The sequence below is a fragment of the Streptosporangium sp. NPDC002544 genome (assembly GCF_040295965.1).
Taxonomy (GTDB): Bacteria; Actinomycetota; Actinomycetes; order Streptosporangiales; family Streptosporangiaceae; genus Streptosporangium.
This window is the reverse complement of sequence record NZ_JBEOWJ010000006.1, coordinates 248,628-305,496: the sequence shown is the minus strand read 5'-3', so window position 1 is coordinate 305,496 and position 56,869 is coordinate 248,628. Positions and strand designations below refer to the sequence as shown.

Genomic DNA, 56,869 nt, shown 5'->3' with positions numbered 1-56,869 from the left:
GCTGCACCGGCCGTGGCAGTCCGGTCACCTCGTCGAGGGCGTAGTGGCGGCCGGAGAAGCTGAACGACTCGTGCTCCAGCAGACCCTTGACGACGGCGATCGCCTCGGCCAGCCGGTCCACCCGGGTGGGCGGGGCGGGCAGCTCGACCCCGATCCGGTCGTGCTCGGCGCGGTTCCACCCCGCCCCGAGGCCGAGCTCCAGCCGTCCCTCCGACAGCAGGTCGACGGTGGCCGCCTCCTTCGCCAGCAACGCCGGATGGCGGAACTCGTTGGCGAGCATGTGCGAGCCGACCCTCAGCGTCGTCGTGGCGTCGGCCGCCGCCAGCATCGCCGGAACCGGTGCGAGCTGGTCGCTGAGATGATCGATGACGAGCAGCGTCCGGTAGCCGAGGTCCTCGACCGCGCGGGCGGTGTCCCGCCAGCGGGCCGCGTTCGGGGCACCCGCCGTCTCCACCCCGAAACGGAATGGCCGAATTTCCGCCACGGCATCTCCGTAAATGTCATCCGATGACAGAATCGAGTTTTTCCTTGTCATTCTCCGGCTTTCTCCTCTAATAAGAGCAGAGCCTTCCGATATTCGCCATGACGGTTCAGCCCCACTCACGCGAGGCAGACATGCCGGTCCCCCCTGTCAGGTGCGCCGTCGTCGGCTGCGGGAACGTCTCCGCCAAATATCTGAGGACCCTGACCAGGGCGCCGATCATCGACATCGTCGCCTGCTGCGATTCGATTCCCGAGCGGGCCCGGCAGCTGGCCGCGTCCTGCGCGCGGGCCGTGCCGGCCTCCCTGCCCGAGACGCTGCGGGACGCCTCGATCGAGCTGGTGATCAACCTGACCCCGCCGCGGTGGCACGCCGGGATCACCCGTCAGGCGCTGGGAGCCGGCAAGTCCGTCTACACCGAGAAACCGCTCGCCGCCTCGGCCGCGGAGCTGGACGAACTGCTGGCCACGGCCCCGGCGGCCGGCGCGATGCTGGGCGGCGCGCCCGACACCGCACTCGGGGCCGCCGCCCAGGCCGCCCGCCGCGCGATCGACCAGGGCCTGATCGGACATCCGCTGGGTGCGGCGGCGGCACTCCTGACCCCCGGACACGAACGGAGCTGTCCCACGCCCGAGGTCTTCTACCAGCCCGGCGCGGGACCGCTGCTGGACATGGGCGTCTACTACCTGAGCATGCTGGTCGGACTGCTCGGCCCGGTGCGCGACGTCGTCGGCGCGCACCGCCGGCCCTCACCGCGGCGGTCGATCGACACCGGACCACGCGCCGGGGAGACCTTCCTCGCGGATGTGCCGACCCACCTGGCGGCCCTCCTGGAGTTCGAAACCGGGGCCGTCGCCACCCTGACGACGAGTTTCGAGGTGTGGGGAACCCGGATCCCGCATCTGGAGATCTTCGGGACGGAGGGGACCCTCGCGATCCCCGACCCGAACTTCTACACCGGCAAGGTCCGGCTGAAGACGGCCCGATCGTCGAGATGGACGACCGTGCCCTATCCGGCGGACGCGCCGGGTGGACGCGGGATCGGAGTCATCGACATGGCGCACGCCCTGCGGGGCCTGACCGAACAGCGGCTGACCGGCGGGTTCGTCGGACACGTCACGGAGACCATGCTGGCCATCGAGACCCCGGAGACCTCTCCGGTGCGGCTGAGATCCCGGTGCGACCGTCCCGCGCCGCTGGGACCCACCCCGTACGCCACCGGTTGCTGGTGGTGCGAGCAGTGCGGTGATCCGTGAGCGCGGCGCTGTGGTCGCTCGGTCTCTCCCTGGTACTGCTCGGGTTGAGCCTGATCAACTGGCCGGTGCGGGCCGTCTGTCCCGATGGCCGCCGCTACCTGCGGGCGGGAGCCGGGCAGCCGGTCGCGCTGCCGTTCATGCTGCGCTGGCTGCTGCCCGCGCTGTGCGGGGACTCCCCACGCCGATGGCGCTGGTGCACGACCGCGCACCTGGTGGCGCTGCCGCCGCTGGTCACCGTATGGATGGAACCCTGGATCCCCGACGCGCGCCTGCGGGTGGTCGGCGGCCTGTTGATATGCGGCATGCCGGGAATCTGGCGGATCCAGCTCCGCTGGCCGGTGCTCGTCGACGGGACGGCCCTCGCCTGGGCTCTCGGCTCGGCGATCCTCCTCCAGCACGGGCTCTGGCTCCCAGCCCTGCTGGCGGCCCTCGTCGCCGGGTGCGTCAAGGAGTCGGCTCCGCTGTTCGCCGCCTGTTTCGCCTGGCACTGGCTGCCCCTGGCCGCTCTCGCCGCCCCGTTGATCCGCCGGCTGACCGGCACCGTCGGCGAGGACCACTTCGGGCAGTCCGAGCTGATGCGAAATCCCTGGCGGGCGGGCAGCCTCTACCACGCGGGAAAGTGGTTCGACCCGCTGGCGACGCTGACGCCCTGGGGGGCCGGGCTGCTCGCGCTGCTCGTCACCGACGCGCGCGTCGTGCCCATGCTCGTCGTCACCGTGACCCTCGCCTATGCCCAGCTCCTCGTCGCCACGGACACGGCACGGCTGTACCAGTGGGCGGCCCCGCCGGTGGCGCTGGGCGCCGTCTCGGTGATGCCCGACCGCTGGGCGATCGCGATCCTCCTCGTCCACCTGTGCAACCCGTGGGCCGGCAGCGCCGAGACCTAACGAAGGAGAAAGTATGACGGGCGTCATAGGGTTCGGCGGGTCCATTCACGACTTCGCCACCTGGCTGATCACCGAGGACGGCGGCAGCGTCGCGATCGAGGACGAGCGGCTCAGCCGGGTCCGCTACGCGCTGCTGGACCCCGACCCCTGCCGGGCCTCCCTCGCCTACTGCCTGGACGCGGCAGGCCTGAAGGCCGAGGACATCCGGGCCTTCGCCGCGAACGACATGCTCACCCCGCTGCGCGGCTGGGAACCCGAGATCTCGATCCGCTGGGTCAACCACCACCGGTCGCACGCCGCGAGCACCTTCTTCACCAGCCCTTTCGAGGAGGCCGTGGTGCTGGTCGTGGACGGAGCGGGAAGCGTCGTCGGACCGGGCGCCGCGGACCGGCACGAGCGGGAGACGACCACCTGGATGCTGGGCCGGGGCAACGAGCTCACCCGGCTCGGCCAGGTGGTGGGGGCCAAGCGGGGCGCCACGTCGTCCAACGACCTGACGGCGCTGATGTCCAACTCGCTCGGCGACCTCTACCGGGCGGTCACCGAGGGGATCGGCTTCGCCTTCATGCAGGCCGGCAAGACGATGGCCCTGGCACCCTACGGTGACGACCGGTTCACCGGCGAGCTCATGGAGGCCGTCGAGCTGTTGCCGGACGGACGCTTCACCATCACGCTTGAGGGACCGTACGGCGTGGTCGAGCGGATCCGCCGGATCCGCTCGGACCGGGTGTCCGGCGGGTTCGAGATCGACGCGAGCATCGCCTTCGCCGGTCAGTGGGTCCTGGAACAGATCCTGCTGCACGTGCTGGACCACGCCTGGCGGGTGACCGGCTGCCCCAACCTGTGCCTGGCCGGGGGAGTCGCGCTGAACTGCGCGTTCAACGGAAAGATCATAAAGAACACCCCGTTCGAACGGGTCCACGTGGTCTATGCCCCCGGTGATGACGGAACGGCGCTCGGCGCGGCGATCCTCGCCGCACTCGAACTCGACCCGCCGGCCTCGACCGCGCGCTTCCCCGTCGGCCCATACCAGGGGCGAACCTACGGCACGGAGGAGATCGACGACCGGGTCCTGCGTCGCACGGCCGAGCTGCTCGACCGGGGCGGGGTGGTCGGCTGGTTCGAAGGGCGCTCGGAGTTCGGACCGCGAGCGCTCGGCCACCGCAGCATCCTCGCCGACCCCCGGCGCGCCGACGTCGCACGGCGGATCAACAGCCGCATCAAACACCGAGAGTGGTTCCGGCCGCTCGCCCCGGTGGTCCTCGCGGAGGCGGCCGGGGACTACTTCGACGCCGACTGCGCCTCACCCTGGATGCAGTTCGCCTGGCCCATCCGGCCGGAGCACCGAAAGACGCTCGCGGGCGTATGCCATGTGGACGGCACGGCCCGAGTCCAGACGCTGGAGCAGGAGGACCACCCGTCGCTCGGCCGGCTGCTGGCGGAGTTCGCCGGCCTCGGCGCGCCCCCGGTGCTGTTGAACACCTCCCTCAACATCCGCGGCGAGCCGATCGTCGAGACCCCGGCCGAGGCGATGGCGGTGTTCCGGGAGGCCGACCTCGACGCCATGGTGGTGAACGGGACCCTGTTCGAACGCCGGCCGCACTGACCGCGGACCGTGCCGAGGTCAGGGGGTGGCGAGGTCATCCGACGGCTCGATGAGCCGACCGGTCACCGGATCCATCGCGGGCAGCCTGCCGAAGAGCGTCAGCCGCCGCCGTACGCTCCCGGCGGGCCGTCCCAGGCGCGCGGCCACCGCGTCGAGGTCGTAGCAGGCGTCGAAGGCGCGTACCAGCGCCGCGTCCTCGGCGTCGCTCCAGGGCGGGTCCGCCGCCGGTGCCGCCGCCAGGGCCGCGGCCACGGCCCCGAGCGGCTCCGCGAGCTCGGTGGCCGTCCCCGGCCCGGTGTCCGGACGCAGGTGAACGGTGATCCGCCAGTCGCCGTAGCGCGCTTCGAGGACATGTGCTCCGTCGTGGCGGGAAATGTTGGTGACAATCGCCTTCATCATCGGGCTCCGCTCGGGGATAATCCTCGTGTCACTCTGGACTCCTTCCCGATGCGGCAGGTGCGATGCCTGAGATGCACGCCGGACGCGACCTCTACGTCGCCGGACGAGACCTGATCATCCATCAGCATCTGGACCAGCCGTTCACCATCACCGCGGGGCTCTACCAGCTTCCCGCCGACCTCGCGGACTTCACCGGACGTGAGGAGGCGTTGGAGACCCTGCGCTCCTGGCTCGTCGGAGCCGAGGACACGGTGGTGCTGAGTGCGATCTCGGGCATGGGCGGGGTCGGCAAGACCACCCTCGCGGTACGGCTGGCGCACCGGCTCCGGGACTTCTTCCCCGACGGCCAGTTGTACGTGAACCTCCGGGGCGCGGAAGCCGAATCCCTCGACCCCTCGGACGTCCTCGCCGGGTTCCTGCGCGCGTTCGGCGTGCAGGGCCCGGCGATCCCGCCGGACGCGGCCGAACGCGCCGCCTTCTACCGGGGGCTGCTGGACGGCAGGCGGGTGCTCGTCGTTCTCGACAACGCCGCGTCCGCCGCCCAGCTCCGGCCGTTGCTGCCCGGCATGCCCGGCTGCGCGGCACTGATCACGAGCCGCGAGCGCCTTCCCACGCTGGAGGGCGCCCGAGGTTTCGACCTGGACGTGCTGACGCACGAGGCGGCGCTCGAACTGCTGAGGAAGATCGTCGGTCCGGCTCGGGTCGATGCCGAGGCGGAGGCCGCCGAGCGGCTGGTACGGCTCTGCGGCCACCTCCCGCTCGCGGTCCGGATCACCGGGGCCAGACTGGCGGTCCGGCCGCACTGGCGGCTGGCCCGGATGCTCACCCGGCTGGAGGACGAGCACCGCCGCCTCGAAGAGCTGAAAGTCGGTGATCTCAGCGTGCGTGCCTCGTTCTCCCTGAGCTATGCGGCCCTGAGCGCGGAGGAGCAGTCGGCGTTCCGGCTGCTCGGCCTGGTCAGAGCACCCGACTTCGCCCCCTGGGTGCTCGCGGCGGCGCTCGACTCCGACCTGGCGGCCGCGGAGGAGCTCATCGAGCGGCTGGCCGACGTCCAGCTCCTGGAGGCGGTCGGCGAGGACGCGGTGGGACAGCTCCGCTTCCGCTTTCATGACCTGCTGCGCTCGTTCGCCCAGGAACGGCTGCGTGACCACGGTCCCGCGGACGAGGCCATGGAACGTGTTCTGGGCGGGTATCTGGCGCTGTCCAAACGCGCCCTCTACCTGATGTCGCCGAACAGCAAACGGGACGCCCTGGCTCCCCGGGCGAGGCTCTGGCTGCCCCGCGACCTCGACGCCGACGCCCTGGTCGGTCCCCGGCCGATGGACTGGTTCGTCACCGAGGAGGCGGGCATCGTCGCCGCCGTCGGGCAGGCCTACGAGCACCGGCTGTGGGACCTGACCTGGGAACTCGCCGATCCGCTGCACTACCATTTCCGGGTGCTCGCCCGCTGGGCCGAATGGGCGGCGACCCACGAGCTGGCGCTGGAGGCGGCGAGGCTGGCGGGCAACCGGCGGGGCGAGGCGTGCATCCTGCGCAACCTCGGGAACGTCTACCGGGACCAGGGCCGCCCGGCCCAGGCCATCGCCTGCTACGAGGCGGGCCTGGCCATCGCGACGGACCTGGACAGCGCGCTGCTGAGCGCCTTCATGCTCAACGGGATGGGTGAGGTCTGCCTGGATCGAGGCCGGATGGTCGAGGCGACCGCCTACTTCGAGCGGGCACTGCCGGCCTGGGCCGGGATCGACGACCTGACCGGAGTGGCGTACACCCACACCCATCTCGCGATGAGCTACCTCCAGCTGGGGCGGCTCGACGAGGCCATGGCCCAGGCGGAGCGGTCACTGGTCATGCAGCGTGAGTTCCACGACCGCAGTGGGGAGAGCTACGCGCTGACCGCGATCGGGGAGGTCCAGCGGGTACGCGGACACGCTGACCTGGCCGCCGGGTTCTACCGGCAGGTGCTGGAGATCGCACGCGAGCAGGGAGCGAAGCTGACCGAATCCGACGCGCTGGTCAGGCTTGGCTGGGCGCACCGCGACCGGGGTGAGATCGACGAGGCCGAGGCGGCGTTCGCGCGGGCGCTGTCGCCGTTCGTCGAGTACGGGCAGCGGCGCGGCGAGGCGGAGGCCACCGCGGGGCTCGGCGCCGTGGCGGCCGACGCGGGCCGCCTCACCGAGGCGGTCACCCGGCTCGACCAGGCGCTGCAGATCGCGGCCGAAGCCGACGACGCGCTGGCGCAGGCCCGGATTCTCACCCTGCTTGGTGAGACCTGGGCGGCGGCGGGCGACACCGGGGCCGCCGCCGGGCGGTGGCGGCTGGCCGCCGACCGGTTCCACCAGGTGGGCTCACCCCGCGAGGCGGAGCTCAGGGAGCTGATCTCAGGTCTCTAACAGCACGCTCGCCTGCATGTAGTTCGCGTTGCTCCACCCAGCAGTCCAGCGCCGGATCGACGGTCCGGATGCCGGCCTCCAGCAGGCTGGGCTGGTCGTGGAAGACCGGCACCCCGGCGAACTCCCGGGCCTCGAACTCGGCCGCTCTGACCGCGTTGGCGACCTGCCGCCGGAAGGCGGCCGAGTACGGTACCTCCTGACCGCTGTTGCGCGGCCTGCCGTCGGTCATCCGAGTCGGCCCTCCCCCACCGAGGTCAGGGCCCGGACCAGATCGGCCGAGCGGGAGGCGGCGGCGACCAGCGCGGGCCAGTGCTCCAGCAGGAAACAGTAGTCGGCGAACCCGTCCACGACCTCCGCGACATGACGGTCGGTACCGTCGAGCGCGGCCGTACCGATCGCGTTCAGCCGTGCCGCGACGTCGCCACCGGTCTCCGCCGCCGCGGCCAGGTGCGCCGCGCCGAACTCCGCCGCGACGCCGGGGAGCGACGGAGTCTGCCGGGCGACCGCCTGCCGTGCCGCCGCACCGAACCGTTCCGCGTCGACCTCTCCCGGCGGGCGCCAGAAGTCCTCGGGCCGCGCGGCCACCAGCGCGGCCAGCTCGCTCCAGATCCGCCAGAACAACAGGTAACGCAGGTCCCGTACCGCGTAGCGGACCGCGGCCGAGAAGTCGGAGCGCCCGCGCCGGGTCTCGTCGTAGCGGTGGTAGACCTTCCGGGAGTGGAACAACACCGGATACCCGACGGCCAGCAGCAGGTTCCGCTGGATGAAGTCCGATCCGAGCATCTCGGTGAGCGGCATCTCCGGCACCGTACGGAAGATCTCCTTGACGCAGGAGACGCCCATCTCCACGCTTCCAGGCCGGTCGGGGGTGACGAAATCGGAGTCGTAGCCGCGGGCCGGCTCGTCGACCAGGTACTCGCGGAGCAGCTCGTCGATCTCCCGATCGCTCAGGCCGGGTTTGATCTCGCGCTCGATACGGCGCACGAACTCCGGTCCCGCCGACAGCAGGTCGCGCCGGTCCAGCGGCGGATCTCCCACATAGGTGCTGGCGACGAAATACACCCCCTGTCCGGCCAGCGCGCGCAGTTCCAGCTCTCCGGGAAACGCGAGGACCTCCCCACGCGGCATCGGGCGCGTGTCGGAGTCCCGGCGCAGCAGTACCTGGGCGTCGAGTGCCACCGCGACCAACGCGGCGATGTTCGGCCCCGCCCCGTACGAGACCCCCTCCGGGATCAGGAGCCTTTCCAGCCGATCCCGATCCGCCGGTTCATCGGCCGCCGCTTCCACCAGCGCCCGTACGTAGGCTCGCCGCCCCTCCGGTATCAGATGAAAGGCCCGCGCGGACCGCTCGACGCTGAGCCGCCCGAGCAACTCGGCATGCTCGGGGATCCAGTCGGCCGGAAACGACTCGACGAGCAGGAAGGGGATCTCCTCCCCGTACTCGCGGGCGAGGAACAGGCTCTCGTCCAGATACGAGACGATGGCCTCGGGACAGCGCCGGTGCGTGGGAACGTAGAGCAACCGTTTTGGCATGCCACAGCCTCACTGGGAAACCCGCGATCAGCACATCCCCGAACTGTAAAATGCCCCGCCACCCCTGTCCATGCCCCGTACGTCTGGGAGAGCAGGAGAACGGCGGCGGTCCCGGGCGGGCCTCCGCGGGTTCGAGGATCATGGGTCGTGGCGGTTCACCTCAGCGGGGGGCGGCCGGTTTCGCGCAGGAGGAGCGCAGGACGAGCTGGGCGCCCACCCGGTAGGCCCGGCCTGCCCGGCCGGTGGTCCGTGCCGGAGCCGTCGACCGGTCGGTCCGTTCGATCTGCTGGAGCAGGAGGTTCATGGCGAGATCCCCGAGTTCGTGGGCCCCGTTGTCGACGACGGTGATGGGGGGCTGCCACCAGCGCAGCCAGGGGATGTCCTCGTAGCAGATCAGCGAGAGCTGCTCGGGAATGACGACGCCGGCACCGACGAGTGTGGGCAGCATGCCGAACACGGCCTCGTGGTTCGCGGCGAACAGCGCCGTCATCTCCGGGTTGTGGCGCAGCAGCCGCTCCGTCGCCTCGGCGCCGAAGGCGGAGTCGAACGGCCCGCGTTCGACGAGTGACTCGTCGACCTGACGGCCGCGTTCCCTCAGTGCCTGCTCGTAGCCGGCGAACCGCTCCAGGCCGGAGTTGGCGCTCAGCAGGCCGCCGATGAAGCCGATCCGCTCGTGACCCAGGTCGAGCAGGTGTGAGGTGGCCGCGTGGGCGCCCTCGCGGTCGGAGGCGAGCACCGACGGCGCGGCGCTCTCGGCGGCGGCGCGGATGACGTTGACGACCCCGATGCCCTCGGCGAGCAGCGCGTTGGCCATGGCCGTGTTCTTGCCCGTACCTATCATGATCAGCCCGTCCACCCCGTGCGCGGCGAGGGTCCGCAGGAAGGACTCCTCCCGCCGCGGGTCCGCGTCGGTGATGCAGAGCATCACCTGGTAACCCTCGGCCGCGGCGCGACGCTGCACGACCTCGGCGATGGTGTGGAAGGACGCGTTGATGAGGTTGTTCAGCACCAGTCCCACGACATGGGACTGCTTGGAACGCAGCGCGCTGGCCGCGCGGTTGGGGCGGTAGCCCATCCGATCCGCGACCTCCTTCACCGCCACCCGGGTCTCCGGGGCGATCAGCGGTGAGCCGCTCAGTGCGCGAGAAGCCGTGCTGCGTGACACCCCGGCCGCGGCGGCGACGTCCTTCAGCGTGATCGCCATCATCCTTCTTCCTGGGATCGATCCCATCCGGGGGAAAATTTTGCCACAAGATCATGAACACTTGGTGAGGTGCGAGGAAATTTACCCAGGTTAAAAACATATTTCGGCCTTGACCTGAATCTCCCGAGTACTGCAACCTAATGCAAGCGATCCCAAAAAATGACTACAACATTGATCCCCGGGGGTTCCATGGACCGCGACGACGTCACCTGGCACGGTTACTGGCCGGCCGCGCCCACCCCTTTCACCAGCGATGGCGGGCTGGACGAGGACGCGTGGCGCGCGCTGCTCCGGCTCTACGCCGCCCAGGGCGTGCACGGAGTCCTGGTCAACGGGAGCACCGGTGAGTGGTTCAGCCAGAGCGCGGCCGAGCGCCGCCGGGTCGCCGAGATCGCGGTGTCCGAGCTCTCCGGCAGGGTCCCGGTGGTCGTCGGTGTCACGGCCTACACCGCCGCAGAGGCGATCGAGTTCGCGCGGCACGCCGCCGAGGCGGGCGCGGACGGCGTGCTCGCCACGCCCCCGCCGTACGTGCACCCGGGGCCTGAGGACATCCTCGCCTTCTACCGGCAGGTCAGCTCCGCGACGGAGCTGCCGTTCATGGTCTACAACTGGCCGCGCGGGGTGGCCGTCGACATCTCCGCCCACCCCGGGCTGATGTCGAGACTGGCCGACCTGGACAACGTGGTGGCCATCAAGGACAGCACCGGTGACTGGCTGCGGATGCTCGGCACGGTTGAGGAGGTCGGCGACCGGGTCCGGGTGTTCGGCAGCTTCCTGCACCGGCGGGGCCTCGCCGTCCTGCTGGAGCTGGGCGGGGACGGGAACATCGACGGCGGCGGCATGGGCGCCCCGTTCGCCGTCCCCTACTACGAGGCGGTCGCGGCATCCGATCGCGAGGCGGCGCGCGGCTGGGTCGACCGGTACGCGGGGCTCTCCTCCCGGCTGATCAACCCCGACTACAGCGGTGTGTACGGCACGCCCATCGCCCAGCTCAAGGCCGCCATGGCGATGCTCGGCCAGCCGGGCGGGCACGTCCGCCCGCCGCTCCTGCCGATCACGGACCCGGAGAGGCTCGACGCGATCGGCGCCGCGCTGAAGGAGTCCGGCCTGGTCGAAGCCCTTTCCGGGGGCGGCGCGGACACCGTCTCGGGGCGGGCCGGGCGATGACGACGGCGCAGGGCCGCACCGGCCGGCGTGCCGGGCCGGGCCGGGCTCCGCAAACGGAGATCGTCGTCGACGGCGACTCCGTGCAGGCCGTCGACGGCATCAGCCTCGCCGCGGTCCTCGTCGGCGAGCGGAGGTGGAGCCTGCGGCGCAATCCGGTGGGCGGCGACCTTCGCGGCCCGTTCTGCGGGATGGGCGTGTGCTTCGAGTGCGAGGTGACGGTGGACGGTCGTCCGGGGGTCCGCGCCTGCATCACCAAGATCTATGCCGGCATGCGGGTCGAGACGGCCACAGAGGGAGAGGTCCCGCATGACCGCTGAGCGCAGCGCGGCCACGTACGGCGAGGTCGTCGAACGGGATGTCGTGATCGTCGGCGGCGGTCCCGCGGGGCTCAGCGCCGCGGCCCGGCTTGCCTCCGCCGGTCTGGCCGTGACGATCCTCGACGAGCAGCCGGAACTGGGCGGGCAGTACTACCGGAGGCCCGCGCCCGCGGTGGCGAGGCACTGGGGCGACCACCGGCCCGAGGGCGGCCGGCTGATCGCCCAGGTGCGCGCGGCCGGCGCCGAGTGCCGCACCGGCCATCTGGTCTGGGGTGTGGAGGACGACGGGCGCACGCTGCTCGCCTCCGACGCCGCCGAGCATCCGGTGCGGTTGCGCGCCCGCTACCTCGTGCTGGCGACCGGTGCCTTCGAGCGGGTGTTCCCCTTCCCCGGCTGGCAGCTTCCCGGAGTGACCACCCCGGGCTTCGCCCAGCACCTGGCCGCGAGCGATCACACCACCATCGGAGACCGGGTGGTCCTGGCCGGTTCAGGGCCGTTCCTGCTGCCGGTCGCCTGCTCGCTGATCGAACTCGGCGTGAGCGTGGTGGGAATCGCCGAGGCGGGCAGGCCGTACCGGCCGAGCCTGCGGGCGCTGGGCACGCTCGGCCACCCCGCGCGACTGCGCGAGCTGGCCACCTACGCCGCGCGGCTGGCCCGCGCCCGGGTGCCGATCTGGCAGGAGACCGTCGTGCTCCGCGCCGACGGCCGCGACCGGGTCTCCTCGGTGACCCTCGCCGCCGCGGCCAGGCCCGCGCGCCCGGTCCGCACCGTCGAGGTGGACGCGCTCTGCGTCGGGTACGGCTTCCGGCCCCAGACCGACCTGGCCCGCATGCTGGGCTGCCAGGTGCGGGTCGACGTGGCGAGCGGGGACGCGGTGCCGGTGATCGACGTGGCGGGACGCGCCTCCCGGGCCGATGTGTACGTGGTGGGCGAGGCGGCGGGAATCGGCGGGGTGCACGCGGCGAAGGCCAGAGGGCTCGCCGCCGCGCACGACATCCTGACCCGTGAGGGCCGCGCGGCCGTACCGGTGTCCGAGACCCGGCGGGTGGTGTCGGCCAGGCGCCGTTTGGAACGTTTCATCACGCTGACCGACTCCCTCTATCCCGGCCCGGCGGCACTGCTCGCCACGCTGGCGCCCGCGCTGCCCGCCGACACCATGGTCTGCCGGTGCGAGGCGGTCCGCGCGGAGGAGATCCGCACCACCGCCGCGGGAAGCGCCGACGGCGACCTCAACGCGACCAAAGCCTGGACCCGCGCGGGAATGGGCCCCTGCCAGGGCCGGGAGTGCGGGTTCGCGGTCGCCGGACTGGTCCGGTCCGTCATGCCCCGCCGGGGCGCGGGCGACGGCGAGTCCCGGGTGGAGGTCTTCCCCTCCCGGCTGCCGGTGCGCCCCGTCCCCCTCGCCACGCTGCTGGAGCTGGCCGGACCGGAATCGCAGAAAGGCGACGCATGAGCACGCGGACCGCGGACGCGGTGATCGTGGGAGCCGGGGTGCTCGGCGCCTCGGTGGCCAGCCACTTGGCCCGCAGCGGCCATCGGGTGCTCGTACTGGAACGCGGCGCCCCCGGCAGGGAGGGCTCCGGCACCACCGCCGGCAACCTGCACATGCAGGCCGTGCACACCAAGCGCCCCGGTCAGGCGGTGCCGCTGGACAGCGCGCGGTTCCTGCCGCTGCAGCGCGCCGCGAGCGACCGGTGGGAGACGCTGGAGGAGGAGTTGGAAACCTCGGTGGAGGTCCGCCGCACCGGTGGCTTCACCATCGCCGAGACCGAGGAGCAGTGCCAGGAACTGCGCGACAAGCACGGCTGGGAGGCCGCCGCCGGGATCCACACCGAGATCCTCGACGGAGACGCCGCGCGGGCCGCGCTGCCCCTGCTCGGACCGACGGTGGCCGCCGCCACCTGGTGTGACCTGGACGGCTACGCCAACCCGCTGAAGGTCACCCCCGCCTACCTGGACTCGGCGACCAGGCACGGCGGCCGGACCGTGGCGTTCGCGCCGGTCCGGCGGATCACCCGCAACGGCGACGGCTGGCGGGTGGTCGCCGGGCGCGGCGCCGCCGAGCGGGTGGTGGACACCCCCGTGGTGGTCGACGTCGCGGGGCCCTGGCTGGGGGAGATCGCGGCCATGGCCGGGATCACGCTGCGGATGACACCGGTGGCGATCCAGATGCACGCCACCGTGCGCTCCTCGGCCACCATGTCCCACCTGGTCCAGCACATCGGCGAGGGACTGTCGGTGAAGCAGGTCGCCGCGGGCAACCTGCTGATCGGCGGCGGCTGGCCGGCCCTGAGCATGGACCTGGCCGGCCGGAGCGACGCCAGCCTGGACAGCCTGGTGGGAAACGTCGCGCTGGCGGTCCGGGTGCTGCCGTTCATCCGGGACCTGCGGCTGCTGCGGATGTGGGCCGGGCCGCTCGCGGCCACGCCCGACGAGATGCCGGTGATCGGCGAGGTGCCCGGCGCCCCCGGGTTCTACGTGGCCGGAGGCACCTACGCCTTCACCTTCGCCCCGCTGTGGGGGGAGACGCTGCGCTGCCTGATCGAGGGGAAGCCGCCGCCGGTCGACGTCTCCGACCTCGGCCCCGGCCGGCTGATGGAGCGGTGGAGCCAGGAAGACAACGGCCCAGAGCAGGAAAACCACCAGGACAGAAGGAGCAAGCGGTGCTGACATCACCTCGGCTGCGGCCCACGTCGGAGCCCGAGACCCTCTGGTTGACCGGTGGGCACGTCGTGGACGTCCGATCAGGACGGATCCGCAGGAACGCCAACGTGCTCGTCGCGGCCGGCCGGATCGAGAAGATCACGGCGGACGCCCCGCCCCCGGGAGCACGGACCGTCGAGCTGGGCGGCAGGTACCTGATGCCCGGCCTGATCTCGGTGCACACCCACCTGTCGGTGCTCTACCCCTTCTCCGCCACCGACGAGTCGGAGAACCCCGGGCTGACCGCGCTGCGCGCGCTGTCCCGGGCGCAGGACGCCCTCGTCGCGGGGGTCACCACGATCCGCTGCGTGCACGAGCAGAACCGCGCCGACCTGCTGGTGCGCACCGCCGCGGACCAGGGCTGGGTGGCCGCGCCGCGGATCGTCGGAGCGGGCCGGGCCATCTCCACCACCGGCGGCCACGGCAAGGGCGCCGACTGCTCCTACGCCGACGGGCACGACGGCTTCCTGCGCGCGGCCAGGCAGGAGCTGGACGCGGGCGCCGACCTGCTCAAGATCTTCATCACCGGCGGCATCGCCCACCAGGGCGAGTCGTTCACCGGCGCGCAGATGACCGCCGAGGAGATGCGGGCCGTGGTCCGCGCCGCCGAGGAGCACGGCAGTTACGTGACCGCGCACGCCGGCGCCGGCTCGGCGATCCGCGAGGCGCTCGCCGCCGGAGTCCGCGGCTACGAGCACGCCTACGACCTGGACGACGACACGGCCAGGCAGATGGCGGACCGGCGGGTGTTCCTCACCCCGACCCTGTGCGTCACCCGCTGCCCCGACTGGATGGCCGAGCACAGCTTCACGCCCTGGCAGATCGAGCGGGCGGTGGAGGTCGGCCCCGGCCACCTGGCCAGCATCCGGCGGGCGGTCGCGGCCGGCATCGCCGACCCGGACGACCCCGGCGCACCGGGCATCACCATGCTCGCCGGCACCGACTACCCGCCGGGCGAGCCCATCGAGGACACCGTCGTGGCGGTCCGCGAGATGGAGTTCCTCACCGACGCGGGACTCAGCCCCATCCAGGCGGTACGGGCCGGCACGTCCGAGGCCGCGCGCCTGGTCGGGCTGGCCGGCCAGGCCGGTGCCGTCGAGGAGGGCTACCTCGCCGACCTGATCGTCACCGAGCGCGACCCGCTGAGCGACGTCTCCGCGCTGCGCCGGATCCCCTTCGTCATGCAGGCCGGCCGGATCGTCCGTGACGATCTGCCGGTCGTCCCCGCCCCGCAGCAGGTCCCTGGAGGTGCCCTGTGAATTCCCCCGACGCTCCGGCCGGACGTACCCGGTTCGCCGTGGACATCGGCGGCACGTTCGTCGACGCGATCGCCTACGACGAGGAGACCGGGCAGATCCGGCTGCACAAGGCCTCGACCACCCCCGGTGCCCCCGAGCGGGGCGTCCTGGACGCGGTGGGCGGCCTCGCCACCCGGCTGGACGGGGTGGAGGCGTTCGTCCACGGCACCACGCTCGGCCTGAACGCGATCCTGCAGCGCCGCGGCGCGAACCTCGGCATCATCACCAACGAGGGCTTCAGAGACCTGTTGGAGATCGCCCGCGCCAACGTCCCCGGCCAGCACATGTACGACTTCTCCTACGCCCCGCCGCCGCCGCTGGTGCCGCGCCGCCGGCGGATCGGCGTACCCTGCCGGATCGACGCGCAGGGCGACGTGGTGCAGGACCTGGACGAGGACGCCGTGCGCGAGGCCGGCCGGATCCTGGTCGAGGAGCAGGGACTGGCCTCACTGGCCATCTGCTTCCTGCACTCCTACGCCAACCCCGAGCACGAGCGGCGGGCCGCGCGCATCCTGCGCGAGCTCTACCCGGACGTGTCGATCTCGGTCTCCACCGACATCACCCGCGAGTACCGCGAGTACGAGCGGACCAGCACCGTCACCCTGGACGCCTACATCCGGCCGGTGCTGAGCGACTACATCGGCACCCTGGAGGCCAGGCTGACCGAGGCGGGGCTTACCCACCCGCTGCACATCATGCGCTCGGGCGGCGGTGCGATGACCGCGGAACTGGCCCGCCGCGCCCCGCTGATGACCGTGCTGTCCGGCCCCGCCGGGGGAGTGGTGGGCGCCTCCTTCCTGGCCCGCGAGCAGCGGCTGCCCAAGCTGATCTCCTTCGACGTCGGCGGCACCAGCGTGGACTGCTGCGTCATCGAGGACGGCGAGCCCGGCGAGGTGCACGAGGCGGGCATCGACGGCTTCCCGCTGCTCATCCCGATCTTCGACATCCGTACCGTGGGCGCGGGCGGTGGCTCGATCGCCTGGATCGACGAGGGGCTGCTCAAGGTCGGCCCGCACAGCGCCGGCGCCGTGCCGGGGCCGGTGGCGTACGGCGCGGGCGGCACCGAGCCGACCGTCACCGACGCCGCGCTGGTGCTTGGCTACCTGGACCCCGCCGCGTTCCTCGGCGGCGACATGTCCATCGACGCGGACGCGGCCCGCGCCGCGATCGAGGCCAAGCTGGCCGTTCCCCTCGGGGTGAGCGTGACCCAGGCCGCCGCGAGCGTCTTCCGGGTGCTGCTGGCCCGCATGGTCGGCGCGCTGCGCGAGATCACCGTGGAGCGGGCGCTGGATCCGCGCGAGTTCGCGCTGCTGGCCATCGGCGGCGCCGGACCGCTGCTCGGCCCGATGCTCGCCAGGGAGATGGGCATCGCCACCACGATCGTCCCGCAGGTGCCCGCCGCGTTCTCCGCCTTCGGCATGCTGATGTCCGACCTGGAGTACGAGTTCGCCGCCACCGTGCTGCGCTCCCTCAGCGACGACAGCCTGGCCGACCTGGAGAGCGAGTTCGCCGACCTGGAGGCGCAGGGCGACGAGGTGCTGTCCGCGCAGGGCATCAAGCCGGAGGACCGCACCCTGATCCGCAGGCTGGACATCCGCTACCACGGCCAGGAGCACAGCCTCGGCATCGACCTGCAGCCCGGCGACACCGCCGCGAGCGTGCTGGCCCGGTTCAACGCCCAGCACGAGGCGCGCTACGGCCACGCGATGGCCGACACCGGGCAGATCCTCACCCTGCGGGTGCGGGCGGTGGGACGGCTGGCCAAGCCGGCGCTGCGCGAGCTGGCACCCGCCGGGCCCGGCGGGCCCGAGGCGGTCGGCGAGCGGCCCGCCTTCGACGTTGCGGTCGGCGAGATCGCCGTGTTCCCGGTCTACGACCGGACCACCCTGGCGCCCGGTCACGAGGTGAGCGGCCCGGCGATCGTCGAGGAGGGCACCTCGACGACGGTGATCTTCGGTGATCAGCGGCTCACCGTCGACACCTATGGACAGCTGCTGGTGACCGGTACCGGAGGAACCCTGTGAACAGCCCTGAGCGTCTGGACGGCGCGACCGTCGAGGTGATCCGCAACTACCTGGTCTCGGTGGGCGAGCAGATGCGCCGCACCCTGGTGCGGGCGGCCTTCAACCCGGTGATCTACGAGGTGCTCGACTTCGGTATCTCGATCTACAACGCCGACCTGGAGCTGACCGCCGAGGCCGCGGGGATCACCTCGTTCCTCGGTGCCAACGACCACGCCATCGTCAAGGGCGTGGAGTACGTCGGCCGGGAGAACTTCGCGCCGGGCGACGTCTACCTGCTGAACTATCCGTATTGGAGCGGCGCGCACTCCTACGACGCGATGCTCTTCGCGCCGGTCTTCCGTGACGGGCACGAGGGCCCCGCGGCCTACCTCGCGGTGCGCGCACACTGGATGGACCTCGGTGCCAAGTCCCCCGGCTATGTCCTGGACTCCACGGACATGCACCAGGAAGGTCTCATCTTCCCGGGCACCAAGATCGTGAGCCGCGGCGAGGTGGTCCGCGACATCGTCGAGCTCATCCGGTTCAACTCCCGGCTGCCCGACCTGACCATCGGCGACTTCCACGCCCAGCTCGCCGCCCTGCGCACCGGCGAGAACCGGCTGGCGCAGGTCTGGGAGAAGTTCGGCGGCGAGACCGTCGACCAGGCCATCAGGCAGGTCATCGAGCACGGCGAGCGGGTCGCCAGAAAGGCCCTGGCCGCGCTGCCCAACGGCACCTGGACGGCCTTCGACTACTGCGACGACGACGGCATCACCGAGGACCTGATCCGGATGGAGGTCAAGGTCACCATCGACGGCGACCGGATGGAGGTCGACTTCAACGGCTCCGACGGCGCGGTGGCCGGCCCGGTCAACCTGCCGATCGGCTCCACCGAGAGCCTGGGCAAGGCCATCTTCAAGGAGCTGACCACGCCCAGGGAGCCCTCCAACGCCGGGCACTACCGGGCGCTGGAGGTCAAGGCCGATCCCGGCAACTTCTTCCACGCCGTCTACCCGGCCGCGACCTTCACCCAGTGGAGCGCCATCGTCGCGTTCGAGCTGATCCACAAGGCGCTGGCCCAGGTGATGGACTCGATCCCGGCCTCCTCCGGTGGTGACGAGCCGGGCTTCATGGCGCTCGGCCACGACCCGCGCACCGGCGCGGACTTCGTGATCAGCAACAACGAGGGCATCGGCTGGGGCGCGCGCAAGGACCGCGACGGCGCGAACGCCCAGCAGCACCCCTCCCAGAGCGTGGTCCGCAACACCCCGGTCGAGGTGCTGGAGCACAAGTCCACCGTGTTCCACGAGCGGCTGGAGCTGATTCCCGACTCCGGCGGCGCCGGCCGGTTCCGCGGCGGCGTCGGCGTGCTCAGGCAGGTCCGCTACCTCGCCGACGGCGAGGTGCTGTCGATGAAGAAGAAGAGCAAGACCCGGCCCTGGGCGCTGGACGGCGGCCAGGAGCCCGAGCCCAGCGAGATGGTGCTGTGGCCGGACACCGACCAGGCCAAGCGGGTCGGCATGTACCGGGCCGCGATGAAGGCCGGCGACCGGTTCGTGAACCGGACCGCCGGAGGCGGCGGCTACGGCGACCCCCTCGACCGCGACCCGGCCGCGGTGGTGGCCGACGTGCTCAACGGCTACGTCAGCGCCGAGGCCGCGGAGCAGTCCTACGGCGTGATCGTGGACGGCGACGGCTGGCGGCCCACGCCGGCCAGGGCCGCCCGACTCAAGAGTGAAGGGTAGACGACAGTGCACCGACCCCCCGCCACCCCGGTGGCACGTGGCCGCAAGGGCACGCTGGGCCTGACCTCCGTCCTGCTCGTCGGCGCGCTGGCCCTCGCGGCCTGCGGCCAGAGCACCCCGGGCGGCTCCGGCGGCTCCGACGTCCGCAAGCAGACGCTGATCATCGCGGAGAACGAGCCGCCGGCCACCTTCGACCCGGTCCAGGCCGACAACTCGACCGTTGACGAGGTGTCCATCCCCGCCTACGACACCCTGGTCAAGTACGGCAAGGGCGGCGTGATCGCCCCCGCGGTGGCCACCGAGTGGACGTTCTCCAAGGACGGCAAGACCCTCGACCTGACGCTCCGCGACGACGTGACCTTCCACGACGGCACCAAGCTGACCGCCACCGACGTGAAGTACACGCTGGACCGGATCGGCAAGCTGCAGATGGGCGTCGCGTCGCTGCTGACCGCCTACGACTCCGCCGAGGTCGTCGACGACACCCACCTGGCGATCAGGCTGAAGCAGTCCTACGCACCGTTCCTGGGTGCGCTGTCGCGGGTCTACCTGCTCAACTCCAAGCTCGTCCAGGCCAACGCCGGCTCCGACGACGGCCGTCAGTGGCTGGCGGCCAACGGCGCGGGGTCCGGGCCGTACAAGCTGACCGGGTACACCCCCAACCAGGAGGCCAAGTTCACCCGGCACGACGGTTACTGGGGCGGTTTCACCAACCAGGCCAAGGACGTGGTGATCCGCTACCTGCCGCAGGCGGCGACCCAGAAGACCGCGCTGAGCAACGGTGACGTGGACATCGCGATGGACATCGACCCCAACGACTGGGCAGGTCTCGAAAGCGGCGGCTATGTGGTGGACAAGGCCGACACCAACGTGCAGCTTTACGTCTTCTTCAAGATGAAGGACTCGCCGGTGGCCGACAAGGCGCTGCGCGAGGCCATCACCTACGCCTACGACTACGACCAGCACCAGTCGGCCATCCTCAAGGGCGCGGGCAAGAAGGCCGCCGGAGTGCTGGCGAGCACGATGGCCTGCGCCGACCCCACGGTCGCGCAGGCGGGCTACGACCTGGACAAGGCCAAGAGCATCCTGGACGCCGCCGGTCTGAAGAACGTCACGCTGACGATGAGCTACCTCAAGGCCACCGCCGAGATGGAGCAGGCGGCCACGCTACTCCAGTCCGACCTCGCCAAGATCGGCGTGAAGGTCGAACTGTCGGCGGTCACCTACCCGCAGTACGTCGAGATGCTCAAGAGCAACGAGACCACGCCCGACCTCGGCATGATCTACGGCTTCCCGCCCTACCCGGACCCGGACTCCGTGCTGCACCTGCAGTTCAACTCGAAGTTCATCAACAACGGGCAGAACAGCGGCGGCTACCACAACCCGAAGGTCGACAAGCTGGTCGAGGACGCTCAGAAGCTGACGGACGAGGAGGCCCGCTGCGCCCTCTACAAGGAGGCCCAGCAGACCATCGCGGCCGACCACCCCTCGATCAACATGTCCAACCCGCAGTACGTGACGGTTCACCGCAAGGGGCTCACCGGCTACGCCTATGACCCCGCGCACCACCAGACCGTGGACGTCTACCAGGTGCAGGTCGGCTGACCCGCCGGGCTCGGCGCGGCCCTCCGCGCCGAGCCCGCCCATCATCGGAGATCACCACTGAGGGGAGGTACCCCATGGCTCGTTTCCTGCTACGGCGGCTCGTGACCAGCGTCGTCGTTCTGGCAGGCCTGGCCGTCGTCACCTTTCTGATGACCCAGGTACTGCCCGGCGACCCGGCCAGGACCGCCGCGGGGCGTAACGCGACCGCCGAACAGGTGGCACAGGTACGGATCCAGCTCGGCCTTGACCGGCCTCTGTGGCAGCAGTTCACGGGGTATCTGGACCGGCTGCTCCACGGCGACCTGGGCATCTCGGTGTTCACCCAGCGGCCGGTGCTCGATGACATCGCGGCCATGCTGCCCTCCTCGGTGGAACTCGTGCTCGCCGCGATGGCGATCAACATCGTGGTGGCGGTACCGCTGGGCGTGTACGCCGCCTACCGGCGAGGCCGGCCGGCCGATATCGCGGCCCGGCTCATCGCCCTGCTGGGCGCGGCGGTCCCGGTCTTCTGGCTGGGCCTCATGCTCCAGCTCGTCTTCGCCGCGGAACTCAGGTTGCTGCCGCTGACCGGCCAGCTCGCCTTCGGCCAGGAGGTGCCGAGGATCACCGGAATGACCTCGCTGGACGCGCTGCTCGGCGGGAACCTGCCCGCCTTCGGCGACGCCCTGCAACACCTGATACTTCCCGCCCTCACACTGGCCGCCTCGTTCGTCGCGGTGGTGGCTCGCACGGTGCGCTCCTCAATGATCACCGCGCTGGACTCCGACTACATCACGCTGGCCCGGGCGACCGGCGCCTCGGAGTTCCGCGTGGTGGTACGGCACGGCCTGCGCAACGCCATGGTCCCGGCCAGCACGATTCTCGGCATGCAGCTCGGCTGGATGCTCGGCTCCACGGTCCTGGTGGAATCCATCTTCGGCAGGACGGGAATCGGCGCCCACGCGGTCGCCGCCGTCCTGCAGAGCGACCTCTACACCGTGATCGGCACGGTTCTCGTGATCGGAGTGGTCTTCGTGGTGGCGAACATCGCCGTGGACCTGATCCAGCTCTGGCTCAACCCGCGGCTGCGCAGGACGAAGCGCCGCACGGGCGAGCCGGCCGTACCCGTTCTCGCGGAGGTGAACGCGTGAGCGCCGGCGCCACGGCGGTCACCGGCGCGCGCCGCCGTATCCTGCCCCGCGTCCCGATCGTCGAGCGCGCCGCGGTGACGGTGGCCGTGGCGATGGTGCTCCTCGCCGTCGTCGGGCCGCTGATCGCGCCGCACGACCCCTACGCGGTCGACCTGTCCAAGGCCCTGCTGTCCCCCTCGGGCGACCACTGGTTCGGCACCGACGCCAGCGGCCGTGACGTGCTCAGCCGGGTGCTGTCCGGCGCGCGGGTCACCCTGCCCGCCACGATGATCGTGATCGCCGCCGCGGCGCTGATCGGGACCGTGGTCGGCACGGTCGCGGCCCTCGGTGGGAAGGTCGTCGACGAGGTGCTGATGCGGATCACCGACATCGGCCTCTCGCTCCCGTCGATCATCCTGGCCCTCGGCCTGGCCGCCGCGCTCGGCTCCGGCCTGCAGTCCGCGGTGATCGCCCTCTCCCTCACCTGGTGGCCCGGCTACGCGCGGCTGGTGCGCACGCTGGTCCGCGACGTCAAGGACGCCGAGTACGTCGACGCGGCCAGGATGCTCGGGGTCTCCAGGACCCGTCTCGTCTTCCGGCACATCCTGCCCAACGCGCTGAACACCCTGTACGTGCAGACCACGCTGGACGTCGCCGCGGTGATGCTGGTCATCTCCGGCCTGTCCTTCGTCGGCGTCGGCGCGCAGGTGCCGTCCGCCGAATGGGGGGCGATGATCGCCGCGGCGGCCAACAACCTCACCAACGGCTGGTGGGCGGTGGCCTTCCCCGGCCTGGCCATCATGCTGACCGCGATCTCCTTCAACCTGCTGGGCGACTGGCTGCGGGTGCGCAACGACCCGACGATCCGCGAGGGGGCCGGCCGATGACGGACACACCACTGCTCGCCGTACGGGATCTGCGGGCGAGCTTCCCCGGGCCCGAGGGGCCGGTCGAGGTCGTGCACAGCGTCGACCTGGAGCTGGCACGCGGCGAGAAGGTCGCGCTGGTCGGCGAGTCCGGCTCCGGCAAGTCGGTCACCGCGCGAGCCGTACTGCGACTGGACGCCGGCGCCACGCTGACCGGGCGGATCGAGCTGGACGGCACCGACCTGCTGACGCTGCCGCCGCGCCGGATGCGCGAGGTCCGCGGTTCGGGGGTCGGCCTGGTCTTCCAGGACCCGCTCGCCTCGCTCAACCCGGTGATGACGATCGGCTGGCAGATCACGCAGCCGCTGGTCATCCGAGGGGTGTCCAAGAAGGTCGCCAGGCGGCGCGGCGTCGAGCTGCTCTCCCGGCTGGGCGTGCGCGACGCCGAGCAGCGCTTCGACGACTACCCCCACCAGTTCTCCGGCGGGATGCGGCAGCGGGTGGTGATCGCCATCGCGATCATCGCGGAACCCGCGCTGCTCATCGCCGACGAGCCGACCACCGCACTCGACGTGCGGGTCCAGGCGCAGGTGCTGCGGCTGCTGCACGAACTGGCCGACGAGCGGGACATGGCGGTCCTGCTGATCACCCACGACCTGGGCATCGTGGCCGGATTCGCCGAACGGGTGGTGGTGATGCGCCACGGCCTGGCGGTGGAGAGCGGTCCGGTCGAGGAGATCTACGCCCGGCCCCGCCACCCCTACACCAGGGCGCTGCTCGCGGCCGTGCCCCGGATCGGGGGAGACCTGTCCCGGCCGCTGGCCACCATCGGCTCCGCGGTGGAGACGGCCGAGGAAGGAACGGTGAGCCCGTCATGAGCGAGCCCCTGCTGCGGGTGCGGAACCTGGTCAAGACGTTCGAGGGCAGGCGCGTGCTGGACGACGTCTCCTTCGACATGATGCCGGGCGAGGTGCTCGGCCTGGTCGGGGAGTCGGGCTCCGGCAAGTCCACCACCGCGCGGTGTGTGGCGCGGCTGACCGAACCGGACTCCGGCCGGGTGGAACTCGGCGGGCGCGACGTGCTGGCGGCCGGCCGCGGGGAGCTGCGCTCGCTCCGTCGCGAGATGCAGATGGTGTTCCAGGACCCGTACTCGTCGCTGAACCCCCGGATGACCGTGGCCGAGCTGCTCGAGGAGCCGCTCGTCGTGCACGGTCTTGAGCCGGACCGGCGCCGGCGCAGGGAGCGCGCGGCGGCCCTGCTGGAGACGGTGAGCATGTCCGCCGAGCACCTGGACCGCTACCCCAGGTCGTTCTCCGGCGGGCAGCGCCAGCGCATCGCCATCGCCCGGGCCCTGGCGGTCGAGCCCCGGCTGCTCATCTGCGACGAGCCGATCTCCTCCCTGGACGTCTCGGTCCAGGCCCAGGTGCTCAACCTGCTCCGGGACCTGCGGCTGCGGCTGAACCTGTCGATCCTGTTCATCGCGCACGATCTGGCGGTCGTCTACTACCTCTGCGACCGGATCGCGGTCATGGAACAGGGACGGCTCGCTGAGATCGGCACCCGGGAGCAGGTGTACGGGGCGCCGGAGCACCCCTACACCCGGTCGCTGCTGGCGGCCGTCCCGATCCCCGACCCCGCCGCCGAGCGTGCCCGCCGCGCGGCCGAACCCCAGTACTGAAGGAGGACCCGTGGAGAATCTGCGGATGTTCGTCAACGGCCAGGCGATGTCGGGCGGCAGCCTGAACACCGCGCTGAGCGGCGCGGTGTTCGTCGGACCCGTCGAGACCGCCCCCCGCTACCGGTTCTACTCGGTGCGCGACGAGTTCCCCGGCCTGTACCCGGTGACCTCCGACGGGCATGCCGTGCCTGGCGAGCTGTACGAGGTGAGCTACCAGATCCTGCGCGAGCACCTGCTGCCGAACGAGCCCGAGGAGCTGGAGCTGAGCGTGATCGAGCTCGCCGACGGCAGCGGATCGTTGTCCATGCGGATGCGCGACGGGTCGCTGACCCTGCCGGGGGTCACCGACATCAGCACGGCCGGCGGCTGGCGGGCCTACCTCGCGTCCGGCCGGACGCAGGGCGCGATCGGATGAGAGACGCCGAGCTGGTGGTGCGGGGCGGCACGGTGGTCGAGGCGGGCTGGTCCGCCCCCGCCGACGTGTTCGTGGCCGGTGGTGTCGTCGTCGCCCTGGCCGAGCCGGGCACGCCCGCGCCGGGCACCGCGACCGAGGTCGACGCGACCGGGCGGCTGGTCATGCCGGGCGGGGTGGACCCGCACTGCCACGTCGGCTTCACCTCCGGCGACTTCACCTCGCTCGACGACTACACCAGGTGCACGACGGCCGCGGTGTTCGGCGGCACCACCACGATCGTGGACTTCGCCATCCCACGGCCCGGCCAGGCACCCGCCGACGCGGCGTACGCCCAGCGGGCCAAGGCTGCCCGAGGGCTGTGCGACAGTGCCCTGCACGCCTGCGTCGTGGAGTGGGACGAGACCGTGCCCGACCAGCTCGGTGCGCTGGTCGCGGACGGCATGCCAACGGTGAAGATGTTCACCACCTACCGCGGCGAGACCATGGCGGGCGAGGACACCATTCTGCGGACCATGAGGACGCTGCGCGACCTGGGCGGCATGGTGGTGATCCACTGCGAGGCCAACCACATCATCGAGGACACCCAGGAACGGTGCGCGGCGAGCGGCAGGATCGGCGCCGGGCACATGGCCGCGACCCGTCCCGAACTGGCCGAGACCGCCTCGGTGGCCGAGGTGCTGGCCATCGCCGAGTCGCTGCGGGCACCGGTCTACTTCGTGCACCAGTCCACCGCCGAGGCGGTCGAGCTGGTGGCGGCGGCCAGGCGGCGCGGCGTGCCGGCGTTCACCGAGTCGGTCGCCCACCACCTGGTGCTGGACGACGGCAACTATGACGGCCCCACTCCGGAGCGGTTCGTCTGCTGCCCGCCGCTCCGCTCCCGCCAGGCCGTCGACGCGCTGGGACGCCACCTGTTCACCGGGGAGATCACCACGATCGGCAGCGACCACTGCTGCTACGACGTGGCGCAGAAGGAGTCGCGGCGCACCGACGTGCGGGCCATGCCCAACGGCCTGCCCGGGGTGGAGACCCGGCTACCGGTGATCTTCTCCGAGTACGTCGCCGGGGCCGGGCTGCCCGCCACCCGGTTCGTCGAGCTGACCGCCGCCAACCCGGCCAGGACCAACGGCCTGTACCCGCGCAAGGGCACGCTGATGCCGGGCTCGGACGCCGACATCGCGATCTGGGATCCGGCCGCCCGGTGGCGGGTGAGCGCCGGCGACCTGCACATGGCGACGGACTACACGCCGTATGAGGGCATGACCCTGACCGGCAGGCCGCGGACCGTCCTGGTCGGCGGCCGGGTCGTGGTCCACGACGGCATCCTGGCCGACCCCGTCCCCCGCGGCCGGCACCTGCCCGCCGGGCCGATCTCGCTCACCCCGGCACTGGGGCGCACGGCCCCGTGACGACGGCGCCCCGGCCGGCAGTCGCCGGCCGGGGCGATCCCATCGGCATCGGCGGAGGACCCGGTGGCGCCGGACAGGGGCGTCGAGTCCCGCACGTTGGCCAGGGCCGTCCAGTGGTATGTTCGGCGGCGCGTCCTTCTCAGCGGTCACCGTACCGTCGTGTTCACCTGATCGGCACCGAAGCGGTCGCCGGGGTGCACCGGAACCCGGTCGGCGAAACCCAGGTCGGGGTCCCAGCGTAGGGAGACGTGGCCGCCGGGAGTGCGGACGCTCAGCCGTCCGCCGGACCGGGCGACCTCGGGGTCGCCGGTGCCGGGCACGATCAGGGTGAGTACCGACTCGGCGGGCGGGGACAGGACCGTCGTCGCCTCGGCCTGCCTGAGGTAGCCGAGGGCGATCGTCTCGGTCCGCACGGTCTGCCCGCCGAGCGGCCGGCCCGAGGGCATCGCGAGTTGGAGCAGCGTCACCCGCCACTCCCCGTCGGCCAGGACCACCTGGCCGTCACGGTTGGAGACCACCGTGAGCGAGGGGGCGAAGTGCCACAGGTTGCGCAGCGCCGACCCCGCCGGGACCGAGTCCAGCACGGCCATCAGGTCGGTGCCGTGGCCGACCAGGACCGACCGCGTACGGCTGACGCCGTACGCGGTGTCGGTGAACCGGTAGCACTGCCGCGCCGGGGCGACGGACGAGCTCACCAGGCGCGTCGCCGTCCCCTCGCGGAGGTCCGCGTCCACCACGACGGGCACGTTGTGCGCCTCGGGGGAGATGGTCCACCTCCGGTAGCCGGTCCGCTCGTAGGAGTGGAAACCCGCCTCAACCAGGATGTCCCGGCCGTGGGCGTGGTAGGTGACGCCCAGATGGTCCTCGTGACCGTGCAGCCGGCGGCCGGTACCGAACCTGATCGAGTAGAAGGCCGACTCCGGGTCGTCCCATGCCGTCCTGCCGAAGACGTAACCGTCGTCGAACACCTGCACGGTGTCCTTCCCATGCCGGAAACCGCTCGGGCGCGTGTCGGCCGGGCTGTCGCCGATCGGCACCAGGCGGCCGTCGGGCTGGGTGGCATGGCTGATGTAGGTCTCCAGCGAGTCGCGCCGCGCGACGAGCCCCGCGGGGACCTCGGCCCCGGACGCCCTGATCGCCTCGATCGCGGTGCCCAGCCGCCGGTGGACGTATATCCCGTATCTCGGAGCCTGCTCGTGCAGCACGCCCTGCGCGTCGATGGCGAGTTCCGCCGAGTCGGTCATCCGCCGGACGGCCAGGTCCTTCCACCGCTCCTGGCCGAGACGGCAGCCGACCGTCAGCAGCGCGATGTCCTGGTCCAGGCCGTGGTTGTGACCCCGCCGGTAGAGCGCGGGGTCGGACAGGATCTCGGCGTGCTCGATCAGGCTCTTCGACAGCCAGTCGTCGCGCACGTGCGCGCTGAGGCAGACCAGGACCGGGGCGCGTAGCGCGACCGGGTGCTCGGCCCAGGCCCAGGGACTGATACCGGTCGCGCCACGGGGATTGGCGCGCGCCCAGTCCTCGGCGATCCGGGTGGCGCGGTCGAGGTACTCCGCCTCGCCGGAGCGCTCGTACTCGGCGATCAGCCCTCCCATCCACCGCAGCGCGTGCAGGTTCAGCGTCCAGGAGCGGTTCCGGTGCGGGTCGATCCGCCAGTCGATGTCGGTGCCCAGGTCGACGGGGGGCAGGCCGACGAGCCTGACCCGGCCCGCCATGACCTCGGACACCTTGATCGCGGGAAACCGGTCGGCGGGGCAGATGATCGGTCCTTCGCTCGTCGCCAGGGAGGGCGCTCCGGGACGATTCCTGATCAGGTCGAGCGCCGTACGGGCATGCCAAAACAAGCGATTGCTCCAAAGGATGTCTCGGACGGCCCACGCGCGCACTCGTGAAGGCACTACGAGGGCGAACGGGTCGTCAGCGTGAAGGCGTGGTTTCCCCCGGCAACCCGGGCGGGCTAGGGAAGTTCGGGAACGGCGGGCCGCTCATCGGTCCAGCCCGCCTCCAGGACCAGCTCGACCTGCTCACCCCTGACCCCCGGCCGGTCGGCGACCGTGGAGGAGAGCACCTGGGAGCTGTCCGGATCGATGATCAGCGTCCGCTGCACGGCCGCGCCGTTCCGCGCCCCGGGAGGCTGAACGGTGAAGGAGAACCCGTCTCCCGCCCGGCCCCGCTCGTCCGTGGCGCTGCCCAGATACCGGATGTTCGGCAGCTCGGCCAGCGCACGGTAGGCGGCCGCGCGCACGTCCGGCGGCGACGGCTTGCTCCACAGCAGGCCGCTGAGCGCGTCCGCGACGACACCGTCGATGGTGCCGGCCGGAACGTCGCTCACCGCCTCGGTGACCCAGTCCCGCAACGCGGCGGGGGTGACCGGGAGCCTCTGGAGCTGCTCGAAGGTCATCTCATGACCGGCCATGCTGAAGGGCACCCTGCCGGTGATGGCCCTGAGCTCGCCCTTCTCCGGCGAGGTGGAGAGCACCTCCCCCTGGCTCGACCACTCGGTGGGGGAGCCGTCGCGACGCCAGGCCTCCTCGTCGGCCGCGCTTCCCGGGCGTGCCCCCAGCGCCCGGGAGGCGGACCAGACCCGGCCGTCCCTGGCGACCCACTGTTCGGTGAGCCGTGACTCCACCACCCAGTAACGGTTCGCCCCCCTGCCCAGCTGCTCCGGGTACGTCTGCCGGTGCAGTTTCCTGACGCGCCAGTAGGCGTTCGCCGACGCGGGGTCCGACTCGGCGGTGGTCGCCGCCGCGAGCAGGACCGATCGCCCGGAGATCGTCGCGACCCGGTTCGGCGCCTCCGCCTCCCCGGTCAGGCCAGGAACCGCGATCGCCACCGCCACGGCGGCGGCCGCGAGGCCGGCCACGGCCGCGGTCCATGACAGCCGCCACCGCCGCCTCCTGGGCTCGCCGGTCAGCAACCCGCGCACCCTGGCCTTGAGGAGCGGATCGAGCCGCGGCTCGCCGTACAGCTCGCGGACCCTCTTCAGCTCATCCACGATCGGCCTCCTCGGACTCCAGCATCGGGTTGGTCTCGCCCAGCGTGGCGCGCAGCTTCTTCCTGGCCCGGTTCAGCCGTGAGCCGACCGTCCCGTACGGGATGCCCAGGGCGGTGGCGATCTCCTCGTGGCTCAGCCCGGCCAGGGCGACGAGGAGCAGGACGTCGCGATCTCGCTGGTGGAGCCCGGCCAGGGCCGCCGCGAGACTCGGCCGCAGGCTTTCCGCGCTGACCCGCACGGCGACGTGCTCCTCGTGCCCCGGGGTGTCCGGGTCGGGGCCGTGGCGCCCGAGTGCGCGCAACGTTCGCACCTCGACGCGGCGGTGCCTGCCGATGAGGTTGGTGGCGATGCCGTACAGCCAGGCCCGCACACCGGCCCGCGACGGGTCGTACTGCGCCCGCTTGCGGAACGCGGTGAGGAACGTCTCCGCGACGATGTCCTCCGCGGCGTCGGTGCCGAGCCGCTGGGCGACGTAGCGGTGGATCTCGCCGAAGTAGGTGTCGAAGATCGCGCTGAACCGCTCGGACTCGTCGAGGGAGAGCCGGACGACCTGGGCGTCCTCCGCCGGATGGGCGGCCCAGGACATCGCGGTCACGATGGTCTTCCCGTCATGTGCAATCCTTCGAACGCGAACGGCGGTCCCTCTCTATCGCCCGATCCGCCGATTCGCTTTCACGATCCGGATCCGCGCGTCGCGCCCGGCGTGGTGAGCCCCGCGCGTGGGGCGCCGGGCTCGTGTCGCGATCGGCGGGGTACGGGGTCCGCCGGGCAGCGGAGCGCCGATAGGCCATGAGGAGGACGACGCGTGCCGCGTCGTCGCCTAGCGTCCCCGTCCTCACCCCGCCCGCCCCGGTGCGGGCCGGAACGCAAGGGAAGATCTCATGCCATCACTCTCCAATCCACTCGGGTTCCGCAGATGGGCGGCGGGGGTGTGCCTCATCGTCGCGCCACTCCTCTACATCGCGGGCGCCATCGTCGACCCGGCCCTGCGGCAGGGCGGTGACACCACCGGCGTCTACGGCAGGTATCCGGAGCAGGTCTCGGTCAGCGCCTCGCTGCTGCACTGGAGCTGGGTGCTGATGATCCCGGGAATCATCGGGATGATCCACCTCATCCGGCACCGGGGAGTCGTCTTCGGCCACCTCGCCGGCGGTCTCGCGCTGCTCGGCGTGGTGAACTTCTCCGGGCTGATGCTGGTGGACTTCTTCTACTCCCGGCTCGAACGCGCCCTGGGCGGGCGGCAGGGCGAGATGCTCGCCGAGCAGGCGCTCTCCGATCCCGGCGCCACCTTCGGGTTCCAGATCCCGGGTTTCCTCGGGCTGCTCGGCCTGTTCCTGCTCGGACTGGCCCTGGCCTACGCCGGCCACGGGCCGTGGTGGGCACCCTTCGCGATCATCGCGGGCGTCTTCGGCACCCTGATCTTCCCGATCGGCACGGCCGTGGGCGGCCTGCTCTACCTGGCCGGTTCCGGGGGGATCGGGCTGCGGATGCTGCGGATGAGCGACGCGGAGTGGGCCGGGCGGGAGGCGGCTCAGCCGGTCGTCGCCGAGGCGTCCAGCGGGAATCGGGCGACCACCCGGTAACCGCCGCCGGGGACGGGGCCGGTGGACAGCTCGCCACCGTGCATCGCGGTCCGCTCGCGCATCCCGACCAGACCGTGCCCACCCGGGCGCTGCCCGTCCGAGCGCTGCCCGTCCGAGCCTCGCCCGCCCCCGGTGCCGTCGTTGGTGATCTCCACATCCAGCCCGGTCAGGCTGTGGGCGATGACGACGTCGGCACCGGCGGCGGGGGAGTGCTTCAGCACGTTCGTCAGAGCCTCCTGGATCACCCGGTAGGCGGAGAGCGCGAGTCCCGGCGGCAGGGGGCGCGGCTCGCCGGTGATCCGGAGGCGGACGTCCAGCCCGGCCTCCCTGACCTGCGTGACCAGCTCGTCCAGCCGCTCCAGGCCCGGCTGGGACGCGCCGGGGTCCGGGTCGCCGGTGCCGCGGAGCACCCCCAGCATGAGCTGGAGTTCCTCGACCGCCTCGCGGCCGGCTCGCTCGACCCCGAGCAGCATGTCGCGCTCCAGCTTGTGGTCCTCGCCGAGCCGCATCCGCACCCCGCCGGTGTGCAGGGTCATCACGCTCACATTGTGCGAGACGATGTCGTGGAGCTCCCTGGCGATCCGGGTCCGTTCCTCCGCCACCGCCAGCCGGGCCCGCTCCTCGCGTTCCATCTCAAGGCGGATGGCGTGTTCCGCCAGCCGCAACGTCCGGTCGATCTGGCGACGCAGCAGGATGCCGCTCCCGTACGCCACGCCCATGAAGACGGCGGTGATCATGACTTCGGCGATGTCGTTGCTCTGGAACACCTGCATCTGCAGGCCGACGTACGCCGCCAGCACGCACGCCAGCCCCGCGAGCCCGCGGCGGCTCCGCAGCTCCGCGGCGCTGGCCACGGTGTGGACCAGGATGAGCGTCGAGTAGAAGTGCCAGGCGGCGTAGTATTCGTGGCCCGCCACCGCCCGCACGGCCAGGCCGATCGAGATCAGCGCGAGGAGCAGGGTCGTGGGGAACCTGCGCCGGAGCAGCAGCAGCGTCCCGGTGACGACCACCCCCACCGCCAGCGGCACCGGATCGCTGATCTGGCCGGGCTGGGAGCCCTGGCGGCCGAAGGACTCGACGAGGCCGGTGATCCCCACGGCGAGGGAGAGAAGGAGATCCAGCCGGGTCGGCCGCCAGTCGCCGAGCAGTCTCCTCAGCACGGCAGGCCCTGCTGCCCGGGTCGCACGACCCCGGCCTCGTAGGCGAACACGACGGCCTGGATCCGGTTGCGCAGGCCGAGTTTGTGCAGCAGCCGGGCGACGTGGGTCCTGATGGTCGCGTCGCCTATCTGGAACTCCCGCGCGATTTCGATGTTGGACAGCCCTCGGGCGAGCAGGCGCAGCACCTCCAGCTCACGCGGGGTGAGGGTGGCCAGCTCGGGCGGCGCGACCGGCTCGTGGCGTGCGGCGAACGATGCGATCACCCGCGTGGTGGCCGCCGGGTCGATGAGCGCGTCGCCGGCCGCCACCACCCGTACCGCCTCGATGAGCTGCTCGGGGGGCGAGGTCTTGAGCAGGAAGCCGTTCACTCCGGCACGGAGCGAGGCGTGCAGGTTCTCGTCGGTGCCGAAGGTGGTCAGCATGACGATCCTGGGCGGATGCGGGTCCGCGAGCAGCCGCCGGGCGGCGCCCAGACCGTCCAGCCGGGGCATCGCGATGTCCATCAGCAGCACGTCCGGTCGCAGTCGCCGGGCTACGGAGAGGGCCTCCAGCCCGTCGGTGGCCTCCCCGACGACCTCGATGTCCGCGGCGGTCTCCGCGACGAACCGGAGCCCGGTGCGGATCATGGCCTGGTCGTCCGCGATGACCAGCCTGATCCTCGCGAGACCATTTGTCCTACCAGGCATGCACGGCAGACTACCGAGGTCGCCCGCCCGTCGGCCACTCTGCCGGTACGGGACGCGGATGACCGGCCGTCCGCCGTGTGGCGGACCCGGGCTCCGCCGCGTAGCGGACGGCGCGAGCGCGGGATGGGCATTCGAGCCGGCCTGGCGGACGGGATTCACCGGACGTGTCACGCCGGCTCGAACACGACGGAGCCGTGCGGAAGCGTTGTGCGGGTGTCAGCGGCAGGTCGCGTCCCGGGTGGAGTCCGCTTGGCAGTGTCTCCGAGCGAGCACTGCCGGTTGCCGGCACCGCCCAGGGGTCCGCCGCTCGGTGAGTCGCCGAGGCCCGGCCGAGGAGCCGGTGCCGCTGCTCGCGGTGATCGCCGATCCGGTGAGGTGACGGCGGCGGTACCGGCCGAACTGAGATTCATCTCAGGTTTGATCACTGTTCATTTAGGTGTTATCCCACGGTCCTTCTTATGATCAACCGCTATGAAGACTGACGCTGGGAACAATCTTCGCAATCGGCTGCTGGGCGCGACCGTGTCGCTGGGCGTGGGTGCCGGTGTCGTTGCCTGGCTTTCGCCGGAGGGCACGGGCGGGGCCGGTCCGGCGAAGGTCGTGGAAGGCGCCTCGGCCTCCGGGTACCGATCGGTGACCGAGGCGGTGGCGAACGCGCCCTCGTGGGCGAGCACGGCGATGGAGATAGCCACCGACGGCACCCTCGTGCTCCTCGGGCTGATCCTCGTCCTGGTGTGGTGGACCGCCCTGCGCCGAGGGGACGTACCCGGTGTCGCCGGAACCGTCATGATCGGCGTGGGCACCGTCGCCGCCTATGCGATCAGCGAGACGGTGAAGCTGATGGTGATCGAGGAACGCCCCTGCCGGGTGGTACCGGGAGCCGCGGCGGCGATCGCGGAGTGCCCGGAGGTGGGGGACTGGTCGTTTCCCAGCAACCACGCCACCCTGGCCGCCGGACTCGCGGTCGGGCTGGCCCTGCTCCGTCCCCGCCTCGCCGCGGTGACCCTGCCGCTGGCCGCGGTGGCGGCGCTGCTCCGGGTGATGGTGGGGGTCCACTACCCGCACGACGTGCTCGCCGGTGTGATCCTCGCCGCAGGCGTGGTGGTGGCGGTGCTGCTCGCGCTCACGCCGCCGGCGCTGCGGCTGGTGTCGCCGCTGATGGAGCGCCTGGGCCGGAACGATTCCGACCCCGAGGACCGGTACGGTCGCCGTCCGGCCGCCCCCGCGGGCAGGCATCGAGCCGGACCTTCCCTCCAGCACGGGCAGCCGGTGGGGAATCTGCCCGCTGAGCCACATCACTTCCGTCCTTTCCGGGCCGACCTGCCGCAGGCATCGGACAACGGCCAGCACAGCGGACGCTTTTGATCCCGTTTTGATGCCGGACGTTTTGATCCGAGGCCGAAGGAGCCGTTGCGCGACGTTGAACATCCGTTTCCGGGAGGCGCGAAAGGCCGGAACTACGATGGGAACGGTGGTCGCGCGGGGATTCGCCGACCTCTCCCGCGTGGTGGGCGGACTCGAAGAGCCCGTACGGAGTTCGCCCTGAGTCCCGCGGGCGATCACACGGACCGATGGGGAAGGCTCCGATGGACGAGGCCGGGCTGCAGAGGCTCGTGGACCAGGTCGTGCTCGACCTGGGGGGTGCCTTCGGAGCGGCGACGGTCGTGCTCGGAGACCGGCTGGGCCTGTGGAAGGCGATGGTGGGGGCGGGCCCGCTCAGCCCCGGTGACCTGGCCTGGCGCACCGGCACCAACGAGCGGCTCGTCGCCGAATGGCTCGCGGCCCAGGCATGTGCCGGATACGTCCGCTACCAGGACGGTTCCTACACGCTGACCGACGAGCAGGCGACGGTGTTCGCCGACGAGACCAGCCCGGTGTTCATGACCGGGCTCGCCGAACTGATCTCCTCCGTCTACCGCGACGAGGCCGGGATCGCGGAGGCCTACCGGGGTGCCAGGAGCCTGGCCTGGCCCGATCACGACCGGGCGCTGTTCAACGGCACCGAGCGGTTCTTCCGCCCCGGATACGCCGCCCACCTGCGAGACAGCTGGATTCCCGCACTCTCGGGCGTCGAGGGGAAACTGACCGCCGGGGCCCTGGTGGCCGACGTCGGCTGCGGGCACGGCGCCTCGACCATCGTGCTGGCGGAGGCGTACCCGAACTCGCGCTTCACCGGCTTCGACGCGCACGTGCCCTCGATCGTGCGGGCCCGCGAGCTGGCACTGCAGGCCGGGGTCACGGACCGGGTGAGTTTCGAGACGGCCTACGCCGACGACTATCCGGGGGCCGGCTACGACCTGGTCTGCCTGTTCGACTGCCTGCACGACATGGGCGACCCCGTTGCCGCGCTACGGCACGTGCACTCCACCCTGGCACCCGACGGCACCGTGCTGCTGGTCGAGCCGTTCGCGCACGGGCGGCTGCCGGATGACCTCAACCCGGTGGGCCGGCTCTTCTTCAACGCCTCGGCCACCATCTGCGTACCCAACGCGCTCGCCCAGGGCGGCACCGAGGCCCTGGGCGCGCAGGCCGGGCGGGAACGACTCTTCGAGGTGGCCCGGCAGGCGGGTTTCACCCGGCCCCGCCAGGCGACCGCCACCCCGTTCAACCTGGTCCTGGAACTGAAACCGTAGCGGCCATCGGTCTGCGCCGGCCCCCGCGGGTCAGGACACCCGGGACGGGGCGGCGGTCCAGGTGTCGCAGGCGGCGGGGGAGAGGGCGCGGTAGCCACGTTCGAACCAGCGGACCCGGTTGGCACCGCTGCCGTGGGTGTGGCGCTCACCCTCGTCACCGCTGGCGCGGAGCGTCTCGGACAGTGCCTTCCAGTCCTGCTCGGTACGCGGCAGCGAGTCCCGTACGCTGCCCAGGAACACCCCCGACAGGCAGTCGGCCTGGAGCTCGTAGCGGCGGCGGAGTTCGGACTGGCGGGGGAGGTCGGCGTGGGCGCGCCTCTCGTAGCGGTCCCAGACGCCGGTGAGGCTCTGCAGGTGGTGGCCGTACTCGTGGGCCGCCACCTTGAAGGGGTACAGGTCGGTCCGATCCTCGATCCAGGCACCGGTGAGCGGGAACACCAGCGTGGCCCGTTTTGTGCAGTAGAAGGCGTCCGCGCCCTGGGGCCAGGGTATTCCGCAGACGCGCCGCGCGGGCTCGGAGTAGAGGCGGACCGTGGGCGTGCGGAACCGCAGCCCGGCCCGAGCGAAGTGGGCGGACCACGAGGTGTTCAGACACTTCATGACCGCGGTGAGGTACTCGCCCGGCTGCGGAACGCCTCTGTCGATGAGCGGCGGCTCCGGGCACGAGGTGGCCGCCAGCCTGCCGGACTTGAGCAACGAGGGTTTGGGGGCGGCGGCCTGCGCGACTCCGGCGGGCAGGACGGCAAGACACACGGCGGACAGCAGGGCCCAGCCTCGGAGAGGTCGCCGGGAACCGGCGCGGGACGGGAGAAAGCGCATGATCGGACAGCTTAGAACTCCCGGCGCCCTGAATCGGGCGGAACCCATCCCGTCATCCCGGTGCCGTCGTCGCCAGCCGTTCGGCGAGATCCACCATCTGCTCCATGGATGCCTTCAACCGCTTCATCGACTCCCCGAAAGCAGCCTGATCCTCGCGGTCCAGAGCGTTCAGCGCCCCGGTCGCCTCCCGCTCCATGCCCGCCAGCACCTCGGCCCAGACCCGCTGCTCTGCCGCGTCGGGAACAGGAAAATACCGCCCGGCCCGCTCGACTCCGGCGATGAGCGTCCTCAGCGCCATGACGATCCGCTCGGGCTGCCCAAACCCCTGGGCACCCATGGCCTCATCGACGGAGCCGAAATCCCTCACCAGCCCGCGGAACAGATCCATGCCACCGGCGACCCACGCGCGCCTCTGCTCCCTCCTTAACTCGGCGGATTCCACGAAGGGCGGGACCTGATCCAGAAAGTCCTCGGCTGTGAAAGTGCGAACGGTCGAAGGAAGCCCCCCGGCAGGGCCCGCCCACGTGCCGAAGAAGAACACCAGGAAGAACACCGCCACCGACAGCGAGGCGACCGCCATCCGCCGCGCCCCCAGCCCTCCGCCACCCCTGGTCATCCACCATCCGCCACGAAACCGGTTCTTCCAGAGCCCGAAGACCAGAACCGTCACCGCCGCCGCAGGCATGGTCATGCCGATCAGTAACGGCACATCGACCTTGAGTACATCCCAGATCGGGGCGGGATTCCAGGAACAGGAGGACGACAACGTGTTCAACGACCCCAGGCACCCGTCGTAGGACCCGATGATCAGCGCACCGCCCAGAGCCACCGGCGACGCCAGGCCCCCCGCGATCAGACCCGTGACCATCCGGTAACGGCGCGCGGTCCAGCTCACCAGTGCCGCGGCCACGACGACACTCGTCATCAGGGCGGTGAACAGCAACCACAGGTAGACCGTCGTGTACTGCGCCGCCCCGGTGAGCGAAGGCGGCTGCCAGGAGTGCATGTAGGCCATGGCGGCGATCATCACCCCCCAACCGGCCGCCGCTCCCGCCACCGCCGCCCACAGCAGCCGCAACACCGAGGGACGATCGGTCAACGGATCCGGACGCCAGACCAGAGCAAGCAGCGGGTAGAACAACAGCACCCCGGCGCATGCCCGCCACAGGGGATCGAAGGCCACAGTGATGAGATGTGGGAACACCTCGGACACCGCGGACAGCACCACGCCACCGGGTTCGGCGGGTCCGCCGAAGGACCGCAGCCAGTCGAGGAACACCGCCGGCGAGAACGGCTCACCCAGTAGCAGTAGGGAACCGTAGCTGTGCCACCACGACAGCCAGGCGGCCGTGACGACCCATGTCGCGACCGTCGCCGTCAGCAACACGGGCCGGAACGGGCGATCGGCGGTTCGGGTTCTGACCCACAGCCCCACGCATTCCGTACTCCACCAGCAGGTCACCACCGCCGCGACCGGCAGGACGAGCAGGACCTCGGGCGCCTCCGGCAGCCAGCTACGCAGGTTGGTCTGCTGCAGTACCAGGGCGGCGACGAGCAGCCCGATCCCGAACCACACTCCGGCCCGCACTCCCGAAGGCAGCCGCCGCCCGGCGGCCACGGCACGGGCCGCCGCCAGCCCCGACGCCATGACGACGATGCCCGCGACGACACCCGCGACGACGAGAACGCCCACCGTCGCCATCGCCGGGTCCGGCAGGATCGGTGACAGCGTGGTCGTGGTGAGCAGCGCGGCGATCCCGGTCAGCAGCATCGGCAGGGCCAGTGAACCCGACAACGCGGTGGGATCGTTCAGCGAACGCCTGCGCCGCTCCCAGCTCGGATGCGTCCGCCACAGGTCTCCGATCATCCATCGGCGCCCGCGCGCGCGGCCGTCGTCGTACCTCGACCACACCGACTTCGACGCACCCCACCGTACGGCGGCCAGGTCGGCGTACAGCTCCCGGTTCCTGAGCAGATCGGCGCGCGCGAGGGTCAGCAGGAGCGTCAGCAGGAGCGCCAGGATCAGCGCACGCGACAGGAAGGGGACAGCACCCTGCCAGTGCACCGACCCGCCGCCGGAGGTGAACGCGGTGAACAGGAATGACGCCTTCAACGCGACATAAGGGAGAAGCACCCCCACCAGGAAGGCGCGCCACAGCGCGGTCGTCGCGTACGCCAGGCGGACATCGCCGCTCCGTACGTGCGCCAGCTCGTGCAACACCACGGCCTCGAATCCGGCGGGGTCCGCGTACCTGCGCGCCAGCAGCCCACCGTGCAGGCGCACGACGTAGCGACCGGGACGCCCGAAGGCCACCGCGCCGGTCGTCGCGACGGCCGGATCCACCGTGAACCGCACACCCTTCACATCCGCGCGGGCCGCCAGCTCCGACAGCAGTCGCCCGAGCTCGTCCTCGGGGCCTTCCCCGACCGGTATCCCCCGGCCACGCCGTGACTTCCAGGCGGGCAGGACGAGGTACAGCACTGCGGCGGCCAGCACCACGGCGGCCGCCGCGGCCGTGGGACGCCACCAGGGTGTCGTGTCGGCCCCGAACCGGGCATAACAGATCTGAAGCGCCTCATCTTGTGTAAGGAGGACCTTCAACACCGCTGTCGCCGGGGCCTGGGAGGCGATCCCCGCCGCCAGCATGCATATCCCGAAGCCGGCACCGGGACTTGTCACCATGACCGGCAGGATGGTGTCACCGATCATCGAAGCCGTACTGGCCAGCAGGAGCAGGATCAGCAACGCGAAACGCAGTGTCGTACCGGAGGTGGCCAGATCCGCGTCGGTCACGCGGTCATTCCCGGCCATCGCCGTCACCCCTCCGTCACCCCTCCGTCACCTCCGGAGGCGCCGTGTTCGGAGGAAGCTCCAGAGCGAGCCGGGCGACGACGCTGTCGGCGATCTGACCGGCGCGCTCCTCGGCCAGTCCCGCCTCGACCGACAGCTCCCGCACCCGAGCGTGCACCGAGGCCAGCTGCTCCCGGGTCAGCGGCAGGACCACCGGTTCGGGGGCCGGCCTGCGCAGCAGGGTCCGCAGGCGGTTCGCCACCCGCTGCCGCACTCCGTTCACCGACTCGCGTAGCACCTCGTCCACGGCGATCCAGACCACCGCGGTGACCAGGGCCGTGACCTCCTCAAGCCCGAAGCCCAGCGGCTCCTTCCGCGACCGCGCACGCCGCAGGCGGCGCACCGCGTCCGCGTAGCCGACCGAATTCAGAGCTCTGATCAGAGGCAACTCCTCGGGTGCCACCTCACCCACCACATCAGCCACGACACGGATGACAATCCCGCGTCCGCCGCGCAACTCGCGCGGATTCCACCCTGAATACGAGGCCACGCCCACGCCGCCCTGCCTTCCCGAGCCAAGATGTCCAGATTAAGTCGCACTTTTTCACTTGACACGCACCCGATTCTTTTCGATAGGACTTTGTGATGACCATTAATTACAGCCCTCGGCCCGCGATATGAACGCTCCGGCCGGCCGTCGCACCGGCTGAAACGAGGAGACCCACGGGTGGAGCCGTCGGGTAGGCCTCAGTGGGCGGTAACGCGGCCAGGGAACGGCCGGTCCTCGTATGGTTTTCGGCCGGTTACGCTGGAGTTTTTCTCACCTGAATCCTGCAGTCAAAGGCGTCAACGGAGCTGATGTGTCACCATTGGACGCTGGAGTCATGCGGACTTTCCCGCCACGGAATGGCGCCCTTCCCGTGACCGTTCACGTTCTGTCTTCTTGTACCGCGCAAGAGGGCCGGAGATCACCGGTCCGGTTGCGGTGGATCAGCGCGCTGAAGCGCTCTCCCACCACCGCGCCGTCAGGCTCGCGTCCTCCGCCGCCTGGCGGGCGTTCCCCGGCGGTACGCCGAAGGTCCGTTTGAACGCGCGGCAGAACGCCGCCTCGGACCGGTAGCCGAAGCGGCGGGCGACCACCGAGAGCGGCTCCGATGTCTGCCGAAGGTGCATGCGGGCCAACTGCATGCGCCAGTGGGCGAGATAGCGCATGGCGGGCTCGCCGACCAGGTCGGTGAAGCGCGCCGAGAAGGCCGAGCGCGACATGCCGACCTCCTGCGCGAGCGAGGCGACGCTCCACTGCCGTTCGGGCGCGCGGTGGATCAACGCGAGCGCCCGCCCCACCTGCTCGTCGCGCAGGGCGGCCAGCCAGCCCTGATTCGCCTCGGGCGCCGAGTCGAGCCAGGAACGGATCGCCTGGATGACGAGGATGTCGGCGAGCCGGGTGATGACGGTCTCCCCGCCCGGTCGCAGGGCGAGAGCCTCGCGGGAGATGAACTGGAGCGTGCTGTTGAGCCAGTTGGCGTCGTCGTCCCAGGCGTCGATGTGCAGCACCTCGGGAAGCTGTGAGACGAGGCGCTGGGCCGCCACATGGTCGAAGCGCACGACACCGTAGGTGGCGTGCGTGCAATCCCCGCCGCCACCGTGGCGCATGATCTCGTAACACTCGCTGACCTGCTCGACCGGTATGTCGAAGAGCGGTTCGGTGTCGGCGTCGGGACCGCTCCGCAGCCGGTGCGGGGTGCCGTGCGGGATCAGGGTGAGGCTGCCCTGCCGGAGCAGGCGTGGCTCGGCTCCGTCGATCTCCAGCCGGCAGTGGCCCGCGGTGACGACCAGCAACGTCATCGACCCGTCGAGCGCCGGTACGTCGACCCCCCACGGCGCGGTGAGTTCGGCACGGCAGTAGAGGGTGCCGGTCAGCCGGAGCAGGTGCAGGGTCTCACCCAGCAGGTCGGCGGGAGCCGGGAACGGGCGAGGGGCACTCGGCATAGCCGTCATGGTGTCACCGCCCTCGACCAACCGTCCACAAGGATGGACGAACAGCAAAGAAGGACGGACTTTTTTCTATTGTTAGTCCAGAAGTGCCGCACAAAACTGGACTCACCAGCAACCAAAGGAGCATCCGGAGCATGCGGCGACCCCATACCCTCGTCATCGGCTCGACCGGCAAGACCGGCCGGCGCATCGTGCAACGGCTCGCCGAGCGCGGCCACCCGGTCAGGGGCGGCTCGCGCCACCTCGACCCGCCCTTCGACTGGGAACGGCCCGGCACCTGGCCCCAGGCGCTGCGCGGCGCCGAAGCCGTCTACATCTCCTACTTCCCCGACCTTGCGGCGCCCGGCGCCCCGGCCGCGATCGAGGAGCTGACCGCGTGCGCGGCCGACGCGGGCGTCCAGCGGCTGGTGCTGCTCTCCGGCCGGGGCGAGCTCAACGCGCAGCGCTGCGAGCGGATCGTCAGCGAGTCCGGCCTGAGCCACACGCTCATCCGGACGAGCTGGTTCTCGCAGAACTTCAGCGAGGGCCACCTACGGGATTCGGTGCTCGGCGGTGTGATCGCGCTGCCGGCCGGCGAGGTCGCGGAACCGTTCGTCGACGTCGACGACATCGCCGACGTCGCGGTCGCCGCCCTCACCGACGACCGTCACTCCGGCCGGCTCTACGAGCTCACCGGGCCGCGCCTGCTGACCTTCCACGAGGCCGCGGCCGAGATCGCGAAGGCCGCGGACCGGCAGGTCGAGTACGTCGCCGTCTCCCCGGAGGTGTTTCACGCCGCCCTGGAGCAGAGCGTCGGGCTCGGCTACGCCGACCTGCTCACGGACCTGTGCAAAGAGGTGTTCGACGGACGCAACGCCTCGCCGGCCCACGGCGTGCGCGAGGCACTCGGCCGCGAGCCCCGCGACTTCACCGACTTCTGCCGTACGGCCGCCGCCTCCGGGGCGTGGAGATGACGAGCCCGCCGTACCTGCCGGAGGGAGCGGTGAAGATGCGGAACGCGAGACCGCTGAGACTCGTCCTGCTCGTGTCCGGTGTGGTGGCGATCGGGATCGGCGCGGCGACACTGTTCGCGCCCGCGGCCTTCCACGGCACCAACGGCATCGAACTCGGGAGCGACGCCGGCCTGCTCAGCGAGACCCGGGCTGCGGGCGGCGCACTGCTGGCGGCCGGTGTGCTGATCATGCTCGGCGCGTTCGTCGCACGGCTGGCCTTCACCGCCACGGTCGTCGGTGCCGCGACCTACCTCGCTTACGGTCTGTCCCGCCTGCTGAGCATCGCGCTGGACGGGATACCGGCGAGCGGGCTGGTGCTCGCGGCCGCGCTGGAGATAATCATCGGGCTGGCCTGCGTCTTCGTCCTCGTGCGGTATCGCCGCCATGGCGGACGAGAGACCTCGGCCTGAGCGGTCAGTGGCGGGACAGGGTGCGGGTGATGCCGGTGGCGATGGTGGTGACCAGCACCCAGCCCGCGATCACCAGCCCGTAGGCGACCCACTGGCCGGCGCCGACGGGCTGGTACGCCTTCTCCTGCCCGAAGTCGATCACCGGGAGCAGCAGATCCAGCGCGTAGAACAGCGCGTTGAAAACGGGACCCTTGCCGGGTTCCGCGCGGGGCGGGTTGTGCACGGCGAACACGACGGCGCCGGTGACGAGCAGGGCCAGAAACCACAGGGCGGCACGGACCGGACGGTAGCCGTACCCGACCGTGACGTCCTGCAGCCATCCCCAGACCCGCGCGTGCCACGGGAGCGCGGCGCGCTGCCGCCGCTGCTTGACCAGCAGCACGGTACGGGCGTCGACGTCCTGACCCAGTCGCCGGTAGGTGGCGGCGAGCTGCTCGTACGGCTGCGGCACGTATCCGTCGGGGTCGTCCCGCAGCCAGGCCAGGCGCCGGGCGGCGGGCAGCCTCGGTTCCAGGGCCTCGTAGGTGAGACCGTCCTGGCGGCGCGGCGACCAGGTCGCGGGGTCGTCGCGGATGACCCCGATCTGGGCGTGCCGCAGGTCGACCTCGCCCTCGGGCGTCCGCTGGGGGCGCAGGTCCAGCTCGCGGGTCTGGAGTTGCCGGGCGGCCAGGGCATGGCCGCCCGGCGCGGACAGGGTCGCGTCGTGGAGGTTCAGATACCGGTCGATCCGGGTCCCGATCAGGGTGAGCTCGCCTTCCACGACGAAGCCGCGCCCGCACTCCAGGCCGGCGCCGACGCTCGCCCCGGCGAGATCGAGCGCCTGGCCGCCGGGGTTGCTCAGCCGGGCACCGCTGAAATCGGCGAACGTCCCGATGCGCGCGTCGGCGAGACGGACCGCGCCCTCGGCCCGGAACCCCTTGGTGCACGACAGCCCGCCGCCGACACTCACCCCGTCGGCATCGAGCACGACCCCGCCGGGCGCGGACAGGCTCGTGCCGGTCAGGTTCAGCGACCCCGAGACGCGCGCCTGGGAGAGATCCACCCGCCCCTCGGCGCTGAGCTCGTCCGCGTCGAAGCTCCCCTCGACCTGCAGCTCCGCGGCCTGGAGCGCGTCACCGCCGGGACAGGTCAGGTGGGCGCCGCTCAGGCTGAGCTCCCGGTCGATCCGCGAGTTGGCCAGTCGTACGGTGCCCGTCGCGGTGAACCCGGCGCCCAGGTACAGCCCGCCCTCGGCGGTGATCCTGGAACCCCGGAAGACCATCTGACCGGGATGGTCGATCGTGGTCCCGGTGAAGCCGAACGGCCCGGTCACCCGGGCGTTGCGCAGGCTGACCATCCCGGTGACCGTCATCCACCGGCAGAAGACGCTCCCGTCGGCGATCAGCCCGTCCATGTTCAGCGCGCTCCGGCCGGAGGCCGCCAGGCGGGCATGATCCAGAATCACGGTGCCGCTCACCTTGACGTTGGAGAAGCTGACCTGGTCCGTGGCGCCGAGCCCGATCGCGGCGATGCCCCGCCCCGCCTGGAGCCGGTCGCAGTCGATGTCCAGGCTCCGCGCGTGGCTCAGCGTGAGGCTTCCGGCGAGCTGGGCTCCGCGCAGTTCCACCGGGCCGGTGAGCACGCATCCCTCCAGCAGCAGATGCCCGTCGATCTGCGCGTTGGAGGCGTACAGGCCCGGCAGGTGGGAGCCGTTGAAGCTCAGCTGCGGGCAGCGCGCCCAGTGCAGGCTGGGTTTCTCCGCGAAGAAGCAGGACAGGAACCGGGCGGAGTGGCGGAGGGTGGAGTAGGCCAGGTTCACCCACTCGGTGATCCGGGCACCCTTGATCCGGAGCGCCGGGATCCGGTGTGACCGGGGCGGCTCCTCGCTCATCAGCAGGGCGGCGATCACCCTGGCCCGGACCGTCCGCCCCTCGCCCCAGGCCGCCCCTGCCGCCGGGTCGTCCTCCTCCGGCTTCCCGGTGCTGAAGTCGACCTCCTCCCCGAGTGGAAACGCCTCCCACACCCGGCGCTCCGCGTCGGACAAGTCCTCAACCCGCACATCGCCCCCCTTTGCCCAAACATTGCCACCTTTTGATCGTTTGCGTCCAGGAAAGGATTACCGAGGTCTTGCCGGAGTAAGGGGGCAGCAGTCCCGAGGAGGTGTCTCTGACCAGCCTGGACGCGATGACGAGGCGGTTTGTGCCGCCACTGCCCTGGCGCGAAGGGTTTCGCCCATCACCGCCGAAGCCGCCATGAGCGAGACCGCTGCGGGGCAGTACCGGGTTCCCTCTTACGACATCCAGATCCCAGGGACCTGGATGAACCATCCGCGCCCAGGAGCCTGACCGGGCAGGCGGCATTTATCCCGTTGAGTTCTCGGAGACGATCTGTAGGTTGTCAGCATGTCTTCGTCGCTTCGCCTGGAGAAGGTCACCGCGGACAACGTCGAGGCCGCGTGCCGGCTGAAGGTGCGACCCGACCAGGAGGAGTTCGTGGACCCGGTCGCGTGGTCACTCGCCGAGGCGTACGCGCAGCCGGAGATCGCCTGGCCTCGACTGATCTTCGACGGCGAGCAGCTGGTGGGCTTCGTCATGGGCTTCTTCATGGTCCGTTTCAACCCGGACGACCCGGATGACACGCCCCGCTGTGGAATCTGGCGGCTGAACATCGCCGCCGATCAGCAGGGTCGGGGATATGGCCGCTTCGCGGTGGAGTCCGTGTGCGCGGAGGTCCGCAGACGTGGGCAGACCCGCGCGACGGTTACCTGGGCTCCGGGAGAGCACGGGCCCGAGCGCTTCTACCTCCGGCTCGGCTTTCGCCCGACCGGCGAGAAGAGCGGCGATCAGGTCGTCGGCGAGCTGGCCCTGACCGGGCACCGAGATGGATTCCAGATGGGCCCGGCCGAGGTCCGCCGCCTGACGACCGAGGACTGGAGGACGTTCCGTGATGTCCGGCTCGCGGCACTGGCGGACGCACCGGAGGCCTTCTCCTCCTCGCTCGGGCGGGAACAGGCGTACGACGAGGCGCGGTGGCGTGCCGGGATGCTGCCGGAGCGCGGAGTGAAGGCGGTCGCGGTCGTTGAGGGCCGGGTGGCCGGGGTCGCCGGCGGCTGGGTGCCCGAAGGCCGGGGTGGGGCGGTCGAGGTGTACGGCATGTGGGTCGATCCGGCCGCGCGAGGCGCCGGGGTCGGTGCCCTGCTCGTCGAGGAAGTCGTCGCGTGGGCCGCCGAGCGCGGGCATCAGAGGGTCGAGCTGTGGGTCGTGGACGGCAACGACGAGGCGGCCCGGCTGTACCGGCGCCTGGGCTTCGAGGCCACCGGCGAGTCCGAGCCGCACACCAACGACCCCGGCGTCCGCGAACGGCTCATGGTCCGCGTGCTCGACGCCCGGCCCCGGGACCCTCACGGCACCTGAGGGTTCGTCAGGGCTGGGAGGCGCCGGCGGGCTCAGGCGACCGGTGCATTGGAGAGGCAGGCACGGCGGCCTCTGTGTCAGTGGTTCGCCCCCCCTCACCCGGCGCCGAGCGTCCTTTCGAAGACGGCGTAGGCGTCCGGGGTGAACAGTACGAACCGCAGGTCCGTGACCTGTGTCGGTGCGCTGCGTACGGTGCCGAGCGCGATGCGGGCGGCGTCGTCGATGGGCCAGCGGTAGATCCCGGTGGATATCGCGGGGAACGCGACGCTGGTCGCGCCCAGTTCGTCGGCGACCCGGAGCGACTCGCGGTAGCAGGAGGCCAGCAGGTGCGAGCGGTCCTCGGCGGGAGAGAAGACGGGGCCGACGGTGTGGATGACCCACCGGGCCGGCAGGTCGCCCGCGACGGTGGCCACGGCCTGACCGGTCGGCAGCCCCTTGCCGTAGTGCGAGGCGCGCAGCTCGCGGCAGGCGGCCAGGATCGCGGGGCCGCCGCGCCGGTGGATGGCCCCGTCGACCCCGCCGCCTCCCAGCAGCGAGGAGTTGGCGGCGTTGACGACGGCGTCGACCTGCTGCGCGGTGATGTCCCCCTGGACCAGCGTTACCTGCACGAAGCCGAGTCTGCCAGCGGAACCTCGATTTCCGGCGCCGATTCCACCGGCTTGACGCGGGTCTCGGTGAGGAACTGCTCGAAGCCGACCGCCCCATCCTGAGTGGCTATTGGTTGTTCACGACTCCAGGCAGGGTCAGGTGCGCGAAGTTGCCGGGGTAGCGGGCCAGTTGCCGGGCCTGTCCGGTGTTGACGTCGACCGCGTAGGTGCCTGGGGACTTCCTGTCCCAGTAGACGATCGTGACCTCGGAGCCGCTCCGCCAGAGAGCGGTGTTGGAGACGCCACCGTCCTTCGGCAGGCCGCGGATGGCGACCTTCCGCAGGGTCCGCCCGGTCTTGGCGTCGAGCAGGGTGAACGTGTGCCTCCCGTCTTTCCGCCACTCGAAGGCGGCCACCGTGCGGCCGTCCGGAGAGAGCTCGCTGAACATGATGAACGCGCCGTCGAAGCGCACCGGCGTGCCTCCGCCGGTGACGGGCATCAGCCACAGGTCGGTCTTGACGTACCGGACCAGCGCGGCGACGCCGTCCTTGATGCTGATCGCCTCGAACTTGCCGGGCACCGACACCGTCTTGCCGGTCCGCATGTCGATCAGCAGCCCGGGATCCTTGCTCCCCTCCCGAGGGTCGAAGATCACATAGCGGCCGTCGTCGGAGAGGACGAGCATGGATCCCACCCCGATCCGTTCCTCCTTCACCGTGACGGAGGAGGTCACCTCGGAGCCGCTCACCAGGTCGCGGACCACGTGCGCCTGGGCCTGACGGCTGTAGTAGGCGAACATGCGCCCGTCCCGGCTGATCGCGACAGGTACGGGTCGATCCTTGGTGTTCCTGACGAGCGCCTGCGGCACCCGGTAGGTCGTGCCGGTGCGGGTGACCACCCGCCACTCGATGGCGCTGCAGTCGGGTGGCAGCAGCCGCTCCGCGTCGACCTTGCACTGCGTCTGGTACGCGTGGCTGAGCGCCCCTGTCCTGCCGTCGGGCAGATCGGGCACCGCCTCCACGCTCCGCGGCGTGGCCGTGTCGCCGCCGCGCGACCCGGGCAGCGCCACGGCCGCCGTCGCCGCGCCGAGCACCGCGACCGCCGCGAGGGCGGCCAGCGTCAGGGTGGTACGCCGCCTGCGCCGGTGGCCGGCGACGGCCAGGTCGGCCAGGTCGGCCAGGTCCACCAGGGGGGCCTCATTGGCGATGTCGTCCAGCGTTTCACGCAGCCTCTTCACTGGGCCACCTCCCTGATCTCGGAATCGGACAGCAGGTGCGTCAACTCGGGCGTGAGCGTGCGCAGGCGGGTCAGCGCGTGATGGGCCTGGCTCTTGACCGTGCCCACCGAGCAGCCGAGCGCCTCGGCGGTCTGCGGCTCGGTGAGGTCCTCCCAGAAGCGCAGCACGATCACGGCACGCTGCTTGGGGGTCAGCTTGGCCAGCGCCCGGCGCAGCACGATCCGGTCGAGTGCGGCCTCGTCGTAGGAGGCGCCGCGGTCCGGCGGGTCGGCGCTGGGTAACTCAAGGCGCGGCCGGCGCCGCCAGGAGATGTACTGGTTGACCAGCGCCTTGCGCGTGTACGCCTCCGGACTGCCGCCCCTGGACAGCTTGGGCCACTGCCCCGCGATCTTGATCAGGACGCTCTGCAGCAGGTCCTCGGCGAGGTGGGCGTCTCCCGTGAGCAGGTAGGCGGTCCGCATCAGCGCCTGCTGGCGGGCGAGCACGAACTCGCGGAAGCCGTCGTGGTGATTCAAAGTGAGCTCCTCTCGCCCGTTCCCAACGCGACTTGCCGGGCGAATGGTTGTAGCCCTTTCTCTTTTTTCGTGTCGGAGCCACCGCTCTTCGAGAATCACCATGCGGCAGTTCGCCCGCCAACACAGCGAGCCCACAGGCCTGGGCATGCCGGTCATCGGACGTCACGGCTGGAAAGGTCCGCGGATGGGGCACTTCCGCTGAGTGTCCGTCGCAGCGGAAGTGTCGGCGGGGTGGATCTCGCGCACCCGCTGAACCTCAGCCAGGAAGATCGTGAGGTTTCACCGGAGCGCCGGAGCGCTCGGCCACGTCGATCGCGGCGGCGGCCAGGGCCAGCACGGGGAAGATCGCATGTGACGGTACCCGGTAGACTCCCCGCTCGGGCTGCTCGACCAGCCCGGCCGAGGCCAGCGTCTTGAGGTGGTGGTACAGCTGGCCGGGGGAGGCGAGGGCCAGCTCGGCCTGCAGGTCGGCGACCGGCTTGGGCCCGACGACCAGCAACTGCAGGATCTCGAAGCGCGCCGGATGCCCGGCGGCGGCCAGCACCGCGGCCAACGGCCCGGTCGGCTGCTGAAGCAACCAGCCGGGGCTGCGGGCCACCTCCCACAGCCACTGGTAGCCGCCGAGTCTGGCCTGGCCGCCGTAGGTGATCAGGCCGGTGTCGTCGCCGGCCGCCGGTGGCTTGGGGACGGTGAGCGCGGCCTCGAGGGCGGCGACCCGCGCCTCGAGCTCCTGGAGCCGGTCGTCGACACTGGTCAGGGTTGCCTCACTTCAACGCTGCGCGGACTTTCGCGAAGAAGACGGGATCGGTCGCCATCCGCACAATGAACTGCTGATGAGCATAGCTGCGCATCCCGGAGAACCAGGTCGCCTCAGGCAGTCGCCGCAGTGCGAGGACGGTCTCGCGCGGCTTCTCACCTGGCTGGACGATGTACATGGCCTCGCTGATGACGCCGGGCAGCGCGCCACCCTTGGTGCCGATGAGGAGCGTGCGGGGGTCGGCGCCGGGCTGGCGCATCGGCCACTCCAGGTGCCTGCTCGCCGTCTTGTCCTTCCTGAGTCCGGCGAGCACTTCGCGCAGCACGCCAGGTTCGACGCGGGTCACGGTTTCGGCCCAGGCAGCCTGCTGGGCGAAGCCGGGGAGCGTGGGCCGCACCTGCGTACCGGCCTTGACGTAGTTCTTCAGACAGACGTCGGCGGGCAGCGTGCAGCCGCCGAAGGCGCGTAGTATCTCGCCGTTGATGGTACCGACGCCGGTCTGTGCGATCTTGCGCAGCGCGCCGGGGCCGAGGCGGTCGCGCAGCAGGTCGGCGGCGGCGTTGTCACTCTCCTCGATCATGGCGGAGACGACCTGGTCGAGCGTGACGCTCGCACCGGGCTTGAGCCGTTCGAGCGCCGCTTCGTGGGCACCACCATCGGTGCCGGGCAGGTGGTAGGCGTTCCACAGGGCCATGGAGACGCGTTCGCCCGGCTTGACCTTTCCCTTGCGGACGGCGTCGGCGTAGGCGGCGAGGTGGATGATCTTGGTGGTCGACGCCACAGGGGTGAGGCGATCGGCGTTGTGGCTGATGCCCCGGGTCACCAGCGCGACGTCGTCGGGGTGGGCCTGGATGTAGGCGAGTACGGCCTCAACGTCCTTGAGTTCGGCGGGGGCGGCGACGGCGCCGGTCATCGGGGCCGCCAGCACTGTGGTCAGGAGCATGCTGAGGATGGATTGCATTCCTCGATTTAACCATAAATTCGAAATTTCGGAATATCGAGTTTTGAGGCTGACGGGTGGCGGCCATGGTCACCGCCCGATGATGAGCGTCGACCGCCGACCGGTGAGGCGATGATCCGCCGGGCGCCTCACCGAGAAGTGGTCGACCTCGAAAGGGGGAGGGGCCTTCCTTGCCGGAGAGGGGTGACCGGTCATCGCCTTCCTGCTCGGTGCCCTGGAGGCAGGCTGACGAGACACGACCAGGCCGGGACGTGTCGCAGGTACGCCGCTGTCCACCGATGAAAGAGGATCTCGGACAGGCGAGGCCGACATCGCGCGATTCCGCGCCACGGTTCAACTCGGCCGTAGTGGTTCGACGAGTTCCGGGGCGATGCCGGGGAATTTCCGGTCCGCGGTGAGCAGTGCGTCGGCCCCCACCGTACGGGCGGTCGCGATGATGAGGGCGTCCGGTACCCGGATTGTCAGGTCCGCGGCTCTGAGCAGGGCCGCGCTCTCGGCCGTCGCCTCGTCCACCTCGACGATCCGGTCGATGACGGCGGCGCGGAACGCCTCAAGCATCTTCTCGGCCGCGGCACCCTTGCGGACCGCACCGACCCGCAGTTCGCTCCAGGTGATCACGGAGACGGCGAACGAGGCCGCCTTGCCCTCCCAGCGGCGGACCGCGTCACCGGCGTGGCCGTACAGCGCGTCGTCAGGATTGAGCAGGCCGACGATGACATTGGTGTCGAGCATCACGGTCGGCACCGGTCAGCTCCAGCTCTCGCGACTCGTCTCGACGTCCACGGCCTCGGTGAAGCCGGGGATGGTGCCGATAACCCCGTCGAGACGGCTGCGGTGTCGCCGGATGATGATCTGGCCACCCTCTTCGGCGATGTCCACCAGGTCCCCCGGGTGAAGACCGAGCGTGCGCAGGACCGCCGCGGGCAGGGTCACCTGGTTCTTGCTGGAGATGCGCGCCGGCCCGGTACGCCTGGCACGCGTTCTCTTGCCGTGCTCCATAACCTTTACTGTAGCCATCACAAGTAAAGGCTAAACGGTGTCACCTTGGGTGTGTGGGTGATTTCGAAAAGTCACCACCCCTCGCCGGTCAGGTGAACCTGAGCGTGGTGGCGTCGCTGTGTCCGGACCAGTTCAACGTCAGACGCCAGCACCCCGCCTTGGGCAGGTTGACCGACGAAGGCCCGGGGCCTCCGTCGATCTCGCGGACCACCGACGTCGTCGTCCCGTCCAGCATCGCCTTGATGGTCAGCGGCCGCATCGGCTGCTGCAGCAGCCGCGAGACCCAGAGAATCTTGTTCGTGACCTCAGGATCGGTGGAGGCCGTCAGCGGGTAGTTGAACAGCACGGCGATGATGTCGCCGTGCTCGCCGAACACGTGGGGCACGCCCGAGCCGTCATCGCTGAACCCGGTCCTCGCCCAGGTGGGCAGCGCGTCCCGGGTGACGGTGGAGACGCACGCGCCGGCCGACGGCCGGGCGTCTTCGGCTCTGGGCGCCGGACCGCTCGCCGAGCATCCCGCCGCCAGCATGACGAGTGCGCCGATGGCCGGCAGACCACATTTGATCGCGGCCATGCTCCATCCTCCACGATGTAGAAAGATCCTCTCGTGTGGATTGTCCACTGCGGACCGAAAGAAGGCCAGGGCGTTGTGAGCCCCCCAAATGTGCTGGTCTGCCGGACCGCGCGTTCGTGGAGTGGCGTGGTGGGTGAGTAGGCGTGGGGCTCAGCGGGCGAGGTTCCCGCCGGTGTGATGTGCACAAATCCCGCTCCCCTTCCACCAGCCGTCGCCCTCGGACCGCATCACCTGGTGAACCCATCGACGAGGTGAACGGCCCCATCAAGGACGATTCTTGGTTTATCGGACATTTTCCGGCTGATACGGCAATTCGCTCCGCGGCGAGCTTGAAGGAATGATCGGATATTGAGGAATTTGAGGTCATCTGAGTAATCGTTACAGCCATCAAATCAAGCCATCTGGCTGTCGAGCTGCGGCGATGTCGTCTAGCCTCATTGCGCGACCCCGGCAACATGGGGCATGTATTCGATCAGATGGGCTTGTGAGAGTGCTTGTCATAGACAACACCGCACCTACACTGAGCAGTGTGACGACCACTGTGACCCTTCGTGGTCCGGCCGCGGCCGTTGCCTATCTTCTGGCGATGGCCCGCTCCCGTGGTGTGCGAATCAACCGCACCAAGCTCACAAAACTTCTCTACCTCGCCGATCTACGTGCTGTCGAGCGCGGACTTCCTCCCGGCTCGGGCGTCGAGTGGAGATGGCGCCATCATGGCCCGCACAGTCTGCGCCTCGCCGAGATCGAGCGAGATCTTCGCGAGGCGGGCATCATCCGGGTGGAAGAGACAACCGATCCTTTCGCCGGTCACCGGGAATGTCTCATCCATCTTGTGGATGCTCCTCAGACGGACATCGATGCCGAGTTCGCGGAGATTGTGAACGCGGTCCTGGCCGACTACGGGCAATGGTCGGCAGGACAGTTGCGCGATCTCACCTGTCAGACGCCTCCAGTGCGGGAGGCCATCAAGCAGCACAGGCATGAGGTGCGGCTTGACCTTGCCGGAGGACCGCCCCTGCCCGACCTCGGCTCTGGGCTTGCCAGGCTCCGTCGGTGGGCCGGGAGTAACCCGCTGCCGGACGACGAGCCCGGCGGTATCGACGATCTCGTCGAAGAGGTCGACCAGTTCGCCGAGCACCGCACTGACGCCACCCGGCATCTCCTGGAGGAATAGTGCCGGGTCCCTACCTGGCTGGCGGTGTCTACCTCGTCAGCGACAAGTCGCTACGCCTCATCCCTGAAGAGGATCGGGTCGTCCATGACGAACGGCGCCCTGTGGTGGTGGTCACAGGAACGGAATCAAACGGTGACCCCGACTGGCCGTTCGTCCTCGCCTGCCCTATCTCTGGCTCTACCTCACGACGTACTCGCTTTGATGTTCAGTTGGCCAAGGGCCAGGGCGGAGCCGTCAAGAAGTGCTGGATCCGGGTTCCGGCTGTGCAGCCCCTGATGAAATCCGTGCTGGAAGATCGGAGCGGCACCCTGGACGAGGACCTACTCACTCAGGTCCACGGTCGCCTTGCCCAGTACCTCGGCCTTTTGGACTGAGACGGCGGGCCACCTGGGATTGGTCGTCCAGTTCTTTCACCACGACTACGAAGGCGAACCGGCCCGGGATTGGACCTCGGAGCCGGGATGCTCGTGGCCACGGCGCCGACCGCTCGGGGGTGGGACGGAGCCCTCCCCCTGGGGCGGCCCGGCTGAAGCCGGGGTCGGGTCAGGATACGCGCAGCGCGGCGATGAACCATTCGAAGGCAGGGACACTGGGCGGAAACGGCGGCCTGCCGTTGAGCACGCCCACGAGCTGCCAGTACCGCTCCACCCGGCGGTCGGTGAACGTCTCCACCTGGTCGGCCACCCGGGTACGGTCTCCGGCGGGCAGCGCCGGATCCACGATCCGATCCAGGATCGCCCTGCCCTCGGCCGACTCGGGGCTGATGCCGTCAGCCACCGCTCTCCCGGCGTGCTCGAGGACCAGAGTGGGGTCGTACGGCTGCGGCCCGGACTCGTCGCCGGGCGTGGCGCCGGCCACCGCCATCTGGCGTACGCGTTCCTGGAAGCCGGCGTCACCCACGAGTTCGGCGAGTTCCAGCCAGGCCTCCACCTGTTCCGGGGTGGGTTCGTCCGGCAGCTCTGCCGGGATCTGGCGCATCGAGGCCGCGATGTGGGCCCCCGGCGCCTGTGGGTCGATGCCGTCGAACGTACGGTCGACGAAGTCGTCGATCATTCGCTGCCGTTCCTGAGCGGACAGGCGGATCAACTTGTGCATGAGCATCATCTCCTCGGTCGTGCTCTCCTGTTGGGCGATCGACCGCAGCACTGCCCGGCGCAGATGGAGGGAGCGGATCTGGGTGTCCAGCGCCCGCACATGTGCCCGCGCGACATCGGCCACCGTGCACTGCCTGGTAAGGACCTTCTGGACGGTGTCGAGGTCCAGCCCCAGTTCGCGTAGCGTTCGCACCAGGTCAAGCCGGGCCACCGCCTCCATGTCGTACAGGCGGAAGCCGCCCGCCGACCGGCGCGTCGGCGGGATGACATCGATGTCGGACCAGAAGCGGATGGTACGCACCGACAGGCCCGTACGGTCAGCGAGCTGTCCGATGGTGAGCAGTTGGTCGCGGTCGTTCACCGCAGCAGCATGAACCCTCCAGTCACTGGAGAGTCAAATCGATTGCACGGTTCCTCGGGACAGTGGCCATCGGTCACCGAGCCAGGTCGCGGTTCCGAGGAGGTTCGTCACGACACCGCGCACGATCCGGTTCGGCCCCGGCTCCTGACCGGCATCCGGCCAGGGGTGGCCCTCCTCGGCAGGATCAGTGGTCCGGTGGCCGAGGACAAGGCTTGATCTTGTGCGGTGACGGTTCTGTCGGTGGCGGGTCGTACGGTGGCGGCGTGATCATCATTTCGGGTTGGATCAGGGTTGACCCCGGTGCTCGTGACGCCTATCTGCGGGGCTGTGTCAGCGTGGTCGAGCAGGCGCGTGCCTCGGCCGGCTGCCTCGACTTCGCGCTCGGCGCCGACCTCGTCGAAGCCGATCGGATCAACGTCTACGAGCGCTGGGAGTCCGAGGAGAGTCTCGACGCCTTCCGAGGCTCCGGGCCGAGCGACGACCAGACGGTGATGATTCGCGACGCCGAGGTGGCCCGCTACCAGATCTCCGGAGTCGGCCCCGCCTGAGTGGGTCAGCCAGGCCAGCCGGCCGGGTTCGAACACGACTCGCGTGAGATTTTCGATCCGGTGTCCGGGAAAGTTCCATAGCGCTCGTGGTGCAGGTGGGCGAAGAAGTAACACATCTCCTCGCACTCGGCATCCAGCACCGCCTTCTTCGGATCCTCGGCCACCGCGGCGTAGAAGTCGCGGCCCAGCGCGACGATGAAGCCGCGCGCATAGAGGAAACCGTCATCGGAACCGTCGGTGACCGCTTGGATGTCCGCGCGGTCGATGTCATGGAGCTTGGCCTCGACCACCCGATCGAGGTCTGTCAGCTCGTCCGCCGACAACCCCTCGCTGATGGAGCCGAGGTTGCTCAGGAACTCCTGCAGAGCGGCTTCGACCACGGCGAACGGCGGCTTGCCGTAAAGGTCCTCGTCGGGGGCAGGCGTCCGCTGTGCCAGTTCCCGACGCGCCTGATTGACGTCCACCCCCAGCGGCGCCCAGGCCGCCTCCACCAGGCCCCAGAAACCTTCCTCGTCCTTCATGCTCGTTGCCCTTCTCGTGACCAACCCTGCGATCTGTGCCGCTCACACAACCAGGAGGCACTGACAATTAGTACTCCAGCCGCAGATCGTGATCTTCGCCGTTCGTGAGCGGCCTGTCGTTTGTAGTGCCTGGCTCGGGCGCGTACCTGGTGGCGCCGCCGCCAGCGGGACCAACGCACAAGGAGATCCGCCGCACCGACGTAGTCGGGATCTTCCCCGACCGGGCCTCGATCGTCCGTCTCGTTGGTGCGGTTTTGGCCGAGCAGACCGACGAGTGGACCGAGGCTCGCCGCTACATGGGCCTCGACGTCTTGGCCAAGACCCGGATGCGTGTCATCTCCGGCGACACACCGCAGCACAATCCCATTCCACCGACACTTACCGCTTAACCTGCAGAAACAGGATCACGCGGAGATCAACTCGTACACCACTTCGCTGGACGTGACCTACGAGCGTTCCGTGAGCAACTCCGCCAGGCGGTCCGCAAATTCGATGAGCCAGTCCAAGCGTGCTCCGCTGCGGGCAATACGGAAGCCGTGGCGGCGGCCCCAAAACGCAGCCTGGACGGCATGAAACTGGGCCCAGCGCCGGGCACGCTCGCGATCGACTTCCGCAGCCTCGGCGAAGACGTCCACCGTGCGGTGGACAGCCTTCCGCAGGTCGTCCGCTTCGAGGAGCGTCAGCGCGCGCGACTTGAGCAGTGTGCCGCCGTCGTACGCGGGGTCTCCCGCGTACCCCTTGGGGTCGACGGCCAGCCAGGGCTCACGATCGGCCCGCAGAATGTTTTTGGCGTGCAGGTCGCCATGGATGAGGATGTCCAGCTGAACTCGGCCCAGCTCACGGACGGTCGCCACGGCGGCGTCCACCGCGTAACGCGGCAGTGTGTGCGTCAGTTCCTCAGCGTCCTTGCGTAGCTGCTCTTCCCAGGCGTCGGCCTGCTCCCGCAGCCGGGGCAGACCAGGCGGCGCGGGGATGGCCAGTCGGCGATTGATCCGCCCTGCGACTGTTACCACCTCATCGCCATCTTCGACCTCCGCCAGCGTCGACGCCTGGACTCGCTCGAGCAGCATGGCGAAATGCTCGTCGTCGCGTTCGTGCAGCAGAACAGCTCCGCGCCCACCCCACGCCGCGAATGCGTCCGGCTCATGGACGTTGCCGGGATGCGGAAACGACACCTTCAGCACAGCGGTCCCCTCGGCCCGCCGTCGCACCGGGACGATGATCCCGACACCCCCGTGCATGACGTTGCCGTCCGGCGCGTACCCCCAGCGCCCCAGCAGCTCGTCCACGATCCTGGGCAGTTCGGCGAGCCACGCCGCTCCAGGCTCTCCTTCACGTTCGACAGTGCTCCGTGCGAACGTCTCTGGTATCTCGATCATTCGGGGCACCCTAGCGCCGGCCCGAATGCGCCACCAGGCCTGAGCCCAAGCCGACCATTAGCCCTGGCAGGCAGAGCTCCGATTGTGAAGATCACGATCTACGGCTGGAGTATTCAGCCCCCGTCCGGGCGATGACCAGCCAATATCAGCGGAGGTGGTGTACGACACTCGCTCAACCTCTACAACCGGACTACTGCACGGGTGTACGTCAATGCGACGGCCATGTCGGTAAGTTCCCTGGTCGGGACAGAGTGCAGAGCGACACGGACAACCAATCATGGCGCCAGGTAGTTGATCAAGCACTTTCGGTTACGGGATGGTGTTCGGGTACTGATCGAACTTGCCCAGGAGGCACCATGTTGCTTGCCCGCCATCTGCTGTCCGGCGCCATCGCCGTCGTCGCCGCGAGTGCGGTCACCGCCCTGCCCGCCGAGGCCACCGTCCAGCGGCCCGCTACCCACACTGCTGTCGCCGGACCTGCCGTGTGCGTGGACGCCAACGGCACCCGCACCAACGGCACCCCGGTGCACCTGTGGCAGTGCTTCGCGGGCAACACCAACCAGAAGTTCGTGATCGATGACGGCATGATCAAGGTCAAGGACACCCTCGGCTCCGCCACCCCGATGTGCGTGGACGCC

The 56,869-nt window shown here is 70.5% G+C and carries 54 protein-coding genes and 1 pseudogene (1 of these 55 running past the window's edge); 29 read left to right on the top strand and 26 right to left on the bottom strand.

The features are described from left to right. Positions 1-484: the 5' portion of a TIGR03621 family F420-dependent LLM class oxidoreductase gene (locus tag ABT061_RS11785; RefSeq protein ID WP_350915435.1), read on the bottom strand. The gene continues 449 nt to the left of window position 1, outside the view; 484 of the gene's 933 nt are visible here — the first part of the coding sequence; the start codon lies at positions 482-484; its stop codon lies off the left edge, out of view. Positions 485-615: 131 nt separating this feature from the next. Between ABT061_RS11785 and ABT061_RS11780 the strand changes: the two genes are divergently transcribed. The 3 genes from ABT061_RS11780 to ABT061_RS11770 are packed head-to-tail and all read left to right on the top strand — an operon-like array spanning position 616 to position 4,230. After that, the gene (locus tag ABT061_RS11780) at positions 616-1,737 is read left to right on the top strand and encodes a Gfo/Idh/MocA family protein (protein ID WP_350915433.1); all 1,122 of its coding nucleotides are present in this window, start codon (positions 616-618) and stop codon (positions 1,735-1,737) included. Further along, positions 1,734-2,624 carry a hypothetical protein gene (locus tag ABT061_RS11775; protein WP_350915431.1) on the top strand — a complete coding sequence of 297 codons (891 nt, stop codon included), beginning with the start codon at positions 1,734-1,736 and terminating at the stop codon, positions 2,622-2,624. The genes ABT061_RS11780 and ABT061_RS11775 overlap by 4 nt, the downstream gene beginning before the upstream one ends. Before the next feature lie 13 nt (positions 2,625-2,637). After that, the gene (locus ABT061_RS11770; RefSeq protein ID WP_350915429.1) at positions 2,638-4,230 is read left to right on the top strand and encodes a carbamoyltransferase family protein; all 1,593 of its coding nucleotides are present in this window, start codon (positions 2,638-2,640) and stop codon (positions 4,228-4,230) included. Positions 4,231-4,248: 18 nt separating this feature from the next. Here ABT061_RS11770 and ABT061_RS11765 read toward each other — a convergent pair whose 3' ends face one another. Continuing rightward, positions 4,249-4,629, bottom strand: a complete 381-nt coding sequence (locus ABT061_RS11765) for a hypothetical protein (protein ID WP_350915427.1) — start codon at positions 4,627-4,629, stop codon at positions 4,249-4,251. A gap of 62 nt (positions 4,630-4,691) precedes the next feature. On the opposite strand from ABT061_RS11765, the gene ABT061_RS11760 reads away from it, so the two are divergent. Beyond that, positions 4,692-7,019 carry an ATP-binding protein gene (locus tag ABT061_RS11760; RefSeq protein ID WP_350915425.1) on the top strand — a complete coding sequence of 776 codons (2,328 nt, stop codon included), beginning with the start codon at positions 4,692-4,694 and terminating at the stop codon, positions 7,017-7,019. On the opposite strand, the gene ABT061_RS11755 is transcribed toward ABT061_RS11760, so the two are convergent. From ABT061_RS11755 to ABT061_RS11745, 3 genes are all read right to left on the bottom strand, one after another. Continuing rightward, complete coding sequence (locus ABT061_RS11755) at positions 6,994-7,248, bottom strand: hypothetical protein (protein ID WP_350915423.1); 255 nt, start codon at positions 7,246-7,248, stop codon at positions 6,994-6,996. The two genes, ABT061_RS11760 and ABT061_RS11755, sit on opposite strands and share 26 nt — an antisense overlap. Beyond that, positions 7,245-8,552 carry a DUF6271 family protein gene (locus ABT061_RS11750; protein ID WP_350915421.1) on the bottom strand — a complete coding sequence of 436 codons (1,308 nt, stop codon included), beginning with the start codon at positions 8,550-8,552 and terminating at the stop codon, positions 7,245-7,247. The genes ABT061_RS11755 and ABT061_RS11750 overlap by 4 nt, the downstream gene beginning before the upstream one ends. A gap of 160 nt (positions 8,553-8,712) precedes the next feature. Next, complete coding sequence (locus tag ABT061_RS11745; protein ID WP_350915419.1) at positions 8,713-9,759, bottom strand: LacI family DNA-binding transcriptional regulator; 1,047 nt, start codon at positions 9,757-9,759, stop codon at positions 8,713-8,715. 156 nt (positions 9,760-9,915) lie between these two features. Here ABT061_RS11745 and ABT061_RS11740 point away from each other — a divergent pair, with 156 nt between their 5' ends. The 14 genes from ABT061_RS11740 (at position 9,916) to hydA (ending at position 26,068) form a co-directional block, all read left to right on the top strand. Then, positions 9,916-10,923: a dihydrodipicolinate synthase family protein gene (locus ABT061_RS11740; protein ID WP_350915417.1), complete on the top strand. Its 1,008-nt coding sequence runs from the start codon at positions 9,916-9,918 to the stop codon at positions 10,921-10,923. Continuing rightward, entirely contained in the window at positions 10,920-11,240 is a 321-nt protein-coding gene (locus ABT061_RS11735) for a (2Fe-2S)-binding protein (RefSeq protein WP_350915415.1), read from the top strand. Before ABT061_RS11740 ends, ABT061_RS11735 begins: the two co-directional genes overlap by 4 nt. Beyond that, positions 11,230-12,693 (top strand): FAD/NAD(P)-dependent oxidoreductase, encoded by a 1,464-nt coding sequence (locus ABT061_RS11730; protein WP_350915413.1) that lies wholly within the window; start codon positions 11,230-11,232, stop codon positions 12,691-12,693. Before ABT061_RS11735 ends, ABT061_RS11730 begins: the two co-directional genes overlap by 11 nt. Beyond that, entirely contained in the window at positions 12,690-13,910 is a 1,221-nt protein-coding gene (locus ABT061_RS11725) for an NAD(P)/FAD-dependent oxidoreductase (RefSeq protein ID WP_350915411.1), read from the top strand. The genes ABT061_RS11730 and ABT061_RS11725 overlap by 4 nt, the downstream gene beginning before the upstream one ends. After that, positions 13,904-15,202, top strand: coding sequence for an amidohydrolase family protein (locus ABT061_RS11720; RefSeq protein WP_350915409.1), 1,299 nt, complete (start codon positions 13,904-13,906; stop codon positions 15,200-15,202). The genes ABT061_RS11725 and ABT061_RS11720 overlap by 7 nt, the downstream gene beginning before the upstream one ends. Further along, on the top strand, positions 15,199-17,265 hold the full coding sequence (locus ABT061_RS11715; protein WP_350915407.1) for a hydantoinase/oxoprolinase family protein: 2,067 nt from the start codon (positions 15,199-15,201) through the stop codon (positions 17,263-17,265). Before ABT061_RS11720 ends, ABT061_RS11715 begins: the two co-directional genes overlap by 4 nt. Then, complete coding sequence (locus tag ABT061_RS11710) at positions 17,262-18,989, top strand: hydantoinase B/oxoprolinase family protein (RefSeq protein ID WP_350915405.1); 1,728 nt, start codon at positions 17,262-17,264, stop codon at positions 18,987-18,989. The genes ABT061_RS11715 and ABT061_RS11710 overlap by 4 nt, the downstream gene beginning before the upstream one ends. Positions 18,990-18,995: 6 nt before the next feature. Then, complete coding sequence (locus ABT061_RS11705) at positions 18,996-20,594, top strand: ABC transporter substrate-binding protein (RefSeq protein WP_350915403.1); 1,599 nt, start codon at positions 18,996-18,998, stop codon at positions 20,592-20,594. 74 nt (positions 20,595-20,668) lie between these two features. Beyond that, positions 20,669-21,724: an ABC transporter permease gene (locus ABT061_RS11700; RefSeq protein WP_350915401.1), complete on the top strand. Its 1,056-nt coding sequence runs from the start codon at positions 20,669-20,671 to the stop codon at positions 21,722-21,724. Continuing rightward, positions 21,721-22,590 carry an ABC transporter permease gene (locus ABT061_RS11695; RefSeq protein ID WP_350915399.1) on the top strand — a complete coding sequence of 290 codons (870 nt, stop codon included), beginning with the start codon at positions 21,721-21,723 and terminating at the stop codon, positions 22,588-22,590. Before ABT061_RS11700 ends, ABT061_RS11695 begins: the two co-directional genes overlap by 4 nt. Continuing rightward, on the top strand, positions 22,587-23,447 hold the full coding sequence (locus tag ABT061_RS11690; RefSeq protein WP_350915397.1) for an ABC transporter ATP-binding protein: 861 nt from the start codon (positions 22,587-22,589) through the stop codon (positions 23,445-23,447). The genes ABT061_RS11695 and ABT061_RS11690 overlap by 4 nt, the downstream gene beginning before the upstream one ends. Further along, entirely contained in the window at positions 23,444-24,247 is an 804-nt protein-coding gene (locus ABT061_RS11685; protein WP_326637650.1) for an ATP-binding cassette domain-containing protein, read from the top strand. The genes ABT061_RS11690 and ABT061_RS11685 overlap by 4 nt, the downstream gene beginning before the upstream one ends. A gap of 10 nt (positions 24,248-24,257) precedes the next feature. Next, positions 24,258-24,662: an allophanate hydrolase-related protein gene (locus tag ABT061_RS11680; RefSeq protein WP_350915395.1), complete on the top strand. Its 405-nt coding sequence runs from the start codon at positions 24,258-24,260 to the stop codon at positions 24,660-24,662. After that, complete coding sequence (gene hydA, locus ABT061_RS11675; protein WP_350915393.1) at positions 24,659-26,068, top strand: dihydropyrimidinase; 1,410 nt, start codon at positions 24,659-24,661, stop codon at positions 26,066-26,068. Before ABT061_RS11680 ends, hydA begins: the two co-directional genes overlap by 4 nt. A gap of 146 nt (positions 26,069-26,214) precedes the next feature. Here the strand turns inward: hydA and ABT061_RS11670 are convergent, their stop codons facing one another. The 3 genes from ABT061_RS11670 to ABT061_RS11660 form a co-directional block, all read right to left on the bottom strand. Next, positions 26,215-27,912, bottom strand: a complete 1,698-nt coding sequence (locus ABT061_RS11670; RefSeq protein ID WP_350915391.1) for a heparinase II/III family protein — start codon at positions 27,910-27,912, stop codon at positions 26,215-26,217. Positions 27,913-28,025: 113 nt separating this feature from the next. Next, complete coding sequence (locus ABT061_RS11665) at positions 28,026-29,063, bottom strand: CU044_5270 family protein (RefSeq protein ID WP_350915389.1); 1,038 nt, start codon at positions 29,061-29,063, stop codon at positions 28,026-28,028. Further along, on the bottom strand, positions 29,056-29,649 hold the full coding sequence (locus ABT061_RS11660) for an RNA polymerase sigma factor (RefSeq protein WP_350915564.1): 594 nt from the start codon (positions 29,647-29,649) through the stop codon (positions 29,056-29,058). The genes ABT061_RS11665 and ABT061_RS11660 overlap by 8 nt, the downstream gene beginning before the upstream one ends. Before the next feature lie 295 nt (positions 29,650-29,944). Between ABT061_RS11660 and ABT061_RS11655 the strand changes: the two genes are divergently transcribed. Continuing rightward, positions 29,945-30,646: a hypothetical protein gene (locus ABT061_RS11655; RefSeq protein WP_350915387.1), complete on the top strand. Its 702-nt coding sequence runs from the start codon at positions 29,945-29,947 to the stop codon at positions 30,644-30,646. Here ABT061_RS11655 and ABT061_RS11650 read toward each other — a convergent pair. Both ABT061_RS11650 and ABT061_RS11645 read right to left on the bottom strand, forming a co-directional pair. Continuing rightward, the gene (locus ABT061_RS11650; protein WP_350915385.1) at positions 30,595-31,806 is read right to left on the bottom strand and encodes a sensor histidine kinase; all 1,212 of its coding nucleotides are present in this window, start codon (positions 31,804-31,806) and stop codon (positions 30,595-30,597) included. The two genes, ABT061_RS11655 and ABT061_RS11650, sit on opposite strands and share 52 nt — an antisense overlap. Further along, positions 31,800-32,492 carry a response regulator gene (locus ABT061_RS11645; protein ID WP_350915383.1) on the bottom strand — a complete coding sequence of 231 codons (693 nt, stop codon included), beginning with the start codon at positions 32,490-32,492 and terminating at the stop codon, positions 31,800-31,802. Before ABT061_RS11645 ends, ABT061_RS11650 begins: the two co-directional genes overlap by 7 nt. A gap of 471 nt (positions 32,493-32,963) precedes the next feature. On the opposite strand from ABT061_RS11645, the gene ABT061_RS11640 reads away from it, so the two are divergent. Both ABT061_RS11640 and ABT061_RS11635 read left to right on the top strand, forming a co-directional pair. Next, complete coding sequence (locus ABT061_RS11640) at positions 32,964-33,857, top strand: phosphatase PAP2 family protein (RefSeq protein ID WP_350915381.1); 894 nt, start codon at positions 32,964-32,966, stop codon at positions 33,855-33,857. 206 nt (positions 33,858-34,063) lie between these two features. Next, positions 34,064-35,125 carry a class I SAM-dependent methyltransferase gene (locus ABT061_RS11635; RefSeq protein ID WP_350915379.1) on the top strand — a complete coding sequence of 354 codons (1,062 nt, stop codon included), beginning with the start codon at positions 34,064-34,066 and terminating at the stop codon, positions 35,123-35,125. A gap of 30 nt (positions 35,126-35,155) precedes the next feature. Here the strand turns inward: ABT061_RS11635 and ABT061_RS11630 are convergent, their stop codons facing one another. From ABT061_RS11630 to ABT061_RS11615, 4 genes are all read right to left on the bottom strand, one after another. Next, positions 35,156-35,944 carry a neutral zinc metallopeptidase gene (locus tag ABT061_RS11630; RefSeq protein ID WP_350915377.1) on the bottom strand — a complete coding sequence of 263 codons (789 nt, stop codon included), beginning with the start codon at positions 35,942-35,944 and terminating at the stop codon, positions 35,156-35,158. Between the two features lie 52 nt (positions 35,945-35,996). After that, a complete protein-coding gene (locus ABT061_RS11625) occupies positions 35,997-38,738 on the bottom strand; it encodes a M48 family metalloprotease (protein ID WP_350915375.1) in 2,742 nt (913 codons plus the stop codon). 34 nt (positions 38,739-38,772) lie between these two features. Next, positions 38,773-39,219, bottom strand: coding sequence for a hypothetical protein (locus ABT061_RS11620; protein ID WP_350915373.1), 447 nt, complete (start codon positions 39,217-39,219; stop codon positions 38,773-38,775). A 506-nt stretch (positions 39,220-39,725) separates the two neighbouring features. After that, complete coding sequence (locus ABT061_RS11615) at positions 39,726-40,724, bottom strand: AraC family transcriptional regulator (RefSeq protein ID WP_350915371.1); 999 nt, start codon at positions 40,722-40,724, stop codon at positions 39,726-39,728. Positions 40,725-40,864: 140 nt separating this feature from the next. On the opposite strand from ABT061_RS11615, the gene ABT061_RS11610 reads away from it, so the two are divergent. Together ABT061_RS11610 and ABT061_RS11605 are read left to right on the top strand one after the other, a co-directional pair. Further along, positions 40,865-41,683 (top strand): NmrA family NAD(P)-binding protein, encoded by an 819-nt coding sequence (locus tag ABT061_RS11610; RefSeq protein WP_350915369.1) that lies wholly within the window; start codon positions 40,865-40,867, stop codon positions 41,681-41,683. A gap of 35 nt (positions 41,684-41,718) precedes the next feature. After that, positions 41,719-42,132, top strand: a complete 414-nt coding sequence (locus ABT061_RS11605; protein WP_350915367.1) for a DUF4345 domain-containing protein — start codon at positions 41,719-41,721, stop codon at positions 42,130-42,132. A 4-nt stretch (positions 42,133-42,136) separates the two neighbouring features. Here ABT061_RS11605 and ABT061_RS11600 read toward each other — a convergent pair whose 3' ends face one another. Continuing rightward, a complete protein-coding gene (locus ABT061_RS11600) occupies positions 42,137-44,170 on the bottom strand; it encodes a translocation/assembly module TamB domain-containing protein (protein WP_350915365.1) in 2,034 nt (677 codons plus the stop codon). A 343-nt stretch (positions 44,171-44,513) separates the two neighbouring features. Between ABT061_RS11600 and ABT061_RS11595 the strand changes: the two genes are divergently transcribed. Then, positions 44,514-45,524 (top strand): GNAT family N-acetyltransferase, encoded by a 1,011-nt coding sequence (locus tag ABT061_RS11595; RefSeq protein ID WP_350915362.1) that lies wholly within the window; start codon positions 44,514-44,516, stop codon positions 45,522-45,524. A gap of 95 nt (positions 45,525-45,619) precedes the next feature. Here the strand turns inward: ABT061_RS11595 and ABT061_RS11590 are convergent, their stop codons facing one another. The 8 genes from ABT061_RS11590 to ABT061_RS11555 form a co-directional block, all read right to left on the bottom strand. Then, the gene (locus tag ABT061_RS11590; protein WP_350915359.1) at positions 45,620-46,132 is read right to left on the bottom strand and encodes an O-acetyl-ADP-ribose deacetylase; all 513 of its coding nucleotides are present in this window, start codon (positions 46,130-46,132) and stop codon (positions 45,620-45,622) included. A gap of 106 nt (positions 46,133-46,238) precedes the next feature. Continuing rightward, positions 46,239-47,348 (bottom strand): hypothetical protein, encoded by a 1,110-nt coding sequence (locus ABT061_RS11585; protein WP_350915357.1) that lies wholly within the window; start codon positions 47,346-47,348, stop codon positions 46,239-46,241. Further along, complete coding sequence (locus ABT061_RS11580) at positions 47,345-47,863, bottom strand: SigE family RNA polymerase sigma factor (RefSeq protein ID WP_350915355.1); 519 nt, start codon at positions 47,861-47,863, stop codon at positions 47,345-47,347. The genes ABT061_RS11585 and ABT061_RS11580 overlap by 4 nt, the downstream gene beginning before the upstream one ends. A 256-nt stretch (positions 47,864-48,119) precedes the next feature. Next, positions 48,120-48,461, bottom strand: a complete 342-nt coding sequence (locus ABT061_RS11575) for an ArsR/SmtB family transcription factor (RefSeq protein WP_350915353.1) — start codon at positions 48,459-48,461, stop codon at positions 48,120-48,122. Positions 48,462-48,627: 166 nt separating this feature from the next. Further along, on the bottom strand, positions 48,628-49,581 hold the full coding sequence (locus tag ABT061_RS11570; protein ID WP_350915351.1) for a serine hydrolase: 954 nt from the start codon (positions 49,579-49,581) through the stop codon (positions 48,628-48,630). Positions 49,582-49,914: 333 nt separating this feature from the next. Further along, entirely contained in the window at positions 49,915-50,325 is a 411-nt protein-coding gene (locus ABT061_RS11565) for a type II toxin-antitoxin system VapC family toxin (protein ID WP_350915350.1), read from the bottom strand. 3 nt (positions 50,326-50,328) lie between these two features. Next, complete coding sequence (locus ABT061_RS11560; RefSeq protein ID WP_350915349.1) at positions 50,329-50,580, bottom strand: AbrB/MazE/SpoVT family DNA-binding domain-containing protein; 252 nt, start codon at positions 50,578-50,580, stop codon at positions 50,329-50,331. 88 nt (positions 50,581-50,668) lie between these two features. Continuing rightward, positions 50,669-51,154: a hypothetical protein gene (locus ABT061_RS11555; RefSeq protein WP_350915348.1), complete on the bottom strand. Its 486-nt coding sequence runs from the start codon at positions 51,152-51,154 to the stop codon at positions 50,669-50,671. Positions 51,155-51,683: 529 nt separating this feature from the next. Here ABT061_RS11555 and ABT061_RS11550 point away from each other — a divergent pair. Continuing rightward, complete coding sequence (locus tag ABT061_RS11550) at positions 51,684-52,328, top strand: type II toxin-antitoxin system antitoxin SocA domain-containing protein (protein ID WP_350915346.1); 645 nt, start codon at positions 51,684-51,686, stop codon at positions 52,326-52,328. After that, entirely contained in the window at positions 52,328-52,702 is a 375-nt protein-coding gene (locus ABT061_RS11545) for a type II toxin-antitoxin system PemK/MazF family toxin (RefSeq protein ID WP_350915344.1), read from the top strand. Before ABT061_RS11550 ends, ABT061_RS11545 begins: the two co-directional genes overlap by 1 nt. Before the next feature lie 169 nt (positions 52,703-52,871). Here the strand turns inward: ABT061_RS11545 and ABT061_RS11540 are convergent, their stop codons facing one another. After that, entirely contained in the window at positions 52,872-53,783 is a 912-nt protein-coding gene (locus tag ABT061_RS11540; RefSeq protein ID WP_350915342.1) for a helix-turn-helix domain-containing protein, read from the bottom strand. Positions 53,784-54,046: 263 nt separating this feature from the next. Here ABT061_RS11540 and ABT061_RS11535 point away from each other — a divergent pair, with 263 nt between their 5' ends. Next, entirely contained in the window at positions 54,047-54,331 is a 285-nt protein-coding gene (locus ABT061_RS11535) for a putative quinol monooxygenase (protein ID WP_350915340.1), read from the top strand. A gap of 5 nt (positions 54,332-54,336) precedes the next feature. Here the strand turns inward: ABT061_RS11535 and ABT061_RS11530 are convergent, their stop codons facing one another. Beyond that, positions 54,337-54,852 (bottom strand): DUF4240 domain-containing protein, encoded by a 516-nt coding sequence (locus ABT061_RS11530; RefSeq protein ID WP_350915338.1) that lies wholly within the window; start codon positions 54,850-54,852, stop codon positions 54,337-54,339. A gap of 188 nt (positions 54,853-55,040) precedes the next feature. On the opposite strand from ABT061_RS11530, the pseudogene ABT061_RS11525 reads away from it, so the two are divergent. Then, positions 55,041-55,241 (top strand): annotated as a pseudogene (locus tag ABT061_RS11525) (transposase); the annotation flags it as partial. A 57-nt stretch (positions 55,242-55,298) separates the two neighbouring features. Here ABT061_RS11525 and ABT061_RS11520 read toward each other — a convergent pair. Further along, complete coding sequence (locus tag ABT061_RS11520; protein ID WP_350915336.1) at positions 55,299-56,231, bottom strand: aminoglycoside phosphotransferase family protein; 933 nt, start codon at positions 56,229-56,231, stop codon at positions 55,299-55,301. Positions 56,232-56,587: 356 nt separating this feature from the next. Here ABT061_RS11520 and ABT061_RS11515 point away from each other — a divergent pair. Next, positions 56,588-56,869, top strand: a 282-nt coding sequence (locus ABT061_RS11515) for a ricin-type beta-trefoil lectin domain protein (RefSeq protein WP_350915334.1), incomplete at its 3' end; no start/stop codon positions are given.

Bases quoted from the DNA above. Each gene is read 5' to 3' on its own strand.
- ABT061_RS11780 (WP_350915433.1), top strand. From the start codon at position 616: ATGCCGGTCCCCCCTGTCAGGTGCGCCGTCGTCGGCTGCGGGAACGTC.
- ABT061_RS11770 (WP_350915429.1), top strand. From the start codon at position 2,638: ATGACGGGCGTCATAGGGTTCGGCGGGTCCATTCACGACTTCGCCACC.
- ABT061_RS11765 (WP_350915427.1), bottom strand. From the start codon at position 4,629: ATGATGAAGGCGATTGTCACCAACATTTCCCGCCACGACGGAGCACAT.
- ABT061_RS11760 (WP_350915425.1), top strand. From the start codon at position 4,692: ATGCCTGAGATGCACGCCGGACGCGACCTCTACGTCGCCGGACGAGAC.
- ABT061_RS11755 (WP_350915423.1), bottom strand. From the start codon at position 7,248: ATGACCGACGGCAGGCCGCGCAACAGCGGTCAGGAGGTACCGTACTCG.
- ABT061_RS11750 (WP_350915421.1), bottom strand. From the start codon at position 8,552: ATGCCAAAACGGTTGCTCTACGTTCCCACGCACCGGCGCTGTCCCGAG.
- ABT061_RS11745 (WP_350915419.1), bottom strand. From the start codon at position 9,759: ATGATGGCGATCACGCTGAAGGACGTCGCCGCCGCGGCCGGGGTGTCA.
- ABT061_RS11740 (WP_350915417.1), top strand. From the start codon at position 9,916: ATGACTACAACATTGATCCCCGGGGGTTCCATGGACCGCGACGACGTC.
- ABT061_RS11735 (WP_350915415.1), top strand. From the start codon at position 10,920: ATGACGACGGCGCAGGGCCGCACCGGCCGGCGTGCCGGGCCGGGCCGG.
- ABT061_RS11730 (WP_350915413.1), top strand. From the start codon at position 11,230: ATGACCGCTGAGCGCAGCGCGGCCACGTACGGCGAGGTCGTCGAACGG.
- ABT061_RS11725 (WP_350915411.1), top strand. From the start codon at position 12,690: ATGAGCACGCGGACCGCGGACGCGGTGATCGTGGGAGCCGGGGTGCTC.
- ABT061_RS11700 (WP_350915401.1), top strand. From the start codon at position 20,669: ATGGCTCGTTTCCTGCTACGGCGGCTCGTGACCAGCGTCGTCGTTCTG.
- ABT061_RS11690 (WP_350915397.1), top strand. From the start codon at position 22,587: ATGACGGACACACCACTGCTCGCCGTACGGGATCTGCGGGCGAGCTTC.
- ABT061_RS11685 (WP_326637650.1), top strand. From the start codon at position 23,444: ATGAGCGAGCCCCTGCTGCGGGTGCGGAACCTGGTCAAGACGTTCGAG.
- hydA (WP_350915393.1), top strand. From the start codon at position 24,659: ATGAGAGACGCCGAGCTGGTGGTGCGGGGCGGCACGGTGGTCGAGGCG.
- ABT061_RS11660 (WP_350915564.1), bottom strand. From the start codon at position 29,649: ATGTCCTGGGCCGCCCATCCGGCGGAGGACGCCCAGGTCGTCCGGCTC.
- ABT061_RS11655 (WP_350915387.1), top strand. From the start codon at position 29,945: ATGCCATCACTCTCCAATCCACTCGGGTTCCGCAGATGGGCGGCGGGG.
- ABT061_RS11645 (WP_350915383.1), bottom strand. From the start codon at position 32,492: ATGCCTGGTAGGACAAATGGTCTCGCGAGGATCAGGCTGGTCATCGCG.
- ABT061_RS11640 (WP_350915381.1), top strand. From the start codon at position 32,964: ATGAAGACTGACGCTGGGAACAATCTTCGCAATCGGCTGCTGGGCGCG.
- ABT061_RS11635 (WP_350915379.1), top strand. From the start codon at position 34,064: ATGGGGAAGGCTCCGATGGACGAGGCCGGGCTGCAGAGGCTCGTGGAC.
- ABT061_RS11630 (WP_350915377.1), bottom strand. From the start codon at position 35,944: ATGCGCTTTCTCCCGTCCCGCGCCGGTTCCCGGCGACCTCTCCGAGGC.
- ABT061_RS11615 (WP_350915371.1), bottom strand. From the start codon at position 40,724: ATGCCGAGTGCCCCTCGCCCGTTCCCGGCTCCCGCCGACCTGCTGGGT.
- ABT061_RS11610 (WP_350915369.1), top strand. From the start codon at position 40,865: ATGCGGCGACCCCATACCCTCGTCATCGGCTCGACCGGCAAGACCGGC.
- ABT061_RS11605 (WP_350915367.1), top strand. From the start codon at position 41,719: ATGCGGAACGCGAGACCGCTGAGACTCGTCCTGCTCGTGTCCGGTGTG.
- ABT061_RS11595 (WP_350915362.1), top strand. From the start codon at position 44,514: ATGTCTTCGTCGCTTCGCCTGGAGAAGGTCACCGCGGACAACGTCGAG.
- ABT061_RS11570 (WP_350915351.1), bottom strand. From the start codon at position 49,581: ATGCAATCCATCCTCAGCATGCTCCTGACCACAGTGCTGGCGGCCCCG.
- ABT061_RS11560 (WP_350915349.1), bottom strand. From the start codon at position 50,580: ATGGAGCACGGCAAGAGAACGCGTGCCAGGCGTACCGGGCCGGCGCGC.
- ABT061_RS11555 (WP_350915348.1), bottom strand. From the start codon at position 51,154: ATGGCCGCGATCAAATGTGGTCTGCCGGCCATCGGCGCACTCGTCATG.
- ABT061_RS11530 (WP_350915338.1), bottom strand. From the start codon at position 54,852: ATGAAGGACGAGGAAGGTTTCTGGGGCCTGGTGGAGGCGGCCTGGGCG.
- ABT061_RS11520 (WP_350915336.1), bottom strand. From the start codon at position 56,231: ATGATCGAGATACCAGAGACGTTCGCACGGAGCACTGTCGAACGTGAA.